This is a genomic window from Tannerella sp. (genome assembly GCF_030528505.1).
Lineage (GTDB): Bacteria > Bacteroidota > Bacteroidia > Bacteroidales > Tannerellaceae > Tannerella.
Map to the genome: position 1 here is coordinate 1 of NZ_JAUMYS010000016.1, position 46,433 is coordinate 46,433.

The following is a 46,433-nucleotide window of genomic DNA, read 5'->3' on the forward strand; positions in this document are numbered from 1 at the left end:
AAAAGCCCTGAAAGGGCGCCTTAATTCAGCCCAATGCGAAGCGTTGGGGAAAAAGTCGCATCTCGGCGGAGGGCTGTAAGCCTGAATTATAATTGTTAATTGTTAATTGTCATGCGTGGTACATGATTCGGCATGTACCCGGAAAATAACCATTGACAACTGACAATTGACAATTAACAATTAAACAAAAGCCCTGAAAGGGCGCCTTAATTCAGCCCAATGCGAAGCGTTGGGGAAAAGTCGCATCTCGGCGGAGGGCTGAAAGCCTGAATTATATTAATTGTTAACGGTTAATTGTCAGTGGTTATGCATGGTACCCGCCGAATCATGTACCCGGCATGACAATTAACCATTGACAATTGACAATTAAATAATGGTACACGCCGAAGAGTGTATCGCGTAATTTGGATGCAACAAAACAGGATGCGGTCGAACTCGAAATACCGTATTTTTTCTACCTTCGTTGTAGCAAATCGCCCTTGGCCTCGTTATAAGGATGAACAGTCAAACGAATGGATAACGAATACAAAAACCTCATCGATGGCGTGCGAAGACGCGAACAACAAGCGCAGATGGCTTTCTACGACCGCTTCTTCCGCCCGGTTTATCAGAGCGCCGCGGCCGTTGTCGGCAATCGCGACGAAGCCGAAGAGATCATGCAGGACACCTTGCTGAAAATCTTCGTCCGTCCCGAACTGCTCAACGACGACGCGCAGGCGATGGAACGCATCCTGCGGCGGATCGCAACCAACGCGGCCATCGACATGGTACGGAGGCAGAAAAACTTTTACGCCTCGATCGACGAAGAGCAGCTGACGGAACCAGCCGACGAAGACGAGCCGGCCGACGAACAGCCCGGTATCGATGAAATACGCACTGGTATCGGACGCTTACCCGCCGGCTACCGGAGCATCCTCAGCCTGCGCTTGTTCGGCGATATGAGCTTTGCCGATATCGCCGCGAGGCTGCAACTCAACCCCTCGACCGTACGCGTCCAGTACACGAGAGGATTGTCCCGATTACGTAACGTATTGCATCAGAAGAAACAGATATGAACAAGAAAAAGAATAGATTAGAACATACAATCAAAACGCATTCGCACGAAATTTTCGCGTGTGGTGAACCAAAAGACGGACACCGCGAACGCTTTGCCCGCCGACTCGAAGCGTTGCACGCCGCAACGACATCGGAAGTCGGGACGGATACACACGTAACGCACGAAACGAAAGCGAACAACCGGCGGAATCGCGTGTTGCGCATCCTGACGGGCGTCGTCACAACGGCTGCCGCCGTAATGGCCGGCATCTGGCTGTTCACCTCACGACCGGAGACGACCGCACCGCTCTCGTCGGAAGACTCGCCGGCCGATGTGCAGAACCATTACGCCATGCTGTTTGAAAACGAACTGGAAACGACCAAACAAATGCTTAGCCCGATGGACGGAAACGAACGCGCCAAAGTCCTCGAAGAATTAGAGACGATGGAAGCCGAACAGATGCCGGACGTTCAGATGACCGACGAGCATAAAATTACGTTGATCGTCAGCGTCTATTCGTCCAGAATTAACGCTTTGCAGCAAATACAAATGAATTTAATAACTCATCAAATAAAAACATCATGAAGAAGATTCTGTTTATTTTAGCCATCACCTTGTTGGCAACCGGAGCCTTCGCCGCACGGAAAGAGTATAAAAGAGAAATTGTCAAGGAATTTTCCGTCGGCGACAATCCTGTTCTCTCGATCGAAAATAAATACGGCAACATCCGGATCATCGAAGGAACGAACCGCAAAATCACGTTCAAGATCGAAATCAGAGGCGAAGGACGCACCGAAGAAGCCGCCCGAAAATATGCCGAGAGCGTGTCGGTCGATTTCTCCCACAGCGGCAATCGGGTTTCGGCCCATACCAAATTCGAACCGATCAACTGCAACAACTGCGGGCGTTCGGTACATTATACCGTCACCGCCCCCAAAAGCGTCATTCCGCTGCTGGAAAACAAGTACGGGAATATTTACCTCGATAACCTCACGCAACCGCTCACCGTCGAACTCAAATACGGAAATCTTTTCGCAAACGCCGTTCATAAGGCGACGATCGACATCAGTTACGGCAACGTGACGATGAACAAATGCAACAATCTTTCCGTCGAAAGCAAATATTCCGGCATCAAAATCGACGAAGCCCAGCAGGTTGTGGCCGATTCGAAGTATGATCATTACCGGATCGAATCGGTGACCGACTTCGAAATCGAAACGGGCTACACCGACGTGCGAATCGGTAAACTGAACAAACGGCTGACAGCCGATCGGTTGCGATACGGCGGACTGAAAATCGCCGAAGTGGCGAACGACTTTTCGGAAATCCGCGTCGACGCGGCATACAGCAATGTAAAGATCGGACTGACCGAAGAGCATGCCTTCAAAGCCGCTCTTTATACCAACTACGGAAAGATCGACACCGGCAACCTTACGTTCCATAACGTATCGCTGAAGAAGCAAGGGTGTATCGTCGGTACGGCCGGCAAAAGCAACAATCCGAGCGCCTCCGTCAATATTTCCGTCTCGTACGGAGGAATCGTATTGAAATAAATCGTCATACTCACCGACCGATAAGCTAATCACTCCTTTCCTTTACACATTTCGATACGTACCCTTAAGCTTTCGGGAGGTTATCATTAAGGTTTTGGATACGTATCTTCAACTTGTCTCACAGTTGTGTTCCGACTGGATCACAATTGTGGGACAATTGGATCACAACTGTCGTTCAATTGGCACACAGTTGTCGTTTAAATTAATCGATGTGGCCCGTAGGCTTAATGTCGTTATCGGAAGGCTTAATGTTCGGGATTCCTCCCGTTACGTGTCGAGCGAAAACCAGCAGCCGGACGTTGGTTCGGCCGACATACAACGTCGGTAGGGCTGATCGAAAATGGCCGAAGCGGACCCGGATAAACACATCATTCGTTTCTATTTTTGCACTTTTTTTTCTAAAAACATCTCCATTACAAAAAAATGATTACCTTTGCACCACTATTTAATGCATAAACATGAAAAAGATGGTTTCACATCACGGGACTAAACTTTCTTCACGAAATAAGACGGAGGAGAAAGAATTTTTCCATATCTGTATGGAAAAATCGGTCTTCCCAGCCGGCTCGTATGCAGGGATCAATCCTTGTCGGTCGACTTCGTTGACCGAAACGCTAACGAAATTATACTTCTACCCCCCCCCCCCCATTAACATTATTTAATAAATATATTTTTCACCCTTTTTGGATATACAACTGTATTTCCAAAGATTTTGTATTTTCTTCTCTCTTTTTACACTGTCAAACACCATCTCAATTTCAGATGGCCAATTTCAGCCACTCTCTTGTTCGTCACCAAGCATTTGTAACAGCAATACTGACAGACAATATACACCATACTATTTTATAAACTATAAACAACAAGAAAAATGAAAAAAAAGTACAAATGGAGTCATTCCCATCATTTATCAACTCTGCTTAGGGGAATACTGATTCTCTTATGCTTGCTCGGTGCAATTTGGTCAGCACATGCACAAACGGTTCGGATAGCCGACGGCTATCCGAAAATCGTCGGCAGTAACCGACTGGTAGCCTATGGCGAGCCGCTTACCATTGCCTATCGATTCACTCCACAGGGTAGTGCACTGACCGATTCGAAAGTGAAGATCACCTTGCCGAACGATGTGGAAGTAGAAAATTTTTCCGCACCTATAGGCGGAATTACATTCACTAAAACGCAAAACGGGCAGGAGGTTACACTCAGCGGAGGAACCATAGCCCAAAACCACGAAGTAGAGGTTCAGTTCAAGGTGAAAACCACGGGCTGCATCAATCCCGGTGTCGTTACCTTTCAATTAGCCGTGCTGAGTGGCATAAACTCCAAAGCGAGCAACAGCGTTACTGCCAATGCCGTACGCCCCATTCTGCAGATCGGGTTGCCTGCCGGTGGAGACAATATAGACTTCGGCGGGACACCGACAACCCCCAAAACAGTTACCGTTTACCTGAAAACGGCTTCGGCCGACAAAGCCTCGTCGGCTCAGGTGACGTTCACCGTCAGCACGTCGGAAATCACTCTCTCCAACTTCAAACTCAACACCACGGCGATCAGTGCCGTTGCTGCCACTTTGCCCGATGGACGACGCACCTACACGCTCACCTTCGCTTCGCCTGCCAACATGGGGGGAAGTATGATCGACCAGACCGACAGCAAGAAGATCACCTTCAATGCCGTAGGAACCCCTTCTATCTGCGGATTCCAGCACATCAAAGCCATGGCGCGCTTCCCTGCCGGCGGAACGGCGTGCCATACTTCGTCCGAACAGCAGATTACGCTTGCCATGGGCGGAACAAGCGGCGTTCCGACACTTACCGTCAACAGCTGCAACTACGTAACGGCCAATAACAGCAGCGCCTCGGTAATACATCCCAATAACGTACCTAAAAACGGAACACTCACGTGGGTCAGAACAGTTTTAACCAATACCGGCACTACTGCCATACGCTCTTTCAACATTGTGAATTGTTCTACTCCTGCTTTTTACAATTGCATCGATACCTCCAAGATATATATCCAGATCGGCAGCGGCCCTCTCAAAAGAATTTATCCCAATAAAAGAGAAACATACGGTTTCAACCCGCCCAGACAACTGAAACCTGCATACTCTCGTATGGTGAGTAGTTTCAACAATATGACCATACACGAGGTCATACCGCCCGGAACAACCGTGACTCTCTACATGGCCACTCATAACGGCGATATATTCGACCTGCCAGCCACCAACCGTCCGGGTCCGAGCCTGAATGGACCTTTCGGTTTTACCTGTAATTCGTTCTCAATTTTAATCGGCAACATCAAAGGTTTTTGCGCCGAGAACACAGCCAAATTGAGTGGAAGGACAGCCCCCGAACTAGCCCTTCCGGCCCATACAGACAGACTCCCTTTGCCCAAACAGATATTCAAAGGGCAACAGACGTTTACCGGCAAGACACACGTACATCTCGGACAGATCGATCAGGCAGATGCCGTGTTTACAGTAGAGACTCCTGCATGGCTGACGATCGAGGATATGAAAATCACGCCAAACGAAGATGGCACGGGCACCTTCCCGGCGGCCCTGTCTTTCACCCCCACCATCCATTCGCCCCAAAAACGATCCATCAAAATCCGGGCGACCGGCACCGTCAGCAATCCGGGCAACTTCCGCGGCTATCTGCATGTCACGTATAAATCGGCCCCCTGCGGCGCGGTAAATAAAGAGGATACCGTTCGTTGGACAACCGATCAGGTGTGGAGCGACGCGACGCTTCCGAATACGACCTTGCTCAAACAGCCGGTTGCGCATATCTGCAAGCAGGAGGGCATCGGGATGGATACGTTTTATCTCAAACGCCACACGGATTACATCGGATACAAGGACACAAACAACGACGGCGATCCCGACAATGGTACTCAGAAACTGCCCGATGCAGATGTAGACCATACGCGTTTTGCTACCGACGACCACGGCTCGTTCCATTGGAAAGGACAGGTAGAAGCAGGCAGCACTGCTTACGAATACCTTTATCTGCCGATGGAGGGAAACATGGCGGTCGGAGCAGGACCCGGAAAATATTTTATCCCGAACACGTCGGCATTCGAAGTCAAAGTAAACGGCACTGCAGTGTCCGGCATTGATTTGAAACACCAACCGATGACCGGAAACAAAAGCTACTTCATACTTCGAAACCCAACCAAATTCCCTGCCGGAGCCACAGTCGAAATCAAAATTGATTTTACCGTGAATCGGCCGGCAGGAAACTTTTACACTAAAACCGATGGTATCCTCTCGACCCTTTTTAAGGTGAGCGAAACCTCACTGGCCGATCCATTCACACAAGGAAAAGGAGCCGACAATGCACAGGTACTTCCCATAAAGATCCATTATGTACGAGTAGGCTCACTTGGCACAGAGGGAGGTGCTCCGACGGTCAAATTCGAAACCCGGGCCTCTAAAACGGTAACTTTCGACCCCGTAGTCGGAGGCCAGGTAGCAATAGCCCCATTCGTAAACGAGGCACGTTACTTTTACTATCTGAAAAAGATCACCTACGAATTGCCGCCGGGCTATACGATGGACGATCAGATTACGGTAAGCAAACACGGAGTACCGGCACTCGGTTCCAAGACGCTGAACTCCGAACCGGGCTCTACCCCCAGCCGGAGAACATACGACTTCTCACAGCTGTTCCAAACAACCAATCCCACCGGTCCGCTGGGAGGCGGCAAGTGGCGGCTCTGGAAAGATAGCTGGACCCTGAATCCGGAGATAACCCTGAAGATTAATCCGTCATTTGTACGGAAAGATACGTCTGCTGTGACGATTACGCGAATCTTCCATAACCTCCGTACCGGACAGGACGAAGAAAAGAAGTCTACACGTTATCCACTGCTGATCTGGGATTCCAAGGCGAACTTCTCCATCGATGCGCCGCCACCTTACGAAGTGATCTCTTACGGCCCCTATACGACCGGCCCGCGACTGAAACTGGAGAACAAAACCACCGACGCGCTCAATGACGTATGGTTCTATTTCAGCGGCAAACTGAAAGATGTTCAACTGATCCCGACCGGTTCGGGTACTCCTCACGCGGGCCAGAACATTAACGATCCGAACGGCGGTTGCTGGGTAAAAGTCAATGATCTGGCATCCAATGATACCCGTTTCTATACCCCGGTTTATACCAGCATGGTGACCGTATGCCCCTACGATTCCGTGACGGTATATGCCTGCTCGGGCTTCGGCGCATCGTGGGCACCCAACACAACGCTCCCGCTGAATCCCAACGACGATCATATCATCGATAAACGGGTCTTCCGTATCAAACCTTCAACAAGTGCGACGATCGATGCCGCTATCGTCAGCGATCGCGACAGCATCAAAGCCAGCCCGAACGACGCTTCCAATGCCTATACGATTACGGCTTCTCTGAACTCCAACGCCTCCGACGGGATGGTGAAAGAAGTAGAAATGGAGCTGACCGTACCCATCGGGCAAGTTTACGTGCCGGGCAGTGCCGAGATCGAATATCCGGTGGGCACAAGCACCCCACTTCCGGCTGGTTCGGCAATGGAGCAACTGCTGGTCAATCGGTTTGGACCCGCATCCGACGATCATACGGAGCGTTCCGCACGCCTGCAAGTAAATACGACCGGCATACCCGCACTGGGTGCAAACCTGATTCTGCCGGGTACGCAGGGTAATCCGCCTGCCGCCGACCTCGCAAAACGCAAAGTACAGATCCGGATGAAATTCCGTGCCTTGTGTTCGACGGAGATATTCAAAAAGATCGTATTCAAAGGAACCATGTATGCCCAAAATATCTGTGGCGACCCTGCTAACGGCAACGGGCAAGCGTTTATATCGGGAGCGTACAAACCAGATATAAACTATGACTACGATTTCGAGACGCAGATAGCCCCCAAATCGGCCGGATCGCCCCATGTATCGTTTGCCTTTAACGAAGGCCACAGACGTGATACGCTTCAGCTCGAAATCAAGAGACATTACGGAGCATCTCAGTCGATGAAAGCAAACGATTACCTGGAAGTTCTATTACCGGATGTACTCGACATCGATAGCGCTTATTTCCGGTACAAAGGCGTTTCCGGCTCGTTGGCAACTCTTGACCGGCGCGACTCCGTTGCCGCAAACACTGTCACCTCCGGCGTGCGCACGCTGAAACTTCCTTTCCCGATTACGGAGTACAACAACGATGCCACGAAAGGACACAATTCCGTCATCCACTGTTATGTTCCATTGATATATACGCCTAACGGACAGGATCGTGCAGCCAATCCCGTAGATTCGATACAAGCCTCCATACAGAGCACGGTAACATTCAAGGGCGGCTGTCCCGATCAGCCGATGAAGCTCGGCCGGAAGACCCAAAAAGCAGCCCTCTTCACCGCTGTGGAATGGCCACACATCGCATGGATCGGTGACACGGCAAGGTTCGAGATTACCAGTCGTAGTTTTGATGGCAAATGGTACAACGAAAAAACAGGCGGAGCTGTTACAAGCAGCAGTAACCCATGGATCAATGTCCCTACCGATACGGCTATGGTAGGAGATACGGTCTTCTACTTTACCCCCGTAATCAATGGTACGGAATACGGAAACGGTAGCCTCCGTCTCCCTTACCGTGTCCGGATATGGCTGCGCCCATGGTTTATCAAAAATCTGGACACGATGAAGTATATCTGCACTTCGCACGATACGCTCTTTGTCAAGGCCGGAGGGATGGATGTGAGCTACAGGTGGTATAAAGACGGTGATTCCATTGCCGGAGCAAGAGACACATTCCTTGTAGTCAGACAATCCGGCAGCTATCACGTAATGGTTAACGACACCGTAACTCCACCCAATATCATCAGCTCCGATACGATGAACGTCTATTTCCGTGAATTCCCGGTTATAACGGAAGAACTAAAAGCACCTATTCGAAACTGTGAAAGAAGAAGTTATGATCTGACTGTCGGAGTCCGGGGGCATCACCTGCTGTATCAATGGTACAGGAACGGATTACCCATACCCGGAGCTAACCAAAGAAGTTATCGGGCTTTAGCCAAAGATTCTTCCGCTTTCTACCGGGTTACGGTCAAAAATCTCTGTGGCGACAGCATATCCAGCAAGCAGTGCTACATCAGCTTCTGTGACGAGAAAATAAGCGGAATAGGACGGTATATCCAACTGATTGTGCCAAATACGGCAGAAACTACTCCTTCGGCTAACGGCATGCTGTATGTAAGCAGTCGGCAGGATTTTATCTTTACCGTAAAAGCAAAAAAAGGATACAGTCTAAAATATCTTGACGTCACCACCGACAATCCGATATGGACAGAGTTTAGTGGAGGTATTGAACGCACCATGCTCTCTGACAGCGTGATGCAGATACGCGTACGAACCGTAACGAGCAATCTGAAAGTAATCGTATCGGGGATTACACCACTTGCCAACAAGCCTGTAATAGACAACATAAAAAAGGTCTGGAGCTATAAAGGTAAATTGTACATACAGACAGAACGTAACGAAGCAATGTATATTTATACTGCGATGGGACAACTGTATAAACGTGAAGAAGTACAAGCCGGACTTACCACTTACGATTTCGAAAGCGGGTACTATGTCATTCGATTTGCCGATGGGCATTCGTATAAAGTCTTTGTCGAATAAGTCTAACATTTTTGCAGAATAATATCTATTCGAAAGGGTATCTGGCAAACCGTATTAGCAAGGTGTCAGTACCCTTTTTCTTTTTATCAGATTATTTCTTTTATAAGACTTACCAACCACACACGATATCAAAAAAAGAGATTCCGTTATCATATCCCCTCTTTTTAACCGATTTTATTTGTCTGTTTGAATATTCGCATCAACTTTGCATCCGTTTACGGCATTTTCTTTTATCTCCAATACGACCCGCCTGCATCAAATCGTTTTTTATTCCGAAAAATAACCTACTTTTGTAACCCAAAAATCAAACATAAAAAACAACGTATACTATGAAACAAAAAATTCTCTCTACTTGTCTGTTTTTACTTCTGGCAACGGCTTCGTATGCCCAAAAGAAACCCCTTGATCATTCGGTCTATGACGGCTGGAAAAGTCTTTCGAACATCCATATCAGCCACGACGGGAAAATCCTGACGGCGCTGATCCGGCCGCAGGAAGGCGACACCACACTGTGGATTCATGATCTGACTAAAAACCGGACGCTTACCGTCGAACGGGTCAAGACGTATGCCGTCTCGCCCGAGGGCACATTCACGGTAGGGCTTGTCAAAGCGCCCTTTGCCATACGACGCGAGGCTCGGATCAAAAAGAAAAAACCGGAAGACCAGCCCAAGGATTCGCTGGTGATCGTCGACAACCGGACATTCGCACTGCAAAAGGTGGCAGGAATAAAATCCTTCAAGGCGCCCGAAGAGATAGCCCGCCATATTGCGTATACCGTTACGGCGCCGAAAGATACGGCCAAGAAAGAGAAGAAAGAAAAAGAACTGCTGATTCTCCGCAACCTGATTACGCAACACGAAGATACGATTCACGACGCCAAAAACCATCTCTTCAATAAATACGGGAATGCTTTTGCGGTGAACACCGAGCCGGACAAAAAAGACTCGACAAAGAGACCCGAAGTGCTTCTCTTCGATCTGAAAAACAGCGTACGCCGAACTATCTCGAATGAAAAGGCCGAATACAAATCGTTCGTGTTCGACGAGCCGGGAGAACAACTCGTTTATCTAGCCACAACAGATACGTCGAAGATTGAGCAGAAATCGTTCGACGTGCGCTATTTCAAAAAAGGCGCCGACTCGGCGGTCGTGCTCGCCGGAAAGAACGTGTCGGGACTGCCCGTAGGGTGGATCTTCAACGAGTTTTCAGCCCCGCGTTTCAGTAAGGACGGGGAACGGATTGTAATCGGAGCGGCACCGAAGCAGGCACCCAAAGACACGACGATCGTCGACTTCGAAATGGCGAAACTCGATATCTGGCATTGGCAAGACCCGCTTATCCAGCCGCAGCAGCTTATCGAACTGAAACAAGAACAGAACCGTACTTATATGGGTGTCATCGACCCGAAAAAACCGGGAGCTTTTCTTTCTGTAGCAACGGAAGAAATGCCTTTCTGTAGCATCGCCAACGAGAACAACGGCCGCTTTGCTCTTCTCGGGTCCGACCGACCTTACCGGCTGGAAACGCAGTGGGATATCTCACCCCGGGTCGATGCGTGGACATACGATCTCGAAACCGGGCATCTGCAACCTGTGGCACGCGCCATGGGCGGCCGTCCGGAACTCTCCCCCCAGGGAAATTATACGATCTGGTGGGACGCCGCTCAACGCCACTGGTTTGCGTTCGACAACCACTCCCGCACGACCGTTAATCTGACGAAAGACCTCGGTGTCCATTTCTGGAACGAAGAACACGATACCCCTTCTTTGCCCGGTTCGTACGGACTTACCGGATGGGGTGAAAACGATGAATACGTGTTACTCAACGATGCGTTCGATATCTGGAAAATCGACCCGAAAGGCATCAAAAAACCGGAAAACTTCACGCTCGGGAAAGGACGCAGCGACTCCCTCGTACTGCGCTACGTACGTACCGACCCGGAGAAACGTTTCTTCGCGCCGAACGACCAGCTGCTGCTCTCCGCATTCGATAAACGCAGCAAAGAAAACGGATTTTATACGCTGAAAACAGGACGACGTAATCTGTTGCAGAAACGGACGCTCGACACATACACATTCCCGTCGGTCGTGAAAGCCAGGAAAGCCGATGTGTTCGCTTTTCTGAAAGGCAATTTCCAGACGTCAACCGATTTGCATGTCACGAAAAGCCTCTGGAAGACGGCCGACAAGCTGACCGACATCAATCCCCAGATGCGCGATTACACGTGGGGCACGGCCGAACTGTTCGCGTGGACATCCTTCGCCGGCATCCCCTTGCAGGGAATCGTCTACAAACCCGAAGGCTTCGACCCGAATAAAAAGTATCCGGTCATGATTTACTTCTACGAGAAACATTCCGACAACTTGTACGCTCACCACACGCCTGCTCCCAGCCGTTCGATTATCAATATCCCGTTCTATGTCAGTCGCGGGTATGTGGTCTTCACGCCCGACATCCATTATACGGTAGGTCGTCCGGGTGAAGACGCCTACAACGCCATCGTTGCGGGCGCCGAGGCGCTGGCGCGGAATGCGTGGGTAGACAAAGCGAATATGGCGATTCAGGGACAGAGCTGGGGCGGCTATCAGGTTTCTTATTTAGTAACGCGCACCGATATGTTCAAGGCGGCCGGTGCAGGCGCGCCCGTATCGAACATGACGAGCGCATACGGCGGCATCCGCTGGGAATCGGGACGCAGCCGACAGTTCCAGTACGAACAGACGCAGTCGCGTATCGGTGCGACGATGCAGGACTCGCTGAACTTGTACATTGCCAACTCGCCGGTGTTCTTTGCCGACAAAGTGCGCACGCCACTGCTCATTATGCACAACGACAAAGACGGCGCGGTACCCTGGTATCAGGGTATCGAGTATTTCATGACGCTGCGGCGCATGGGCAAACCCGTATGGATGCTCCAATACAACAACGAGGCGCACAACCTCCGCGAACGCCGTAACTGCAAAGACCTCTCCATCCGTCTGCAACAGTTCTTCGACCACTACCTCAAAGGCGATCCCGCTCCGGTATGGATGACGAAAGGACTCCCGGCCACCGAGAAAGGAAAGTCGTGGGGATACGAACTGGATACGGCTAAGTAAAAGCAATACATTCGGAGGATATGCCGGAGCTTTTTGTTCCGATATATCCTCCGTTAGTCTGTAACAGAGAGGGATGTCTGTCGAAAAGCAAGAACTGATCGCCTTAAAAAATGGCTCGTGTCAAGCCTTCGAAGCCATTTACAAACGATATGCGGGAAAGCTTTACAACTTTATGATGACCCTCTCGCACGGCGACCGCTATATGGCCGAAGAAATCGTACAGTCGGTCTTTATCAAATTGTGGGAAGTGCATCGCGAAATCGATCCCGAAAAGTCAATTCTTTCTTTCCTTTCCGTGATCGCCAAAAACATGTTGATAAACAAATATCAACGACAGACGATGGAATACTTGTACCAAGAGTTCGTGCTACGTGAAGAACCTGCCTGCGACACCGTCGTGGAAAAAGAACTCGACGCCAAGTGGCTCGAACAATTTATCGATGAGCTGATCGAACAGTTGCCTCCGTCGCGCAAAAAAATCTTTATCTTGAGCCGGAAAAACGATCTATCGACCAAGCAAATCGCCGAAATCATGCAGATTTCCGTAAGTACGGTAGAAACGCAGCTATGGCTGGCAGTCAAATTCATTCGTAAACATGTTGAAAAGAACTACCATCGATTATTTCTTCTCGGCCTCATTCTGTTAATTTAGTATAATTGTATGATATCGTATTCGGGGAATCGGCACCGTCGATTGTACTGTGTATATCATCATATAAAGAAAAATGAAAAAAAACGATTATATCCGTCTATTTGAAAAATATATCCGCAACGAAGCCACGGAAGAAGAAAAAGAACGTCTCTTCGACCGGGTTCGGCACGATAAACAAATCGACCGACTGATGGAAAATCGGTTGGAGCGAGCGGCATGTGACATCGATCACGGCACGGAGAACCGGATGTACGAACGAATACGCGCGTCCATTCTGCCTGAGGATAAACAAGTACGCCTTAATCGTTCGTGGCGTAAGGCGATGCGATGGGCTGCCGTATGGATACTTCCTGTCGTATCCGCATGGACAGTCTATGTTTTCACCTCTCGTCCGGTCTCCGCCGACAAGGTCGTGGCGATCACCGCCCCTTACGGAGAGAGAGCCGAAGTGCAGCTGATGGACGGAAGCCGGGTCTGGATCAATTCCGGCTCAACGCTTACTTACGACGGTAACTTCAACCGCAACGAGCGAAGGGTCTTCCTCGAAGGAGAGGCTTATTTTGAGGTTCAAAAAGACGCGCGACGTCCTTTTGTCGTAACGGCAGGAGAAATGGATGTGCAGGCACTCGGCACAGCATTTAACGTAACGGCTTACCGCAACGACAAGTACATCTCCTCCGTGCTGTTGGAAGGAAGCGTCCGGGTGAATACCGAAGGGCAGGAACATATCCTTTCCGAAAACGAACGGATTATTTTCGACCGGACGAATCGTACATCATCGACCGGAAAAGTGTATGCGGCCGATTTCATCCAATGGAAGGAAGGCAATATTTACTTCGAAAACCGCTCGTTCGACGAGATTGCCCATACGCTCTCGCGTGTTTTCAATGTCGAAATCCAATTTGCCTCCGAAGAGCTGCGTACCGTCCGATTCTCCGGTACACTGGGCGGAGGAAGTATCCGGAGCGCGCTCGACATCTTATCGCTGACTTCTTCGATGCGTTACGAAATGAACGGAACGACCGTAGAGTTGTACTGTAAATAACCGTTCGTGTCGGAGTCCAACGCGCTTTTTACAGCCTGATCTGAACGCTGGCCATGATGCTCCGTCCACGTATGCCATACGTGTAACTCGTTTCGTTTAACAACCCATAGTTCGCGTAGCGGTATACGCTCCGATTCAGAAGATTCATGCCTGTCAGACTGAAACCGGCACGCTTGGATATGGTCCATCTTACCGATGCATCGAGCAGAATCAGGTGAGCTGAGTTGCCGGAACTGAATCGGGTACGGTAATGTTCACCGCCGATACCGATTTGCCACGCTTTATCCGGTATAATCGTAAAGGCGAGATATTGCTTCCATACATCATAAGCGCTTTTTTCGGAAGATTCAATCGCCAGCGTATTCCTTGTATACAACAGACGATAATCCATCGACAAGCCATTGGTAAAAAAGCCTTTCAGATACGGTTGTGCAAAAGTCGTTGTCGATATGTACGGAAACTCGACATGCTGCTTCACGGATGCATTCCAAGCTCGTACATGGCCGGCATCAAGTCCCAAGGTCAGCTTGCCCGACATCAAACCTTTGCTTACGCTGCCGTTTACCACTAAATTCCTACTCTCATTCTTGATCGGAACGAACGAGTGAACGATATAATCCTTCATAAACAATTGACTCCTCATCGATGGATGACGATTCCATTCCAGTTTACCCATCCCGTGAAAGAACAACAAAGTAATGGGATTCCGATATCTGAAGTGCAAGGTTGCCGCACGTTCTTCTCTGCGTTCGGGAACATCTTCGGGCACCGTTAAATTTCGAGAATCATTCATCACAACATTCCGGAAATGTATATCCGCTTTAGGCGGGGGCAGGGAATACTTGAGTTGTGCCGCTATATCCATCTTCGCGCTGATTTGATGACGGAGATAAAATGAAGGAGTCAGGGAAACATAATGCTTTGTCAGATTTTCACCGGTCAGCTTATTTCGGATATGATGCAAATGATAGATCACAGGAACAGATAAGGTAAACGACCATCTGTTGGGTTGATACGAAACGTCCGGTGAGAGGTAGGTCTTCAACAAGGAGAAACCCGTCTCGTTCCGTGTCGGATAAGCAAGCGCGATTCCGTGCAAATCTGCGTCTATGTTATGATGATTCATATCTATTCCTGCACGGGCAGATACCTTCCATCGGTTGAACAGCCAACCGTAACGAGCCTCCGTAAGGGAGCGAAAATCTGCAATCTTCACTTCCTGTACGACGGAATAGTCAGCCGTTACATGCAAAGATTGAGGTTTATACACATAGCTGTTTCGTGACGAAAGCGTGAGTAAACGATTATCTAACCGCCTGACTGTCTGCCAATCGTTCGCAGCTTGAAAAGACGGCGTCTCGGCCTTTTGCAAAAGAGAACGTGTACCGCCTATCGTCGAATTCGCCTGATCCCAATCCGCATCGACGTAGAGATTGTTTTTCAGGAACCATGCAGGACGATTGACCTGCAACGCCCAATGCCCGCCCAAACGGTGTGCCTGCGTCCGCATCGTCTTTCGCTCTATGAAAGGCGGAATCTTTTCATCAAAATAATGCGTTTCATACGCGGTCAGATAATCCAGTCTGTTCCCTTCGTATGTCAGATTGAATTTCAAATCTTTGCCTTTGCCTGTATGCCACGAGTTCGAGGTATGGGCAAGTATGGAAAAATTGTCGCGGGTTCTCTGCTCGTCGATCGGTGAGGACGGCTGACCGACTGTGATATGATCGTCCCAGAGCTGATCGACATCCTCATTGCCCAAAATGCGGCTTTCAATCTGCCGCCGGCTTTGCGAAGCCGGATTCCATCCGGTACGGTTGACACGAACCGTCTCCATACTCTGCCACTTGCCGGCGATACGCATGGCAAACGCGGACGCATCGTATAAAAACGGCGACATTCCTACGCCTCCATGAAGTATGGCGATCCATTGACGACGCGCTTCTTCTTTCAATTTTATATTCAGTCCTGCCTGCCGGGAAAATTCCAATCCCTTCAATACCTGAACGGGCTGATGATTCTCCAGAACGTCGACACTCGCCACATCCGAAGGGGAGATATTTTCGGTTGCCAATCCGTAACGACCATCCATAAAATCGGAACCATCGATATAGAATTTATTAATCGGCTCACCCTGGTATTTGATCTGCCCGTTCTCTTCCACTTTTATACCCGGCAGGCGTTTCAGCACATCCGCAAGATGCTTGTCCGCGGGTGTGGCATACTTGCTCATATAGTAGGTCAGCGTATCGCTTCGCTGCTCTATGTCCGGTGCCCTGACGATCACATCGTTAAGCCGCGTCGGCCGGGGGATGAGATATACGGTCAGAGGCGAAGATAACACACCCAACTTAATGGTTTGAGGAGCATAACTCATACATTGAAACCTTAAAGACAAGTCCGGGACAGCCATATGATATCGTATGCTGAATTCACCTTGATCATTCGTTATCGTGTATGAATCAGTGGTTCGGCCTGATCCGTCTTTAACTTGTACGATCACTCCGGCAACAGGAGATTGATCGTCCTTATCGAGCACTACTCCGCGAACTTCCTTCGTCTGACCATAGACGACAGACAGGCCGAAGAATGCAGCGAACATCGTTGTTATGATTCTCATACGAGCATTCTTTAATCCTTCCGCCAGTCTGTCTCCATATAATCGTAAGTCAATCCGCGAGGCTTAGCGAGATCGGTTCTTGTCTCTCCGTTATCCGTAACATTCACCTTGATGCCGCTGACCGTTTCGAGATAACCCAGCGGATTGATGTCGTAAGTATATTTCGTTCGATAAAATTTCACGCGTGAAGTCTTGTTATAAGGTACATCGGGCATCGTGATACGACGATCGGACTTGGAATTTATTCCCACACAGACAAAGGAATAATGGTCTTTGGCATCTCGTACCTCCATAATAAAGCCGGGGAGGCCGCCGAACTTCCAAGGGCCGTCGGCCACCGGTATTTCATCGGTATAATAAGCGATGTAGTCCCTGCCCCTGAAAAAGCATCTTGCGCTTTTACACGGATAACCCAGTATCTCTTTTGTTTCTTCCGTCATCGTCCATGCTTGCTCCGGAACCGGTTCTTCAATAAGAAACCAGTCCGTAGCGATTTTGTCTGTCGTCGTCAACTTACCCGGCGGATAGTTCTTATAGATTGAATAAGTTTTCCCTCCGATATAGCGTCTGGGATCTGCTTGTATCTGGTCGGCAGTCGATACCCGAATCAATGAATCGACCTGCATGGTGCGATAACTGGAAAACTTCGATACCCCCTGCCCCACCTGCAAGATCATGCGGTCCGTTACAACCGACGACACCTGAGTTGTATCACGCAAATACGTATAATCGAACATAAACTCCATCACGGTCTTGCCAATCTCTTTTTGTTCTGCCGACGCGGCGGAGTTGGTCGATATCTGACTACCCTCCACGCGAATCACCTGCACCTTCTGTGCATAACCTGCGACGATAGCACCGAAGCTAAGCGTCATCATCCATACCATCTTTTTCATACGTTATACATTTTGTTATCGGGTTTAACTTTTCCGCAAAACTACAAGCGATGCTCTCGCGGAAGAAAAATAATCCTTACTGTAACATTGATAATTATTACTAAATTATTACTGAAGCCGCTATTGGGTTGTTAGTCGATTCGTTCAAGCGGGAAATAGACTATTTTTGCAGTATGGAGAAGCGCATTAAAATACTGCATGGGCTAACGATAGGAGCCATTCTTGCCTTCTGCACGATGCAGGGCTATTGGCTCTACCATCGTTATTTATATACCTTGGAAATCCATGAGAACGAATTATATGAAACCGTTCTCGAAGTGATGCAAGAAGAACGGGAGATAAGAAAGCTTAAGAAAAGAACGGATATAAATATCCTGACGAATACGAGAATAACCGCATCAGCCCAGTCGGGAAAAGCAGGTATCTTAAGCACCGTATTCGATATTTATGCGGTAGATTCAAGCAAACTTGCACTGGAAAATATCAGCAAGAGAGACATCAAAGACATCATCAGTATGTATGAAACGGCCCCAACAGAGGACATCACGCATTACCATTTCGACATAACGAATCATCCTAAATATCCTAACGAATACGACGCATTGGAGCGCTTTATCATCGATTTTCGCAATCCGTTCGAAATCGCGCGCATAGATTCTCTGTTGAACGAAAGAGGAATCACAGCAAAAGCAATCCATGTGGAACGGGCCGATTCGATGGTCTGGTTACCTCTGAGATTCAATCATACTTCGACGTTCGACCCACACATCACCGTATCGTATCCCTACGACATATTCGAGAAAGAAATGGTGAACATCACGTTGCCGATCGAACTATCTCCGGTACTGTCCAACATGATGAATCTATTACTGTTATCGATCGTCCTTTCCGTTTTTCTCATCGGTTGCCTTGTGGCACAGATCGCGACGATACGGAAACAGCGCAAAGTGGAAGAATTGCGAAAAGACTTCATTCATACGATGATTCACGAACTGAAACGCCCCATATCCACCCTAAAGATGTGTATCTCTTTTATGCGTAACGACAAGCTGATGGAAGATCAAGAAAGTAAGGAGGCTGTACTTGCGGATTCCCGTCACGAACTGAATAACCTGTCGTCCTATTTCTCGAAGTTACGGGATCTTACCTTCAACGATGTAACGGAGATACCGCTCACGTTATCAGCTTTCGACTTGCGGAGTACCCTAACCGACTGTATCGAAAAACTCACCATCCCAAGCGGTAAATCAGTGACCATCCATCTCCTTTCCGACGCAAAATTGATGGTAACAGCCGATAAAATGCATCTCAGCCATATCATCAACAACCTTTTGGAGAACGCCATCAAATATTCCGGAGAAAAGGTGGAAATAAAAATCAGCTACTCCGAGAACAACCACGAATCCATCATAATCACTGTTCAGGACAATGGTTTCGGCATTTCAAAATCAGATCGCAAATACGTCTTCGACAAGTTCTTCCGTAGCCCGTCCATCACGAACAGGAAGATTCCGGGTATGGGACTGGGCCTGGCTTATGTCAGGCAATTAGTGATGGCCCATAAAGGTTCGATCGAAGTGGAAAGCGAAGAAGGCGTCGGCTCCGTTTTTACCATTAAATTACCGCAATGACAGATGCTATACAGATCTTATTAGTCGACGATGACGTAAAAAATTCCATGCTTCTGAAAAAATTTCTGGAAGTCGAGGGGTATCGTGTGACATACGCGAACAACGGCGTCGTCGGTTGGGAATTGTTTCAAACGATTCATCCCGATTTAATCTTGCTGGATGTCAATATGCCGGAGATGAATGGCTTTGAACTGGCCCGTAAAATTCGGGAGGTTAACCGGACAGTACTGATTTTCTTCCTGACAGACCGCACAGAGAAGAGCGACAGGCTGAAAGGGTTTAATCTCAAAGGAAACGATTACATTCCCAAGCCTTTCTATCCCGAAGAGCTTATCGCAAAAATCAAAGAACGTTTCGAGCATAGAACGATGGTAGTTCAGCGGCAATTCGTCATAGGAAAAACGTCGTTCGACAGCAATCGTTGTGCGGTCTCGTTTCATGGAGTCTCACACGTTTTAACCGCCAGACAAACCGATCTCCTTCTGCTGTTAGCCCAAAATATGGGAACAATGGTTGAACGTGAACATATTCTCAAAACCATCTGGGGAGACGACAGCCACGCGAATTCGTTAGCGCTGAATGTTCAGATCACCTATCTGAGAAGAATACTTGAAGACGATCGAAGTATCTCCATCATCTCTGTGAAGAAAAAGGGATATATCCTTCAGGCCGATACATAAAAGATATTAATTATATTTAATTTTCAACTTTGCATTAAAGGATTCCTTTTGTGTTTTTGTACTCTTATTAGCCATGAGCATTTGTTTGGTTTGCAAAATACTGTTTTTTTTCTTTTTTCAACCTTCGGATAAAAAGCAAAAAAAGAGGCTTCAACCGCACGATGTTAGGGGCAAAATGAAAAACAATTGTTAAACTAATTTTTTATGGAGAAAAAGCAAATTTTAAAGAAATGCTCATTAACAAGGCCCGTTATCTTTTTGCTGTTCTTGTTTATGACGAGCACTGCTTATGCACAAATTACCGTGAATCTGCAAAACAGGCCCTTACGAGAAGTATTAAACCCAGATTCCGCGATAGAAAAAATCTTATCTTTGCATTTTACAATTTCTAACGCGTAGCGATAAAGAAAAAAGCAGTATGAAGTTTGAGTTATCTTTTACCAATAAAGAGATTACGCCCTGGGGTGGAATGGTGTTTTTGAAGCAAATGTTAGACAAAATCGGGTTTCAAGAACAGGTGTCTTCTTGCCGTTCTTTACCTACCCAAAATTCTAATCGCGCTTATGATGTGGGCGTAATTTTAGAGTCTTTTATAACCAGTATTTGGTGTGGAGCCAACCGCTTTTTGCATACCGAGGTTACTCGGGCAGATAAGGCGTTGGGACATATCTTCGGTTGGAAACATACCCCCGCACAAGACGCCTACAAGCGATATTTTTCCAAATTCAACGCCAAGACCAATTTGGAAGTTGCTCGTCATTTCTTTGGTTGGTTTTTCAAGAGTTTGAATATTAACTATTTTACATTAGATATTGATTCTTCGGTAATTACTCGTTATGGGGAACAGGATGGCGCTACCAAAGGCTATAATCCCAAGAAAAAGGGCAGAAAAAGTCATCATCCCCTCATTGCATTTGTCAATGATATAAAAATGGTCGCCAATTTTTGGCTTCGTAGCGGAAACACGAATGCTTCCCATAATTTCATTGGTTTTTTGGAAGAGACTTTGGCCATGTTTGGCAACAAAAAAGTCGGCTTGGTACGACTTGACAGTGGTTTTTGTTAGAGGGAAATATATTTGACTGTTTGGAGGAAAAATCTTTACCCTATATTGTTGTAGCCCGATTTACACACCCCATTCAACACCTGATAGACAAACAGGATTTTTGGGTAAAAGTAGATGACGGTATAGAGATTTGCGACAAAACCTATCAGGCTCAATCTTGGCAAAAACCAATAAGAATCGTTATTGTAAGGCAAAAAATAGAGAAAAGACCTCAAGCGGGCGGAAAACAGCTGAGCCTTTTCCCCGAAGATGAAATCCATCGTAACTACCGGTACTCTGCCTATTTTACCAATCAAGCCTGCTCAATGGTCGATGTTTGGAGAACCTACCGTATGCGTAGGGATGCTGAGAACAGAATAAAAGAGTTGAAGCAGGATTTTGGGGCTGAAAGTTTTAATTTAAAAGACTTTTATGCAACCGAAGCAGCCTTGATCTTTTCGATGACAGCCTACAATTTAATGTCTCTGTTCCGACTATTTGTTCTTCAAGAAAAAACGCAAAAGACACTATCTACACTGCGTTACAGAACCTTTGCTATAGGAGCATATTTTGAAAGAACAGGCGATACGCTCAAACTGAAAATAGCGCTTACTAAAAAACGACGAAAATGGTTCGTCGGACTATGGGATTTCCCCATAAATCTAAACCAAAAAGTGCCTAGCGCGTAATCTGGGTTTAATAATCAGCGATATAGAAAAATTGATGTTTTATTACAGGCAAAAATATATCATTGTTTTTTAAGGATTTATCCGTTGCAACAAAGTCGTTTCACCGTCTGAAGTCCGCCACTGTACTAATCGCCCGTACCGTCAGCACTCCGCAAAAAGAAGGTATCACTTATAACTAAATAAAATACACATAAACAACAACAAATAAACGATGTCCACGATAGAAAGAGCGATAGAAATAGCGGTTGCGGCACACAAAGGTCAAAAAGACAAATCCGGAGCAGATTATATTTTACACCCGTTGCGTGTTATGGAACGGGGGAAAAGTGAAATTGAGAAGGTTTGCGGTGTGTTGCACGATGTGGTAGAAGATAGCGAATGGACATTTGAAAAGCTTGAAAAGGAAGGCTTTTCAGATGAGGTAATTGCTGTATTACGTTGTGTTACCAAAGAATCGGAAAAAGAAGATTACGACGTTTTTATCAATCGAATCGCTCAAAATCCGATAGCCGTTGAAGTTAAAATAAATGATTTGCTTGATAATATGGACATCACTCGCTTAAAAGAACTTAACGAAGAAGATGTAAAACGATTGAATAAGTACTTGAAAGCATTTTGGAAGTTGCAAAAATCAAAAAACAAGTAACAACGTAACCTTTTTATTAAGCACATTAGCGACTGCCAAAGTCACTTTGCGGTCATAAAGTTTTACCGCAGCGACTTTGGCATACGTGTCATTAATGCTCTTCCGGAATTTCTTTATCCTTCCTTCAGTTGTCTTTTTTCAAAGGGACTTCCTCAATAATCGGAGTGGCCTCTTTCCCGATCTTTTTAAATGCCTCGATTAGTTTTTCGGGATTCGTCTTCTCGGGATGATAAGTCACCGTTACCTGCTGTTTTTCGGAGTCGATTTTCAGGTTTTTCACACCTTTCTCGTAAGCGATATTTTTTTTAATGTTTTTGACGCAATGATCGCACATGATTTCTACGGAAAACGTCATCTGCGCTTCCTTTTTCTTCGCCTCTTTCTGCGCCACCGCATCACTTCCGATCAATAGCATCAAACAGCAGATCATCCATTGAATTGTTTTCATTATCTTTCTTTTTATATGGTCAATACATGATTATAAGTTCCACCGCAGACCACCGTAGACTTTGCGCCCATGCACAGGTCCCCAGACCATGGTTGCATCAAAATCGTCTCCCCACGGATCGGAAGAGGCGACGATCGGGTGCGGTTGCGTGAAGTCAAACAGGTTCTCTACTCCCACATACAACGACAACTTCTTAAACCGCTTCGTAATCTGCGCACCGACGAGCGTATAAGCATCGAACGTCGCTTCCCACAACGGCTTTTTCGCATCGGGCGTCGGAAGCGTTCCGGGCCCGTTAAACTGCGCGGTCGCATCGAACTGCCACTGGTAAACAGGCGTCCGGTATCCCGCCGTAATCAGTCCTTTATATCGGCTCGTCAACGGCTTCTCCATCAATCGACCGTTATACGTTGTGCGGGCATCCGTCCATCGCCATGCGCCACGCACATCAAGGCTCTCAAAAAATACGCAGCTCGCTTCCAGCTGAATGTTACGCGCATAGGCTCGCCCGTCGAGGTTATGAAAGCGGACGGCATGCGCATCCGTCATAACGTCGGTGACGACCTGCTGCCCAAAATCCGTCTGATAATACTCGGCCGAGAGCACCAGTTCCTTGCCCGCCAGCGAGATGTATCCCGTGATACTCGCACCCCAATTCAGGGCAGATTCCATCTTTAAATCGGGAGCAACGGACAGTTTCCTCAGGCGGTTCGAAGCGAAAAGAAAGTTGTTTTCGACAAACACATTCGCCGAGCGGTACCCTTTCCCGACTGAAGCACGCAAATGAAGTTGTTCGACAGGATTATACCGCAGATGCAACCGCGGCGTAACAAAAAAACCGTATTCATTATGATAATCGCCGCGAAGACCGGCCATGACCGTCAGATCACGCAACGGCATCCACGTATATTCCGCAAAAGCGCCGGTAACCCATTCGGTACGCAGAGGGAGAAAAGCCGCGTGAGACGCCAGATATTCCGACTGTTGCTCGGTTCGGTCCATGTTCATGCTAAGTCCCGTGCTGATTTTGTTCTTTATGTCGATATCGGTATCGAAGAGCAAATTGGCATATACATTCTGCTGCTTCAAATCATATCCGATAAGTCCGTACTCCGAATGCTGACGATGGAACGACCCGGAAAGAATCAACGCGATGCTGCGGTTCATATCAGCATCAAGCACATAGCCGTTCTTCGTGAACACCTCGCCGCGAAGCGTACGAATATCGATTTCATATAGCGGCTTTTCGGACGATATCTTTTTGCCATGTGCAGTCTGTCCGTTTTCACGTGTCTCATGCACCACCTTCATCCCTACCTGCGAGATAAAATGTTTACGCGTGTAATACCAGCGATTGAAGAAATTAAACTGTTCGAGCAGCGGGAGGTCGAGAAAACCGTCTCCATTCGCGTCATGTACTCGTTTATCCTGCGAATAGTGGGCAAACAACCCTGTCGACAGATGCTTCGACAGCCGCACCGCACCGTCGAAGTTTCCTTCCATCCGTCCCGCATCGGACGCAAACAAGTTAACTGTCAGCAGACTTGCCGTAATCGGTTTCTTGTATTCCACGTTAATTTGTCCCGTAACAGACTCATACCCGTTACGCACCGACGCGCTCCCCTTCGAGACCTGAATGCTTTCCATCCATGGACCCGGCACATAATCGAGCCCAAAGAGCGAAGCTGCCCCGCGAAAGTTCGGCACGTTCTCGGCCAGCATCTGCACGTACGTGCCGGGCAAGCCGAGAAGACGGATTTGTTTGGCTCCTGTCGCCGCGTCCGAATACGACACATCGACCGAAGCATTCGTTTCAAAACTCTCCGAGAGGTTACAACATGCCGCACGCGTCAGTTCATCGGCATTGATTCGCTCCGTCTGTAAGGTGGCAAAGCGTGGCTTCAAAGTCGACGCCGTCCGAGCCGTCACAACAACCTCGTCGACCTGCCGGCTCGCCTCTCTCAGTACAACCGACAGCACCGGGCTATTTGCCCTGACAGCAATCGTGTCCGACTCGAAACCCATGTATACAATGACGAGCGTATCCGGCGACACATGGCTTTGCAAGGTAAATGCTCCGTCGACATCGGTAGTCGCGACCGTGCGCGACCGCAACAAGTGCAGCGTCGCACCCGCCGCTTTATCTCCTCCCTCAAAAATCACCGTACCTTTCACGGTAAATTGGGCATACGTCTCAGCAGCCGCGATCAGTGCAAAAGCAGCACATATACACCTAAAAATCATATTATTTCATTATCTTAGTCCTGTTTATTCCGTTTGTTTTTTTACAAAGGAAGAAATTTTTTACCAGAAAATCGGGTATTAAATATTTTTTTGTACTTTTGCGCGACTTACAACTCATTAAAAAGAGAATAGACATGATTACACAGCAATTGATAAACCCGCGATCTATCGCCGTTGTGGGCGGTTCGAATAACATCAACAAGCCGGGGGGGCAAATGGTAAAGAATATCCTGACCGGTGGGTTCTCCGGAAAGCTCTACATCGTTAATCCCAAAGAAACCAAGATTCAAGGCATCAAAGTGACTCCTTCGGTTCATGACCTTCCGCAGGTAGACATGGGGGTATTGGCCGTTGCTTCATCGTTCTGCAAGGAAGCAGTCGAGGTGTTGGTACATCAGAAAGGTGCCAAAGCGATTATTATCATTTCGTCGGGGTTCAGTGAAGAGACACCCGAAGGGGCTATCATTGAAAAAGAAATACAACAGCTCTGTTCGCAGGCAGGCGTCTCGCTCATCGGCCCCAACTGCATCGGGCTGGCCAACCGTTATCACCACAGCGTGTTCACGGCACCCGTTCCGGAATTTCATCCGAATGGAGCCGATTTAATCTCTGCTTCCGGCGGTGTTGCACTGTTTATCATGGAGTGTTCTATCCCGAAAGGTCTTCGATTCAATTCGATCTGGTCGGTAGGGAATGCCTCGCAAATCGGTATCGAAGCGGTGCTGGAGTATATGGACGAACATTTCAATCCGGAAGAAGACTCCAAAATTAAATTATTATATATCGAAAACATCAAAGACCCCGACAAACTGTTGTATCACGCATCGTCCCTGATACGCAAGGGATGCAAGATTGCGGCCATTAAGAGCGGCTGCTCGGAAAGCGGCATGCGAGCGGCGTCATCGCACACAGGCGCTCTGGCATCGAGCGATTCGGCCGTCGAGGCATTGTTCCGCAAAGCCGGTATCGTGCGTTGTTACAGCCGGGAAGAATTGGCCACCGTGGCCTGTGTCTTCACCCTCAAAGATATCTGCGGAAAAAACTTTGCCGTCGTCACCCATGCCGGCGGACCAGCCGTAATCCTTACCGATGCGTTATCACGCGGCGGTTTGGGCGTTCCGGCCTATGAAGGGAAGCATGCCGAAGAGTTGAAAGCACGCTTGTTGCCCGGTTCGTCCGTAGCCAACCCAATTGATATCCTGGGAACTGGGACTGCCGCCGATCTGGGACTGGCCATCGATTATGCCGATAAGCATTTCCCCGAAACGGATGCCATCGCTACCATCTTCGGAAGTACGGGGTTGGGTAAAATCTCGGATGCGCTCGAAGTGATCCGCCAAAAGTCGGAGACATGCCGTAAACCGGTGTTCCCGATTCTTCCGTCGATTGTCAACTCTTCAAAAGAAGTCGAAGACTTTATCCGTGCGGGAGGCGTAAACTTCTCCGACGAGGTGGCTTTGGCAAGCGCCGTATCGCGTGTGGTTAACACGCCCAAACCGACATCGGGACAAATCGAGCTGCAAGGAGTAGATATTCCTCTGATCCGCCGCACGATCGACCGGATCGACGAAAACGGATACCTCCAACCGGCCGACATGCAGATTCTGCTGAAAGCCGCAGGACTGACCATGGTCGAAGAATGCGTATCGACAAGCGAGGAAGAAATATTGGCTTTCGCACGTCAGACAGGTTTCCCGGTCGTTGCCAAAGTAGTTGGCCCCGTACACAAAACCGATATCGGCGGGGTGGCGCTAAACATCAAGACAGAGGAACATCTGTCGTTGGAGTTCCGGCGCATGATGAAGCTGCCGGGCGTCAAGGCCGTGATGATTCAACCCATGCTGAAAGGAACGGAACTGTTTATCGGCGCCAAGTACGAAAACCGGTTCGGGCATATCGTATTGTGCGGTTTGGGAGGTATCTTTGTCGAAGTGCTCGGTGACGTGGCCTCAGGCCTTGCACCACTCGAATACGACGAAGCTTATTCGATGATCCTCTCATTGAGAGCGTATAAGATATTCAAGGGCACCCGCGGACAAAAAGGTGTGAATGAGCATCAATTTGCCGAATTTATCGTACGCCTCTCTTCCTTGCTCCGTTTTGCGATCGAGATCAAAGAGCTTGACCTCAACCCGCTGCTGGCAACGGAGAAAGGTATCATCGCGGTCGATGCACGCATCCGGATAGAGAAATGAGCGGGGAGCGGCAGATTCGGATCATTCACACCGCAGACTGGCACCTCGGACAACATTTTTTTGAATACGACCGCCGGGCCGAACACACGCGCTTCTTAACATGGCTCAAAAACGTGCTGAGAGATCGGCAGGCCGATGTGCTGCTGATTGCGGGCGATGTGTTCGACAGTCCGAACCCTTCAGCCGACTCGCAGAAGATGTATTATGCGTTTATGCGTGAGGCGACAAGCGAAAATCCCGGATTGCAGATTATCATCATTGCCGGGAACCACGATTCGGCAGCACGTCTTGAAGCTCCCAGTCCATTGTTTGAAGAGATGCATATTGATGTGCGCGGCACAGTGCGGCGCACCGCAGGAGGCGATATCGATTATGCTCGTCTGATCGTGCCGCTTAAGAAAGGCGGGTACTGCCTCGCTGTGCCCTACCTGCGACAAGGCGATTATCCCGATGCGGAAAATTATTCACAAGCCGTACGGATACTGTACGAAAAGCTGTTTGATCTCGTCCCCGATAAACATCTGCCGGTGATTGCTATGGGGCATTTACACGCGACCGGTTCGGAGATTTCGGAAAACGACCGTTCGGAACGCACCGTCATCGGCGGGTTGGAATGTGTCTCTCCCGATGCCTTCGGTTCGGGGATAACGTACACGGCACTGGGGCACCTGCATCGTGCCCAGCACATTTCCGGACGAGAAAATGTGCGTTATGCGGGCGCACCCATTCCCATGTCGTTTGCTGAAAAGAATAACAGTCAAGGAGTTGTTTTGATCGAGCTTGGCGACGAAGTAAAAATCGAGCGCATCAAGTTTGAAGATACGGTCAGGCTGATTACCCTTCCCCGCGACCCGAAGCCGCTGCACGAAGTATTGGAAGAGCTCGGACGGTTACCGGAAGGAGAAGCGGACGAACATTCCCCCTATCTCGAAATCAAAATACGGATTACGGAACCGGAGCCTTCGTTACGCCATCAGATCGAAGAAGCGCTGAAAGGTAAGGCCGTCCGACTGACACGTATCGAGGCCGTTACGGCCGGACGGAAAGATGCCGAAAACTCTTTGGAACATGAAGAGTTACAGACAATCCATCCGATGGATCTGGCCATGAAAATTTTCGAACGGCAATATGGCGGTGAACCAATGCCCGATGCCATGCGACAATTGTTGCAACAAACCCTTCGAGAAGTCGAAGGAGCACTTTAAGCGTGTCTATCTCTCAGCTTTTTTAGCTATGTTTGCACATCCGAACGCAAGAAGAAGAAAACAATGAAAATCCTGGCTATCCGAGGGAAGAATCTGGCTTCGCTGGAAAAGGCTTTCGAAATCGATTTCACAACAGAACCGCTCAAATCGGCCGGTATCTTTGCCATTACGGGAAGTACCGGATCGGGGAAATCGACTTTGCTCGACGCCTTATGTCTGGCATTGTTCGACCAGACGCCACGCACGAGCCATGCCTCGGAGAATATTCCGATCCGCGATGTCGGCGACAAGACGCTCAATCAACGCGATTGTCGTAATATCCTTCGCCGTGGCACGAGCGAGGGCTATGCTGAAGTCGATTTCGTATCGCTCGGCCGGGAGACCTTTCGCGCGCGCTGGTCGGTCAAGCGAGCCTATAACAAGGCCGGAGGCTCAATGCAAAGCAGCGAGATACGCCTCCACAATTTATCTACAGGGCACGAAGAGCCAGGACGGAAGACGGAGCTGCTTGCGCGTATCGTCGATCTGATCGGACTTACGTTCGATCAGTTTACGCGTTCAGTACTACTGGCTCAAGGCGATTTTGCGACGTTCCTCAAAGCCCGGCAGCAAGAAAAGGCCGAACTGCTCGAAAAACTGACGGGAACAGACATCTATTCGCGCATCTCGATGGCCATTTATGAGAAGTGGAAAAACGCCAACGCAGAACTGGAAGCTGTTAGGCGGCGTATCGAAGGCATCGAACAACTTCCGGAAGAGCAACGAACGGCTTACGAAACCGAAAAAGCAACCATCGCACAAACACTGACCGAACTGAAAGACGCCTGCGACCGGCTGACGGCACACTTGAAATGGCAGACCGAGTACGCTCGCTTACGCAATGAACAGCAACAGGCCGGACACGGTCTGGCGAAAGCTCAACAAGCGATCAAAGATGCAAGTGATCGTTACGCGTACGTCGCACAGATCGACCGCGTGCAGGAGATTCGCGACACGTTCAAGCATCTGGAGAATCTTCGCCGCACCTTGTCGGAAGCGCAGGCCAATCTGCAAACGGCCATCGGTCGACATACAACCAATGAACCTCTGCTTGCCGAGGCCATCCGTGCAGTCGCCGAATGCGAAAATGAACAGATACAACTCCTTGACAAACAAAAACAGATCGCGCCGCAAATCGTTCGTGCCCGCGAATTGGACGTCTTGATTTCAAAGGCGAAGAAAGATTTCGAAGACGTCCGAAAAGAGCTTGAGGAAGCCCAAGCAAAAAGATCGAAGTCTCAAGAGACGCTGCGTAACATACAACACGCTATCGCACAGACGCAGCAGGAATTTTCCGCACGGAGCGAATGGTTTGCGTCTCATCGGGAGGATGAATCGATCGTAGCGCGAACGGAGCTACTCCTGTCCCTGATCGCCGAAGCGCAGACCGTGCATGAGCAGAGACAACGTAACGAGCAGACACTGGAGGCAAGCAAACGTATCGTACGCGATCAGGAGAAAGAGATGGAGCGGCTCAGGCTGGAGGCCGAACGGCTGAACCAAATCATGCCAGCCGAAATCGCGACACTTCGTGCACAGCTGAAGGAGGGAGCACCGTGTCCGGTGTGCGGCAGCCTTCACCATCCGGCAGCCAGTCTCGCGGAGATGCAGCGCATGAAAGAGCGGGAGTTGGAACAAGCGAAGGCGGATAATGCCCGACGGACGGAAACCATTGCCACCGATCTTGAAACACGCAAAAACGAAATCACAAAACTCTCGGCTTTAATCGAAAATTACACGACTCAGTATACTGCCGGATACCGGAAGTTAGAAGAGCATCTGTCCAGCCTACCGGATTGGCAAACCCTTTTTAAGCGTGCCGTACTGGCCGAGCACCTCACCACACGCAAAACCGAGTGGGAGAATGCAAACACCGCCCTGACCGAAGCGCAGGAACGGCTGAAACGACTCAAGATCGATCTTGAAAACGAGCAAACGCGGGCGTTGGAGACCGAGAGCGCACAGAAGACGACAGCAGAGAAAACCGAACGTTGCCGGAACACGCTCGAGCAGTGGCAAGCCGAACGGCTCACCGTGCTGCGCGGCAAACCGGCCGATGCCGCCGAAAAATACTTTACCGACAATTTGTCGCTGATCGCATCCCGACTGAAACAATTGAGCGAGAAACGCAACACGCTGTCGGCCGACCAGAAAAGCCTGATCGATCACATCGCACAACGCCGGCATGACATTGTCAAGCTCACTACCGAACAAGAAACATCCGAGCAAGTTGTCAGAACATGGATCGCCGAAAAAGAAAGTATCACCCACGAACAACTCCCGGAGCTGCTCTCGAAAAGCAGCGCATGGATAGAGGCCGAGAAACAAGCGCTGAATACCTTGAACGAAACCGAAACAACCGCCCGCGCCACTTTGGCCGAACGCAACAAAAACCTCTCGATACACCACGAATCGACAGACCGGCCGACCGGCCAAGAAGATACGACCGAAGCATTGCAGGCGCGTTTACAGGAGAAAAAGCAACTGACCGAAAATCATACCCGACGGCTGACCGAAATAGAAGTGATACTCACCACCAACACCCGTAACGAGAAACAGCTAAAAGAGCTTGAAAAGGAGCGAAAAGCCAAATACGAACATGCCGAGAACTGGAACAAGCTGAATTCACTGCTCGGGTCGGCTTCCGGCAACAAATTCAAGGAAATCGCACAAGGCTATACGCTCGATACCTTGCTCGATTATGCCAACAAACACCTCCGGGAACTTACGTCCCGCTATAAACTGCAACGCGTGCCCGAATCGCTGGCTCTGCAAGTCGTCGACCTCGATATGCTCAACGAAGTGCGCACGGTACATTCGCTCTCGGGCGGCGAATCATTCCTGATCTCACTCGCACTTGCCCTCGGCCTCTCATCCCTGTCGTCGAATCGCATGAAAGTTGAATCTCTCTTTATCGACGAAGGATTCGGCTCGTTAGACAACGATACGCTGGGTATCGCCATGGATGCGCTCGAACGTCTACAGACACAAGGACGCAAAATCGGCGTCATCTCACATGTTTCCGAAATGACCGAACGCATCGCCGTACGGATAAGTATCACAAAAACAGCGAACGGAAAAAGTGAAATTCAAATCAGAGCAACCGAACCCAAGACTTAGCGGAGTTCTTATTTATGTTTTTTTACTGAAAATAATACAGAATGAAGTCTTGTTCAAATTATATTATACGGGAAATAACACCGCTCTCGGATAAAGATTGTTTTTACATCGCCGATCGCCGGAAATCGGAGTTTACCTATCCTCTACACTCGCATGCCGAATATGAATTGAATTATGTGGAAAATGCGGCAGGAGTGCGTCGGATTGTGGGCGATTCGGTGGAAATAATCGGAGACTATGATTTAACGCTTATCTCGGGCTCAGACTTGGAACATGTTTGGGAGCAACACGACTGCACGTCGAAAAACATTCGCGAGATTACCATCCAGTTTTCATCCGATTTATTTTTCGGGAATTTCATTCATAAAAGTCAGTTCCGCAGTATCCGGCACATGCTCGACAATGCCAAGAAGGGAGTCAGTTTTCCCATGGAAACAATCATGAGAGTATATGCCTTGCTCAATACACTGTCTTCTGAAAAAGAGGGCTTTTACGCGGTGATTAAATTCCTGACCATCTTGTACGAGCTGTCGCTTTCGGAGAATTACCGTACGCTGTCGAGCTCTTCATTTGCACACATCGACGACGGAACCGATAGCCGTCGCGTACTGAAAGTACACGAATACATCAACACCCGCTACAGAGAACCGATCCGTTTGGAAGAGCTAGCCGATCTGGCAGGAATGACTCCGGTGGCTTTCAGTCGTTTTTTTAAGCTACGCTCGGGCAAAACCGTATCGGACTACATCATCGATATCCGTTTGGGACACGCTTCGCGCCTGCTGGTAGATACGACCCATTCCATCGCCGAAATATGCTATCAGTGCGGATTTAATAATTTATCGAACTTCAACCGCATCTTTAAAAAAAAGAAAGAGTGTTCACCCAAAGAGTTTCGTGAAAATTACCGGAAACGGAAGTCTGTATTTTAACACGATCTTTCTCTTCTCGCGGCAAAATAGTATCATTATTTGATAAAATAAACATATTATTGTCCGACCATCGATCTTATTTTTGCACGTACATTTATAGATAAAATATGCGCGCTATGAGAACACTTGCTACCATCATATTTTTTTCTTTCTTCATCCTTGCCTTTCAGAATTGTAGAGTGGAGTTTGATGCAACGAAAGATAAAAGACCCGATTTTACGGGAAAAACATCCGTTGAAAAGCACGGAAAGCTATCGGTAAGCGGCTCATTTCTCGTAAATGAAAAAAATGAAAAAGTGGTGCTGAAAGGAGTTAGTTTCGGTTGGCACAACTGGTGGCCTCGTTTTTACAACGAAGGCGCTGTCGGCACATTCGCTTCGGACTGGAATTGCAGCGTAGTACGCGCAGCCATGGGAGTTACCTCTCAGGGTGGCTATCTTTCCGACCCGCAGCTTGCCCTCGATTGTGTAACCCGTGTAGTGGACGCCGCCATCAAAAACGGAATTTACGTCATCATCGACTGGCACAGCCATGCTATTCGTACGGAGGAAGCTATTGGTTTCTTTCGTGAAATGGCAAGTAGATACAAAGACTTTCCCAACGTAATATACGAGATATTCAACGAGCCAGAGAGAGATTCATGGGAAGACGTAAAAGCATATTCCGAGCGGATAATCGGAGAAATTCGCGACATCGACCCGTCGAACATCATCCTTGTGGGTTCGCCTCATTGGGATCAGGATATCCATATCGTTGCCGACAATCCCATTACGAAGTACGATAATATTATGTATACATTGCATTTTTACGCCGCCACACATCATCAGTTCTTGCGTGAGAGAGGCGATTATGCCATCTCGAAAGGAATCCCGATTTTTGTTTCGGAATGTGCCGGAATGAAAACCACGGGCGACGGCCCCATCGATCGGGAAGAATGGCAGAAATGGTTGGAGTGGATGTCTCAAAATCAGATCAGCTGGGTTGCATGGTCTGTCTCCGATAAAAATGAAACCTGCTCGATGATGCTTCCTTCCGCGCCTTCAGAAGGGAATTGGAAAGATCGAGATATAAAAGAATGGGGACAAATTGTCAGAAAAGAACTTTTAAAACAATAATTTTTTTCAAAAATGAATATAAAACGCCTCTTTCTTGTTTTTATCGTACTGATTGCCAGTACGACGTTTGATGTAAGCGCTCAAGATGCAAAAAATAAAATGCTCGACGTTGAGCTGCTGCAACCCGAAAAGTTAATGTTCTACTCGTCTCAAACACCGGAAATACGGTTCGTTGCTAAGAACACAGCCAACAGTTTGGTCTCGCAACAGATTACGCTACAAATCGATACGGATAAAAAGATTCGACTGTACTCGTTATCCCAACAAGTGACAGTAAATGCCAACGATTCGGCCATGTTTTCTTTTTCCTTTACCTTGCCCAATCCCGGATTTTACCGTTGTACCCTATGGTTGGGCGGAGCGGTCGAAAGCAGAAAATTCAACATCGGGTACGAGCCGGAGGCGATCGTCTCGCTGCCCGACTCTCAGCCCGATTTTGATGATTTCTGGCAAACGACCCTCGGAGAACTTGCTGCCGTAGCCCCCAAATATACGCTGATTGCGCTACCCGAACATTCGTCCGGGAAACGAAAAATGTACCGGGTAACCATGAAATCGTTCGGCAATGTGGAAATCGTCGGTTACTATTGTGTCCCGACAGTTCAAGGCAAACATCCGGTCATTGTTTCATACATGGGGTATGGTTCCAAACCTTGGATGCCCGATGCCGACGGTAATCCCGACCACGCAGAGTTTATTCTCTCGGTTCGAGGGCAGGGATTGAACCAATCTTCAAATATCTACGGCGACTGGATAACGTACGGGTTGCAATCGAAAGAAGCCTACTATTACCGCGGCGCTTTTATGGATTTGATTCGAGCGATTGACTTTGTAGCATCGCGTGAGGAGGTCGATGGGCGCAATATTTTTGTCGAAGGAGGCAGTCAGGGCGGCGCTTTTCCCTTAATTGCCTGCGCATTGGATAATCGAATTGCCGCGGCGGCGCCCTTTATTCCTTCTCTGTCGGATTATCCCGACTACTTTGATATTGTTGATTGGCCGGCCAACTCCATCCGCAAGAAACAGGCCGAGATGGAAATCTCCGACAAGCAACTTTATGAAACGCTATCCTATTTCGATGTGAAAAATTTTGCACGGAGAATAACTTGTCCCATAATAATGGGGGTGGGATTGCAAGATGAGGTATGTCCGCCGCATACCAATTTTGCCGGATACAACCTCATTCGGTCTCCCAAGGAATACCATATTTTTCCTCTTTCCGGACATGATGTCGGACCGGAATGGTGGCAATACAGAAGTACGTTTTAAAAAAAATACAGGAAGTAAAAAAGATAAAAAAGTATGATGATCTGATAAAATAATATTTAACGCATAGATGAAAGAGTTTCTATTTTTGCACTCAGAAAGTAATGTTTTTTTAATTCTTTAAGAGAAACTTTATGAAGAATATCTTTATGTTGTGTATGGCTCTGACGATGAGCTTTCAAATCATGGCGCAACAACGCAGAATTACCGGCACTATCGTGGATAGCAAAGATAAATCTGCAATGATCGGAGCCAATATAATGGAAAAGGGAACATCCAACGGCACCATTACCGATGTCAACGGAAATTTTTCGCTCAATGCAACATCTGCCAATCCGGTTTTGGTTATATCGAGCATCGGATACCGTACGCTTGAAGTTCCTGTAGGGACCCGGAGCAAACTAAACCTTCAGATGGAAGAAGATACGGAATTGCTGGATGAAGTTGTGGTTGTGGGTTACGGTACCATGAAGAAAAGGGATTTGTCGGGCGCCGTAACTCAAATCAGAGGCGATGAAATCATGAAAAACAATCCGGTGGATTTAAGCCAAGGCTTGCAAGGAAAAATTGCCGGGGTTATTGTCAATCAGAGCGACGGTGCGCCGGGAGGCGGTGTAAGCATTCAGGTGCGCGGCGCCAATTCGTTCTCCACGAGTACGCAACCGCTCTATATCATAGACGGCGTACCGTTTGATACGAATGCCACGCCCACAAGTAAAACGAACGACAATAATAATCAGACTTCCAATCCTCTGGCATTTATTAATCCGCACAACATTCAATCCATCGAAGTGTTGAAGGATGCGTCCGCAACCGCTATTTACGGGTCGCGAGGTGCAAACGGCGTGGTTATCATAACCACAAAGCGGGGAGAGTCGAGTTCGGCGCGGGTGGAATTTACCTCCAACTTCTCGACCTCACGCATCGCCAAACGCGTCAAAGTACTGAATGCCTATGACTACGCCAATTACATTAACGAACAATATGTGAACAGTTACCGCTACAGCAACAGGCCCTACTCGGTTCTTCTCTATCCCGGCATCTGGCATTACCCGACCAATGCCGACGGTACACAGGATTTTACCAATGGGAAATATCAGCCGAAACCCTCCGATTTCCTGAAGCCGGGTATGTATACCGATGCTCACGGAAACCAAACCTCCGTGGGATTGGCCGATTGGCAAGATCTGATTTATCAGAACGGAGCATCGCAGGAATACAACATCAATGTTTCGGGCGGTTCGGACAAGGGATGGTATTCTTTTTCGGGCAACTACCTCGATCAAGCAGGTGTGATCAAAAAATCGGGATTCAAACGATATACCTTAAGCACGAATTTGGGACGGAAAATACACGATTGGCTGGAAATGGGAATGAATATCATTTACACCAACACCAATACCGACTTCGCTAAAACCAGCGCTTACGATTATGGCATCATCCGTTCTTCGCTGATCTTCCCCCCGACATACGATCCGAACATCGATACTTCCACTTCCGATCAGTTGAATTGGCTGGCTGCGAATCCGTATGCCTACATCAACTCCTCGAAAGATCATTTGAAGTCCGTTAACATATTCAGTTCTTCGTACATGGAGGTGAAATTGCTGCCTTATCTGAAATTCCGTCAGAATCTCGGATTCAGTTACAACGGCAACAACCGGGGAACTTATTACGGCCGCCACACGCAGGAAGGGGCCGCATCAAGCAATATCAACGGGCGTGCGGGACAAGCCGATAACTGGTATCAAGGCATTACTTCGGAATCGATCGTTACATTCGATAAAAGCTTTAAACAGATACATGCCGTGAATGCTGTAGCCGGATTTACGGCCGAGAGAGCCGATTGGGGGAACAAGTCGATGAGTGCCACCAATTTCCCGAATGACTTGACAAACGAATACGACATGAGTCAGGGACTTAATCCCGGGAAACTGATAAGCGATCGTGGCGCATCCACATTGGCTTCATTTCTCGGACGGATCAATTATACCTTGATGGAGAAGTATATTTTTACTGCATCATACCGTGCGGACGGTTCAAGCAAATTTACTCAGAAAAATAAGTGGGCCGGTTTCTTGTCGGGGGCGTTTGCATGGCGTGTCTCGGAAGAAACATTTGTTAAAAATCTGAAGGTTTTCAGCAATCTGAAAGTGCGATTAAGTTACGGAGAAACGGGGAACCAGGGAATAGGAAGCTACCGGACTCTGCCTATGTTGAGCACGGCAAACTATCCTTTCGACGGTTCACTGAACAGCGGTTTTGCACAGGTAGATTGGCGCGGCCCCGTGGCCGATGACCTGCGGTGGGAAACGACCTCGCAGTATAATGCCGGTTTGGATTTGGGTATCTTAAACGGACGGATGAATTTCACGGTAGATTATTACCGTAAAAAAACGCGCGATTTGTTGCAGGAGGTACAGATTCCATCCAGTACAGGGTTTCGCAATATGATGATAAACAGTGGATATGTCACGAATGAAGGGCTTGAGATCAGTGGAAAATTTTACCTGCTTCAGAATACGCCGCTTAAATGGAACATCGACGCCAATATCGCTTTCAACCGGAATAAAATTGGCGGACTGGAAGCCGACCAGTATGCGAACAGGCTTTGGTATAAGGCGGATGAAGTGTTCCTTCAACGCAACGGAATGCCCATTGGCGCCATCTACGGATATGCGGAAGATGGGGTCTACGACAACCTGGCCGAAGTGTTGGCATCTCCCGATCCCGAAATCCGCAACAAAGGCAAGGCGATGATTGGAGAAATCAAATACCGAAACTTTGACAACGATCCGGCCATCACATCGGCCGACCGGGTTATTATTGGCGATGTAAATCCCGATTTTGTGTACGGAATTACCAATAACCTCATCTGGAAAAACTTCAACCTGAGTTTTTTCTTTCAGGGAAGCCAAGGCAATAACATCTTCAACGGCAACCTGATGGATATTTCGATGGGCAATATCGGGAACATTACGCAAACCGCTTATGACGGGCGTTGGACGGAAGAAAATAGCGCCGACGCGACCTGGCCGAAAGCCATTGCGACCTACGATCGCACGATGCTCATCTCCGACAGGTACGTCGAAGACGGATCGTATCTGAAACTGAAAAATATAAGCTTGGGATATAAGTGGAATCCGAAATTCAAAGGAATTTCTCATATCAATATGTATGCCGGCGCTACGAACCTGTTTACCCTCACCAGATACAGCTGGTTCGATCCGGAGGTGAACGCTTTCGGTGCCGATGCTTCCCGACGCGGCATCGACATCTATTCCTATCCGGCCAGCCGCACTTTTTCGCTCGGACTGAAAATTACTTTTTAAATCAGATAAAAGAATATAAAACATGAAGATCAACAATATATTTATCGTTTCAGGTTTTTTGCTTGCGGGTATCCTCTCTTTCTCTTCCTGCAACGACTTTCTTGCCGAAAAACCTTATTCTTTCATCGGGCCTAAACAGCTTGGAAACGACAATGAGGCCGTTAATCAGTGGGTGACGGGTGTTTACAGCAAATGGTCGAACGATATGTTTCGCTGGAGCAATTTCCCGCGCGTGCTCGAAATGGACTGCGATTATACAACCGGACCTGACTGGGCGTTCAGCAACCTGGGGGCAGGCAATTTTCAGGGCGACGAGGTATCGGCTGCCATCTGGATAGGATGTTATAGCCTGATAAACCGTGCCAATGTCGCCATTGCTAACATCTCGAAAATAGATGGTGCCACGGAAAAACACAAAAACAACGGACTGGGCGAAATGTATTTTCAGAAAGCGTTTGCCTATTTTATGCTTACGAAGGCTTACGGAGAAATACCGTTGTTTGATGTGGCCATCAGCGAAGGCGCGAATCAGCATCAACCTCGACGGCCTATTCCCGAAGTATATGCCGAAATTATCCGCCTCTTGGAACAGGCCATTCCATTGCTATACAAGAATACTGATCCCGAATATCAAGCCGGACATGTGGCTGCAGGTACAGCTGCCGGACTTCTTGCAAAAGTGTATGCCACGATGGCCTCCGGAGCTTTGCCGCAAGGAGAGGAGATGATTGTAAAAACTGGGTCTTCCTATCGGATGAACGGTACCGAGAAGGTCTTGACGCTTCCCGTTGCCAAAACTTTTCTCAAAAAACAGGTAAAGGGATACAAACCGTTTGATTGGCGCGAGAACTATGCCAAAGCAGCGAAATATGCCGGGGACGTCATGAGCGGCGTTTACGGGAAATACGAACTCTTGCCTTACGATCAGATGTGGAAACAGTCAAGCGTGGATGCAAGCGAATATATGTTTACCTTGCGGGCAAAAGCCGGAGACGAAGAATATGGCAACACCATTCACCAATGGTTCTGTGGAATACAGAATTCCTCGGGAATCATTCAAACAGGGCTTTGGATCGGCAACCGCTTTCATTGGTACAGTCTCTTCGACCACAGGGATTATCGCATCACGAAAGGCGTAATGCATCGATGGAGGTATTACTATCAGACAAACGGAAACTACGGATTCTACTATCCTAAAACGCCCGAATACACACTTATGGCCACCGGATACGACAGCAACGGCAACAAAGTCGCCGAACCGGTAGCTCCCTATAACGACGGTGTAAACTACATCTACAATACGACCAACGAGTGCCTGGCCTTTACGACCAAATACGCCGACATAACCGATAAAACGCAATCACGCTCGAATGCTTTCTGGCCTTTTCTGCGTTTAGCGGATGTGGTACTGGTTTATGCCGAAGCACAATGCGAACTAAGTTCGGGCGTCTCCTCCGAAGCCATTGAGGCGCTCAATAAAGTGCGGATGCGCTCAAACGCCTATCCGGCAGGCATAAGCGGCGACGGAGCCATTACTTCCAAAGTCGCTTTGCGCTCCGCAATCTTCGAAGAGCGAGCCAAAGAGTTGGCATTGGAAGGCGATCGACGCTGGGATTTGATTCGCTGGGGGCTCTACCTTGATGTAATGAATTCCATCGGCGGTATAAATACCGACGGCACCACGACTACATACGACGAAGCGGGCGTAAACAAATACCGCGAAAACCGGCACCTGCTCTTTCCGCTGCCTTCGGCAGAAGTTGCTACCAATAAAGCCATCGATGGCAACAATCCCGGATGGAACTGATGTATTTTAATCATTTACAAACAAAAAAACTATGAAGTCATTATATATAAAATCAATCGCAACGTATCTGCTTCTATCGGTTGCCGCCTGCCAAGACATCGTTACCTATAACGACGGATACGACGACGGTACGATATCAACCGGCGCACCTTCGGTATCGGGAGTCTATAAATACAACGATACCGATGCTCAAAATCCTATCACGAAGGCCTCATTCCTCGATATGATTATGCTGAAAGGATCCAACCTGAGCAACGTAAAGAAAATTACCGTCAACAACGTAGAGGTTCCTCTTTCGGAAGTCTATGCACGTGCCGATGCAGCCTATTTCCCCATTCCGCGAGTTATACCGGCCGAAGTAACCAACAAACTCTATTACGAGACGGCATTGGGCAGCACCACCGTAGATTTTACCGTTACCGTTCCGCAACTGAAAATCGAACGATTATACAACGAGTTCGCATTGCCCGGAAGCTCGGTACAAGTGGTGGGCGAATTTTTTGACCTCTACGGATTCGGCACCGGATCCGATGCTACGGCCTCCGTCTCGATGAACGGCACGGCGATGAAAATCGATTCCCTGACCGAAAAATACATGTCGGTGGTCATTCCCGAAAATGCTCCCGATAATACCCTCATAACGTTTACGTATATGAATGGCAATACAAAAGTTACCCAGAAGGTACCTTACCGTTTCACAAAGAGCGTTGTTTGGGATTTATCCCAACCTTCGGCATACGGATTCTGGGCCGGAACCGAACACATAACCAACGGATCAGGAACAAACGATCCGGAACCTCTTTACGGGCCATATATCCGCATAGCAGGCTCATTCAAGAGCTGGAGTTGGAACAACCTGCCTTGTGGGGGATTTAATCTGGACGCCGATATTGCGGCGAATCCGGCGGACTATCTGTTTAAGTTCGAAGTCTGTTCGGCATCGGGCAATCCGTTCTACGATTCGGGAAAGGCCGGATATTTAATTCAGCTGAACGGCGGACAATATGCCTGGAATCCATCTCAAACAAACAGTTTTAATACCTATGGCAAATGGTGCACCGTCTCTTTGGAACTCACGGAGGTGGCCACAAAAGGTTTAAAATCGGGATGGATCGGCATGTTCTGGATTTTGCAGCCTAACAGCGACTGGAATGTCGACCACAGTTTTGCAAACATACGGATTGAAAAGAAAATAACCAATCAATAAAAAAGAAATGAATAGATACATGATCCTGCTCTTTTGTCTCCTGACGATTTCCCATTCGTACGGATGCAGCCCTTCATCTCCCGAAACGGAGGAAGATGAACAGGCCAGTTTGTGTTCCAAAAATCCGATGCCGCAAACCGTGAATCTGTTTCGGTTTTTACAGGAAACGTACGGAAAAAAAATTATCTCCGGGACGATGGCCCACGTTGCATGGAATACCGCCGAGGCCGACTGGGTATTTGCTCAAACGGGCAAATATCCCGCTTTAAACGGTTTCGATTACATACACTTGCGTTACTCCCCCTCAGGATGGATCGATTATGGCGATATTTCTCCCGTTGAAAACTGGTGGAAAGCCCATGGATTGGTATCGGGCATGTGGCATTGGAATGTGCCTCAAACAAAAGGAAGTGCGGAGTACGCTTTTTATGCTCCGGGCAAAGGCCAGGGATCGTCCGAAACCGATTTTGACATCAGCCGGGGTGTACAAGACGGAACGGACGAGAATTTAGCTTTAAGAATCGATTTGGTGAAAGTGGCCGATTATTTGTTGTTGCTTGCCCAAAAAGGGATTCCCGTTATCTGGCGTCCGCTTCACGAAGCTTCCGGCGGTTGGTTCTGGTGGGGTGCCAAAGGGCCGGAGGCTTACAAAGCGCTGTGGAAGATGATGTTCGAGGTGTTTGAAGCCAAAGGAGTAAACAACCTGATCTGGGTATGGACGTCGGAAGGACACGATCTCGACTGGTATCCGGGCGACGAATATGTGGATCTGATAGGTATGGACATTTACCGGGAAGAGAATGCGCACGCGTCGCTGATCGACCGGTTTAAACAGGCAGAGCGCATCGGCGGCGGGAGGAAAATGATCGCGTTATCGGAATGTGGCGGTATTCCCGCGCCCGACTTAATGTTCGAAAAAGGCGATACGTGGCTTTGGTTTATGCCTTGGTACGATGCTTACACCCGCCAAGACAAATGGAACGGAGCGGCCTATTGGAAAACCGTAATGAACGACCCGCGCATAATCACCCGGGATCAAATGCCGAATCTGAAGGAATAAAAGCATCCGCGACGATGAACAACATATGGATTCTCCCTTATGAAATCTTTTCGACAACAAATAGAACGATTGCAACACCTACACGAGCGACTCATAACCCGCCCGAATAAATCTCTTCCCGAATCTAACGGTTGGTTCTCACGATACGAATTTCCTGTTCTCACCGCACTACATACCCCCGTTTTCTGGCGTTACGACCTGGATGAGAGAAGCAATCCGTTTCTGATGGAACGCATCGCGATGAACGCTGTGATGAACGCCGGAGCCATCAAGTGGAACGGGAAATACATCTTGATGGCTCGTGTGGAAGGGGCAGACCGAAAATCGTTTTTTGCCGTTGCCGAAAGTCCCAACGGGATTGACAACTTCCGTTTTTGGGACTATCCTGTAACCATGCCTGTGAATGACCCTGCGGAAACCAACATTTACGATATGCGGCTTACCCCGCATGAGGACGGATGGATGTACGGCGTCTTCTGTGTGGAAAAGCTCGATCCGGCCGCACCCAAAGGCGACCTCTCGTCTGCGCTGGCTTCTGCAGGCATCGCACGTACCAAAGATTTGAAAAATTGGGAACGGCTTCCCGATATAAAATCGAAAAGCCAGCAACGAAACGTAGTACTTCATCCCGAATTTGTGAATGGGAAGTATGCTCTTTACACGCGTCCGCAGGATGGCTTTATCAACGCCGGAAACGGTTTCGGTATCGGCTGGGCATTAACGAACGACATCACCAATGTTCAAATTACGGACGAGCGAATCATCGATCGCCGTTACTATCACACGATCAAAGAGCTGAAAAACGGAGAAGGACCCGCGCCCATAAAAACCGATAAAGGATGGCTGCATCTGGCGCACGGTGTGCGAAATTGTGCCGCCGGATTGAGATATGTATTGTATTTGTACATGACCTCGCTTCAAGACCCGGCACAACCGGTTGCCGCGCCGGCCGGATATTTTATGGCGCCCGAAGGGGAAGAGCGTGTGGGCGACGTCTCCAACGTGCTTTTCTCCAACGGATGGATTGCCGACAACGACGGAACGGTGTACATTTATTACGCCTCGTGCGATACGCGCATACATGTGGCGACCAGCTCTATCGACCGCCTGGTGGACTATTGTTTGAACACTCCCCAAGATGGTTTGACGACGGCGGCATCAGTAGAAACGCTGAAAAAGTTGATCGACAAAAACCTCAAAAAGTAGCGTTATGTCTTTCGAAAAAATCAGTCTTCGGGAAAAAATCGGATACGGATTAGGGGACGCGGCATCTTCTATGTTCTGGAAAATATTCGGGATGTATGCTCTGTTCTTCTATACCGATGTGTTCGGTATTACTGCGGCAGCGGCGGGAAGCATGTTTCTCGTTGTCCGCCTGATCGATTCTGCAACCGATCTGTTGGTCGGAATCCTCTGCGACCGTACAACATCGCGCTGGGGAAAATATCGCCCGTACATCTTGTGGTTTGCCGTGCCGTTTGCCGTAATGGGAACAATCACTTTTTTTACGCCCGATTTCGGGCAAGCCGGAAAATTAGCCTACGCCTACGTTACCTATTCGCTGATGATGCTCGTTTATTCTTTCGTAAACGTTCCTTACGCTTCGCTGCTCGGTGTTATTTCGCCCGATCCCAACCAACGCAACACGCTTTCCTCTTATCGGATGTCTTTCGCCTTTATCGGCAGTTTTATAACGTTTATGTTGTTGCAGCCGCTGATCGATTTCTTTGCCAGGACGTTCGACGCCGGCAGTACAACGCAATCCTCCGACTCCTCTGTCAGTACCTCCGCCGTGGGATGGGTGCTGGGCGTGGCTTCCATCGGAGCGATCTGTGTGATATTGTTTCTATTATGCTTCAATTGGACCAAGGAGCGCGTAACTCAGATCGAAACGGACAAAAGCACTTCCGTGAAACAGGATTTAAAAGAGTTGTTCCGGAACGGACCTTGGTGGATTCTGGTTGCGACAGGATTGGCCGCACTGCTTTTCAACGCCATTCGCGACAGCGTAGCCATTTATTTTTTCAGAGACTTTGTGGGCCTGAACTACAAAATGTCGGGGACAGGATGGGATATGGCAACGACGTATTTTCTCGTGGGCCAGGCCGCAAATCTGATTGGCGTGATACTGGCTCCGACGTTGTCGGCAAAATACGGAAAAAAACGTACGTACATGATTGCCGTTTTCATGGCAGGCATATTCAGTGCGCTGTTTTACCTGATCCCCAAAAATTTCTTTCCGATTATGGCGTTTCAGTTCGTTATTTCGCTGTTCGCCGGATATGTGTTGCCTCTGCTCTGGTCGATGTTTGCCGACGTCGTAGATTATCACGAATTGACTACCGGTCGCCGAACTACGGGATTGATATTCTCTTCGTCATCCATGTCTCAGAAATTGGGTTGGGCATTCGGTTCCGCTCTCAGCGGATGGATACTTGCAGCGTTTCGCTATTCTCCCAATGCCGTCCAACAGTCGACCGAAACGCTTTTCGGACAGCATATGATGATGAGTTTAATCCCCGCCACATGCTGTTTTTTGGCATTTGTGGGAATGATGTTTTACCCCCTTTCGGATAAAAGAGTAAAAGAAATTACGGAAGAACTAAACCTCAAACGCCAACATGCAGGCTGAAATACGACGACTGAGAGAAGACGCTACACGCATTCTTACCGAGAACATTCTGCCGTTCTGGATGGATAAGGCAATTGATACGCAAAACGGCGGTTTCTATGGGCGCATTTCGGGAAGCAACCGATTGTTCCCCAACGCTCCGAAAGGGTCTGTGCTGAATAGCCGAATTTTGTGGACGTTTGCAGCGGCATACCGTCTGTTTGGGAAGAATAAATACCTGCAAACGGCAAAAAGGGCAAAAGAATATCTCATAAGCCGATTTTTCGACGAAGAGTTCGGCGGCGTTTATTGGTTGCTGGACGGGAAAGGGTGTCCGTTAGATACCAAAAAGCAGATATACGCCCAAGGATTTGCTGTTTATGGGTTAAGCGAATATTACCGCGCTACGGGCGACGAAGATGCGTTGAACTACGCCATCAAACTCTATCGCTCCATTGAGCAAAACAGTTTCGATGCGGAGAAAAACGGATATCTCGAAGCCTTTACGCGTACCTGGCAACTCATGAACGATATGCGCCTGAGCGAGAAAGATGCCAACGAAGAAAAAACGATGAACACCCACCTGCACATTCTGGAGTCCTACGCCCATCTGTTCCGAGTGTGGAAGGACAATTCGCTGAAGAAACAACTCAAAAACTTGATTGAGATCTTTTTGAATAAAATGATCGATCCCCAAACAAATCATTTGCGCTTGTTTTTCGATGCGGATTGGAACAACAAATCGGAAGTGGTATCCTACGGACACGATATCGAAGCCACATGGCTCCTCCACGAAGCGGCCTTAACGCTTGCCGACGATGCGATGATACTTTCCGTGGAAAAAGTGTTGCCGCTCCTTTTGCACGCTACCGAAGAAGGGGTGCAATCCGACGGAAGCATGGCGTACGAAAAAAATATCCGTTCGGGGCATCTTGACTCCGAGCGTCATTGGTGGGTGCAGGCCGAAACCGTAGTAGGCTTTCTGAACCATTATCAATATTTTGGGGATAAGTCATCGCTTGCCAAAGCATTGAATTGCTGGGAATACATTCAGGAAAATCTAATTGACCGGCAGCACGGCGAGTGGTATTGGAGCATCCTGCCGGATGGTTCGGTAAACCGCCGCGGGGATAAAGCCGGTATCTGGAAATGCCCGTATCACAATGGCAGAATGTGTATGGAGATCATCGAAAGAGCTGAGCTCCTTCTCAATTCCGCATCGCAAGAAGGGGAAGCTTAATAGAGTTGGGAAGTGACAAAGAGGCCGTCTCAAAACGAGGTAGCTCTTTTTTTCAGATCAAGCGCTGCGTAGGTCGATTTCCCTTTGGCGGAAGCCGAGTGTTCGCAAGCCTATTTTGCCCCGTTGTTGTACAACAATGACCTTCAAACAGCATGTTTTGCCCTGTTGTTGTACAACAATGACCCTTAAACAGCAGTTTTGACCCCGTTGTTGTACAACAACGGCATAAAACGGAACTTTCTGCCGCGCTGCCGTGTTCCCGTTACGTTTAAACCCAAATTACACGATAGACTGTTCGGCGTTTACCATTATTTAGTCATCCCTTAAAAAGCCCAATTTTCTTCGCCTTGTAAAACTTGGAAA

At 48.4% G+C, this 46,433-nt stretch carries 29 protein-coding genes; 25 read left to right on the plus strand and 4 right to left on the minus strand.

The window, feature by feature from the left end; genetic code table 11:
- Positions 1-512 precede the first annotated feature (512 nt).
- The 7 genes from Q4A89_RS03835 (at position 513) to Q4A89_RS03865 (ending at position 14,042) form a co-directional block, all read left to right on the plus strand.
- Positions 513-1,055 (plus strand): RNA polymerase sigma factor, encoded by a 543-nt coding sequence (locus Q4A89_RS03835; protein WP_303183921.1) that lies wholly within the window; start codon positions 513-515, stop codon positions 1,053-1,055.
- The gene (locus tag Q4A89_RS03840; protein WP_303183923.1) at positions 1,052-1,621 is read left to right on the plus strand and encodes a hypothetical protein; all 570 of its coding nucleotides are present in this window, start codon (positions 1,052-1,054) and stop codon (positions 1,619-1,621) included. Before Q4A89_RS03835 ends, Q4A89_RS03840 begins: the two co-directional genes overlap by 4 nt.
- Positions 1,618-2,589 carry a hypothetical protein gene (locus Q4A89_RS03845; protein ID WP_303183925.1) on the plus strand — a complete coding sequence of 324 codons (972 nt, stop codon included), beginning with the start codon at positions 1,618-1,620 and terminating at the stop codon, positions 2,587-2,589. The genes Q4A89_RS03840 and Q4A89_RS03845 overlap by 4 nt, the downstream gene beginning before the upstream one ends.
- A gap of 868 nt (positions 2,590-3,457) precedes the next feature.
- Positions 3,458-9,244 (plus strand): hypothetical protein, encoded by a 5,787-nt coding sequence (locus tag Q4A89_RS03850; RefSeq protein WP_303183927.1) that lies wholly within the window; start codon positions 3,458-3,460, stop codon positions 9,242-9,244.
- A 329-nt stretch (positions 9,245-9,573) separates the two neighbouring features.
- Positions 9,574-12,345 carry a S9 family peptidase gene (locus tag Q4A89_RS03855; protein WP_303183928.1) on the plus strand — a complete coding sequence of 924 codons (2,772 nt, stop codon included), beginning with the start codon at positions 9,574-9,576 and terminating at the stop codon, positions 12,343-12,345.
- A 73-nt stretch (positions 12,346-12,418) separates the two neighbouring features.
- The gene (locus Q4A89_RS03860; RefSeq protein WP_303183930.1) at positions 12,419-12,997 is read left to right on the plus strand and encodes an RNA polymerase sigma-70 factor; all 579 of its coding nucleotides are present in this window, start codon (positions 12,419-12,421) and stop codon (positions 12,995-12,997) included.
- Positions 12,998-13,070: 73 nt separating this feature from the next.
- Complete coding sequence (locus tag Q4A89_RS03865; protein WP_303183932.1) at positions 13,071-14,042, plus strand: FecR family protein; 972 nt, start codon at positions 13,071-13,073, stop codon at positions 14,040-14,042.
- A gap of 28 nt (positions 14,043-14,070) precedes the next feature.
- Here the strand turns inward: Q4A89_RS03865 and Q4A89_RS03870 are convergent, their stop codons facing one another.
- Both Q4A89_RS03870 and Q4A89_RS03875 read right to left on the minus strand, forming a co-directional pair.
- Entirely contained in the window at positions 14,071-16,662 is a 2,592-nt protein-coding gene (locus Q4A89_RS03870) for a TonB-dependent receptor (protein WP_303183933.1), read from the minus strand.
- A gap of 11 nt (positions 16,663-16,673) precedes the next feature.
- Positions 16,674-17,558: a GLPGLI family protein gene (locus Q4A89_RS03875; protein ID WP_303183935.1), complete on the minus strand. Its 885-nt coding sequence runs from the start codon at positions 17,556-17,558 to the stop codon at positions 16,674-16,676.
- Between the two features lie 173 nt (positions 17,559-17,731).
- Between Q4A89_RS03875 and Q4A89_RS03880 the strand changes: the two genes are divergently transcribed.
- The 5 genes from Q4A89_RS03880 to Q4A89_RS03900 all read left to right on the plus strand — a co-directional run bounded on the left by Q4A89_RS03880 (position 17,732) and on the right by Q4A89_RS03900 (position 22,249).
- Positions 17,732-19,189 carry a sensor histidine kinase KdpD gene (locus Q4A89_RS03880; protein WP_303183937.1) on the plus strand — a complete coding sequence of 486 codons (1,458 nt, stop codon included), beginning with the start codon at positions 17,732-17,734 and terminating at the stop codon, positions 19,187-19,189.
- A complete protein-coding gene (locus Q4A89_RS03885; RefSeq protein ID WP_303183939.1) occupies positions 19,186-19,869 on the plus strand; it encodes a response regulator transcription factor in 684 nt (227 codons plus the stop codon). The genes Q4A89_RS03880 and Q4A89_RS03885 overlap by 4 nt, the downstream gene beginning before the upstream one ends.
- A gap of 418 nt (positions 19,870-20,287) precedes the next feature.
- Entirely contained in the window at positions 20,288-20,935 is a 648-nt protein-coding gene (locus Q4A89_RS03890) for a transposase (RefSeq protein ID WP_303183941.1), read from the plus strand.
- A 20-nt stretch (positions 20,936-20,955) separates the two neighbouring features.
- Positions 20,956-21,603, plus strand: a complete 648-nt coding sequence (locus tag Q4A89_RS03895) for a transposase (RefSeq protein ID WP_303183942.1) — start codon at positions 20,956-20,958, stop codon at positions 21,601-21,603.
- A gap of 211 nt (positions 21,604-21,814) precedes the next feature.
- The gene (locus tag Q4A89_RS03900) at positions 21,815-22,249 is read left to right on the plus strand and encodes a phosphohydrolase (RefSeq protein WP_303183943.1); all 435 of its coding nucleotides are present in this window, start codon (positions 21,815-21,817) and stop codon (positions 22,247-22,249) included.
- A gap of 124 nt (positions 22,250-22,373) precedes the next feature.
- Here the strand turns inward: Q4A89_RS03900 and Q4A89_RS03905 are convergent, their stop codons facing one another.
- Positions 22,374-22,697: a heavy-metal-associated domain-containing protein gene (locus tag Q4A89_RS03905; protein ID WP_303183945.1), complete on the minus strand. Its 324-nt coding sequence runs from the start codon at positions 22,695-22,697 to the stop codon at positions 22,374-22,376.
- A gap of 30 nt (positions 22,698-22,727) precedes the next feature.
- Entirely contained in the window at positions 22,728-24,941 is a 2,214-nt protein-coding gene (locus Q4A89_RS03910) for a TonB-dependent siderophore receptor (protein ID WP_303183947.1), read from the minus strand.
- A 134-nt stretch (positions 24,942-25,075) separates the two neighbouring features.
- Between Q4A89_RS03910 and Q4A89_RS03915 the strand changes: the two genes are divergently transcribed.
- From Q4A89_RS03915 to Q4A89_RS03975, 13 genes are all read left to right on the plus strand, one after another.
- A complete protein-coding gene (locus tag Q4A89_RS03915; protein WP_303183948.1) occupies positions 25,076-27,136 on the plus strand; it encodes an acetate--CoA ligase family protein in 2,061 nt (686 codons plus the stop codon).
- Between the two features lie 14 nt (positions 27,137-27,150).
- On the plus strand, positions 27,151-28,341 hold the full coding sequence (locus Q4A89_RS03920; protein ID WP_303183960.1) for an exonuclease SbcCD subunit D C-terminal domain-containing protein: 1,191 nt from the start codon (positions 27,151-27,153) through the stop codon (positions 28,339-28,341).
- A gap of 63 nt (positions 28,342-28,404) precedes the next feature.
- Entirely contained in the window at positions 28,405-31,500 is a 3,096-nt protein-coding gene (locus tag Q4A89_RS03925; protein WP_303183949.1) for an AAA family ATPase, read from the plus strand.
- 41 nt (positions 31,501-31,541) lie between these two features.
- Positions 31,542-32,432: an AraC family transcriptional regulator gene (locus Q4A89_RS03930; protein ID WP_303183950.1), complete on the plus strand. Its 891-nt coding sequence runs from the start codon at positions 31,542-31,544 to the stop codon at positions 32,430-32,432.
- Between the two features lie 116 nt (positions 32,433-32,548).
- Positions 32,549-33,547, plus strand: a complete 999-nt coding sequence (locus tag Q4A89_RS03935) for a glycoside hydrolase family 5 protein (protein ID WP_303183951.1) — start codon at positions 32,549-32,551, stop codon at positions 33,545-33,547.
- A gap of 12 nt (positions 33,548-33,559) precedes the next feature.
- Complete coding sequence (locus tag Q4A89_RS03940; RefSeq protein ID WP_303183952.1) at positions 33,560-34,816, plus strand: acetylxylan esterase; 1,257 nt, start codon at positions 33,560-33,562, stop codon at positions 34,814-34,816.
- Between the two features lie 131 nt (positions 34,817-34,947).
- The gene (locus tag Q4A89_RS03945; protein WP_303183953.1) at positions 34,948-38,145 is read left to right on the plus strand and encodes a TonB-dependent receptor; all 3,198 of its coding nucleotides are present in this window, start codon (positions 34,948-34,950) and stop codon (positions 38,143-38,145) included.
- A gap of 22 nt (positions 38,146-38,167) precedes the next feature.
- Complete coding sequence (locus Q4A89_RS03950; RefSeq protein WP_303183954.1) at positions 38,168-39,952, plus strand: RagB/SusD family nutrient uptake outer membrane protein; 1,785 nt, start codon at positions 38,168-38,170, stop codon at positions 39,950-39,952.
- A 31-nt stretch (positions 39,953-39,983) separates the two neighbouring features.
- Complete coding sequence (locus Q4A89_RS03955) at positions 39,984-41,159, plus strand: glycan-binding surface protein (protein WP_303183955.1); 1,176 nt, start codon at positions 39,984-39,986, stop codon at positions 41,157-41,159.
- Positions 41,160-41,166: 7 nt separating this feature from the next.
- Complete coding sequence (locus Q4A89_RS03960) at positions 41,167-42,219, plus strand: glycosyl hydrolase (protein WP_303183956.1); 1,053 nt, start codon at positions 41,167-41,169, stop codon at positions 42,217-42,219.
- Between the two features lie 39 nt (positions 42,220-42,258).
- Positions 42,259-43,425: a glycosidase gene (locus Q4A89_RS03965; protein ID WP_303183957.1), complete on the plus strand. Its 1,167-nt coding sequence runs from the start codon at positions 42,259-42,261 to the stop codon at positions 43,423-43,425.
- A 4-nt stretch (positions 43,426-43,429) separates the two neighbouring features.
- Positions 43,430-44,851 carry an MFS transporter gene (locus Q4A89_RS03970; RefSeq protein ID WP_303183958.1) on the plus strand — a complete coding sequence of 474 codons (1,422 nt, stop codon included), beginning with the start codon at positions 43,430-43,432 and terminating at the stop codon, positions 44,849-44,851.
- On the plus strand, positions 44,841-46,070 hold the full coding sequence (locus Q4A89_RS03975; RefSeq protein WP_303183959.1) for an AGE family epimerase/isomerase: 1,230 nt from the start codon (positions 44,841-44,843) through the stop codon (positions 46,068-46,070). The genes Q4A89_RS03970 and Q4A89_RS03975 overlap by 11 nt, the downstream gene beginning before the upstream one ends.
- The last annotated feature ends 363 nt before the right edge of the window (positions 46,071-46,433 follow it).

Coding starts and splice junctions, on each gene's coding strand:
- Q4A89_RS03835 (WP_303183921.1), top strand. CDS start 513: ATGGATAACGAATACAAAAACCTCATCGATGGCGTGCGAAGACGCGAA.
- Q4A89_RS03840 (WP_303183923.1), top strand. CDS start 1,052: ATGAACAAGAAAAAGAATAGATTAGAACATACAATCAAAACGCATTCG.
- Q4A89_RS03845 (WP_303183925.1), top strand. CDS start 1,618: ATGAAGAAGATTCTGTTTATTTTAGCCATCACCTTGTTGGCAACCGGA.
- Q4A89_RS03850 (WP_303183927.1), top strand. CDS start 3,458: ATGAAAAAAAAGTACAAATGGAGTCATTCCCATCATTTATCAACTCTG.
- Q4A89_RS03855 (WP_303183928.1), top strand. CDS start 9,574: ATGAAACAAAAAATTCTCTCTACTTGTCTGTTTTTACTTCTGGCAACG.
- Q4A89_RS03860 (WP_303183930.1), top strand. CDS start 12,419: ATGTCTGTCGAAAAGCAAGAACTGATCGCCTTAAAAAATGGCTCGTGT.
- Q4A89_RS03865 (WP_303183932.1), top strand. CDS start 13,071: ATGAAAAAAAACGATTATATCCGTCTATTTGAAAAATATATCCGCAAC.
- Q4A89_RS03870 (WP_303183933.1), bottom strand. CDS start 16,662: ATGAGAATCATAACAACGATGTTCGCTGCATTCTTCGGCCTGTCTGTC.
- Q4A89_RS03875 (WP_303183935.1), bottom strand. CDS start 17,558: ATGAAAAAGATGGTATGGATGATGACGCTTAGCTTCGGTGCTATCGTC.
- Q4A89_RS03880 (WP_303183937.1), top strand. CDS start 17,732: ATGGAGAAGCGCATTAAAATACTGCATGGGCTAACGATAGGAGCCATT.
- Q4A89_RS03885 (WP_303183939.1), top strand. CDS start 19,186: ATGACAGATGCTATACAGATCTTATTAGTCGACGATGACGTAAAAAAT.
- Q4A89_RS03890 (WP_303183941.1), top strand. CDS start 20,288: ATGAAGTTTGAGTTATCTTTTACCAATAAAGAGATTACGCCCTGGGGT.
- Q4A89_RS03900 (WP_303183943.1), top strand. CDS start 21,815: ATGTCCACGATAGAAAGAGCGATAGAAATAGCGGTTGCGGCACACAAA.
- Q4A89_RS03905 (WP_303183945.1), bottom strand. CDS start 22,697: ATGAAAACAATTCAATGGATGATCTGCTGTTTGATGCTATTGATCGGA.
- Q4A89_RS03910 (WP_303183947.1), bottom strand. CDS start 24,941: ATGATTTTTAGGTGTATATGTGCTGCTTTTGCACTGATCGCGGCTGCT.
- Q4A89_RS03915 (WP_303183948.1), top strand. CDS start 25,076: ATGATTACACAGCAATTGATAAACCCGCGATCTATCGCCGTTGTGGGC.
- Q4A89_RS03925 (WP_303183949.1), top strand. CDS start 28,405: ATGAAAATCCTGGCTATCCGAGGGAAGAATCTGGCTTCGCTGGAAAAG.
- Q4A89_RS03930 (WP_303183950.1), top strand. CDS start 31,542: ATGAAGTCTTGTTCAAATTATATTATACGGGAAATAACACCGCTCTCG.
- Q4A89_RS03935 (WP_303183951.1), top strand. CDS start 32,549: ATGAGAACACTTGCTACCATCATATTTTTTTCTTTCTTCATCCTTGCC.
- Q4A89_RS03940 (WP_303183952.1), top strand. CDS start 33,560: ATGAATATAAAACGCCTCTTTCTTGTTTTTATCGTACTGATTGCCAGT.
- Q4A89_RS03945 (WP_303183953.1), top strand. CDS start 34,948: ATGAAGAATATCTTTATGTTGTGTATGGCTCTGACGATGAGCTTTCAA.
- Q4A89_RS03950 (WP_303183954.1), top strand. CDS start 38,168: ATGAAGATCAACAATATATTTATCGTTTCAGGTTTTTTGCTTGCGGGT.
- Q4A89_RS03955 (WP_303183955.1), top strand. CDS start 39,984: ATGAAGTCATTATATATAAAATCAATCGCAACGTATCTGCTTCTATCG.
- Q4A89_RS03960 (WP_303183956.1), top strand. CDS start 41,167: ATGAATAGATACATGATCCTGCTCTTTTGTCTCCTGACGATTTCCCAT.
- Q4A89_RS03965 (WP_303183957.1), top strand. CDS start 42,259: ATGAAATCTTTTCGACAACAAATAGAACGATTGCAACACCTACACGAG.
- Q4A89_RS03970 (WP_303183958.1), top strand. CDS start 43,430: ATGTCTTTCGAAAAAATCAGTCTTCGGGAAAAAATCGGATACGGATTA.
- Q4A89_RS03975 (WP_303183959.1), top strand. CDS start 44,841: ATGCAGGCTGAAATACGACGACTGAGAGAAGACGCTACACGCATTCTT.